At 38.2% G+C, this 57,671-nt stretch carries 50 protein-coding genes (1 of these 50 running past the window's edge); 42 read left to right on the forward strand and 8 right to left on the reverse strand.

Translation table 11 applies throughout. The annotated features are described in order from the left end of the window. Window positions 1-156: 156 nt before the first annotated feature. The 26 genes from MTCD1_RS06610 (at window position 157) to MTCD1_RS06740 (ending at window position 32,834) form a co-directional block, all read left to right on the forward strand. Window positions 157-1,452 (forward strand): hypothetical protein, encoded by a 1,296-nt coding sequence (locus tag MTCD1_RS06610; RefSeq protein WP_057179525.1) that lies wholly within the window; start codon window positions 157-159, stop codon window positions 1,450-1,452. 108 nt (window positions 1,453-1,560) lie between these two features. Beyond that, entirely contained in the window at window positions 1,561-4,227 is a 2,667-nt protein-coding gene (locus MTCD1_RS06615; protein WP_088568918.1) for a hypothetical protein, read from the forward strand. 13 nt (window positions 4,228-4,240) lie between these two features. Further along, complete coding sequence (locus tag MTCD1_RS06620) at window positions 4,241-5,149, forward strand: exostosin domain-containing protein (RefSeq protein WP_057179527.1); 909 nt, start codon at window positions 4,241-4,243, stop codon at window positions 5,147-5,149. A gap of 43 nt (window positions 5,150-5,192) precedes the next feature. Then, entirely contained in the window at window positions 5,193-8,273 is a 3,081-nt protein-coding gene (locus tag MTCD1_RS06625; protein WP_057179528.1) for a glycosyltransferase, read from the forward strand. A 2-nt stretch (window positions 8,274-8,275) separates the two neighbouring features. Beyond that, entirely contained in the window at window positions 8,276-9,238 is a 963-nt protein-coding gene (locus MTCD1_RS06630; protein WP_057179529.1) for a glycosyltransferase family 10 domain-containing protein, read from the forward strand. Window positions 9,239-9,253: 15 nt separating this feature from the next. Then, a complete protein-coding gene (locus tag MTCD1_RS06635) occupies window positions 9,254-10,000 on the forward strand; it encodes a sulfotransferase family protein (RefSeq protein WP_057179530.1) in 747 nt (248 codons plus the stop codon). Between the two features lie 778 nt (window positions 10,001-10,778). Next, window positions 10,779-11,774 (forward strand): transposase, encoded by a 996-nt coding sequence (locus tag MTCD1_RS06645; protein ID WP_057179532.1) that lies wholly within the window; start codon window positions 10,779-10,781, stop codon window positions 11,772-11,774. A gap of 99 nt (window positions 11,775-11,873) precedes the next feature. Further along, on the forward strand, window positions 11,874-12,203 hold the full coding sequence (locus tag MTCD1_RS06650; protein ID WP_057179533.1) for a type II toxin-antitoxin system PrlF family antitoxin: 330 nt from the start codon (window positions 11,874-11,876) through the stop codon (window positions 12,201-12,203). A 2-nt stretch (window positions 12,204-12,205) separates the two neighbouring features. Then, a complete protein-coding gene (locus tag MTCD1_RS06655) occupies window positions 12,206-12,682 on the forward strand; it encodes a type II toxin-antitoxin system YhaV family toxin (protein WP_057179534.1) in 477 nt (158 codons plus the stop codon). 361 nt (window positions 12,683-13,043) lie between these two features. Then, complete coding sequence (gene gmd / locus MTCD1_RS06660; protein ID WP_057179535.1) at window positions 13,044-14,159, forward strand: GDP-mannose 4,6-dehydratase; 1,116 nt, start codon at window positions 13,044-13,046, stop codon at window positions 14,157-14,159. A 151-nt stretch (window positions 14,160-14,310) separates the two neighbouring features. Beyond that, window positions 14,311-15,270 carry a GDP-L-fucose synthase gene (gene fcl, locus MTCD1_RS06665; protein WP_057179536.1) on the forward strand — a complete coding sequence of 320 codons (960 nt, stop codon included), beginning with the start codon at window positions 14,311-14,313 and terminating at the stop codon, window positions 15,268-15,270. Window positions 15,271-15,532: 262 nt separating this feature from the next. Continuing rightward, window positions 15,533-15,811 (forward strand): hypothetical protein, encoded by a 279-nt coding sequence (locus tag MTCD1_RS06670; RefSeq protein WP_197410239.1) that lies wholly within the window; start codon window positions 15,533-15,535, stop codon window positions 15,809-15,811. Further along, window positions 15,801-16,076, forward strand: coding sequence for a type II toxin-antitoxin system RelE/ParE family toxin (locus MTCD1_RS06675; RefSeq protein ID WP_057179537.1), 276 nt, complete (start codon window positions 15,801-15,803; stop codon window positions 16,074-16,076). The genes MTCD1_RS06670 and MTCD1_RS06675 overlap by 11 nt, the downstream gene beginning before the upstream one ends. A 272-nt stretch (window positions 16,077-16,348) precedes the next feature. Continuing rightward, window positions 16,349-16,798, forward strand: a complete 450-nt coding sequence (locus tag MTCD1_RS06680; RefSeq protein ID WP_057179538.1) for a GDP-mannose mannosyl hydrolase — start codon at window positions 16,349-16,351, stop codon at window positions 16,796-16,798. Between the two features lie 149 nt (window positions 16,799-16,947). Continuing rightward, entirely contained in the window at window positions 16,948-17,505 is a 558-nt protein-coding gene (locus MTCD1_RS06685; RefSeq protein ID WP_057179539.1) for a hypothetical protein, read from the forward strand. A gap of 427 nt (window positions 17,506-17,932) precedes the next feature. Beyond that, window positions 17,933-19,780, forward strand: coding sequence for a glycosyltransferase (locus tag MTCD1_RS06690; protein ID WP_057179540.1), 1,848 nt, complete (start codon window positions 17,933-17,935; stop codon window positions 19,778-19,780). 271 nt (window positions 19,781-20,051) lie between these two features. Further along, on the forward strand, window positions 20,052-21,161 hold the full coding sequence (locus tag MTCD1_RS06695) for a hypothetical protein (RefSeq protein WP_057179541.1): 1,110 nt from the start codon (window positions 20,052-20,054) through the stop codon (window positions 21,159-21,161). Window positions 21,162-21,171: 10 nt separating this feature from the next. Continuing rightward, window positions 21,172-22,953: a glycosyltransferase family 2 protein gene (locus tag MTCD1_RS06700; RefSeq protein ID WP_143760091.1), complete on the forward strand. Its 1,782-nt coding sequence runs from the start codon at window positions 21,172-21,174 to the stop codon at window positions 22,951-22,953. Between the two features lie 1,066 nt (window positions 22,954-24,019). Further along, the gene (locus MTCD1_RS06705; protein ID WP_057179543.1) at window positions 24,020-24,670 is read left to right on the forward strand and encodes an ABC transporter ATP-binding protein; all 651 of its coding nucleotides are present in this window, start codon (window positions 24,020-24,022) and stop codon (window positions 24,668-24,670) included. 429 nt (window positions 24,671-25,099) lie between these two features. Further along, entirely contained in the window at window positions 25,100-26,008 is a 909-nt protein-coding gene (gene cysD, locus MTCD1_RS06715; RefSeq protein ID WP_057179545.1) for a sulfate adenylyltransferase subunit CysD, read from the forward strand. A 104-nt stretch (window positions 26,009-26,112) separates the two neighbouring features. Continuing rightward, the gene (gene cysN, locus MTCD1_RS06720) at window positions 26,113-27,525 is read left to right on the forward strand and encodes a sulfate adenylyltransferase subunit CysN (protein WP_057179546.1); all 1,413 of its coding nucleotides are present in this window, start codon (window positions 26,113-26,115) and stop codon (window positions 27,523-27,525) included. Between the two features lie 73 nt (window positions 27,526-27,598). Then, window positions 27,599-29,326, forward strand: a complete 1,728-nt coding sequence (locus MTCD1_RS06725; RefSeq protein ID WP_057179547.1) for an SLC13 family permease — start codon at window positions 27,599-27,601, stop codon at window positions 29,324-29,326. A 74-nt stretch (window positions 29,327-29,400) separates the two neighbouring features. Continuing rightward, window positions 29,401-30,048: an adenylyl-sulfate kinase gene (gene cysC, locus MTCD1_RS06730; protein ID WP_057179548.1), complete on the forward strand. Its 648-nt coding sequence runs from the start codon at window positions 29,401-29,403 to the stop codon at window positions 30,046-30,048. Window positions 30,049-30,130: 82 nt separating this feature from the next. Continuing rightward, window positions 30,131-31,090: an acetyltransferase gene (locus MTCD1_RS06735; protein ID WP_057179549.1), complete on the forward strand. Its 960-nt coding sequence runs from the start codon at window positions 30,131-30,133 to the stop codon at window positions 31,088-31,090. Between the two features lie 67 nt (window positions 31,091-31,157). Continuing rightward, window positions 31,158-31,361: a hypothetical protein gene (locus tag MTCD1_RS21705; protein WP_235013362.1), complete on the forward strand. Its 204-nt coding sequence runs from the start codon at window positions 31,158-31,160 to the stop codon at window positions 31,359-31,361. Between the two features lie 75 nt (window positions 31,362-31,436). Continuing rightward, window positions 31,437-32,834: an undecaprenyl-phosphate glucose phosphotransferase gene (locus MTCD1_RS06740; RefSeq protein WP_235013363.1), complete on the forward strand. Its 1,398-nt coding sequence runs from the start codon at window positions 31,437-31,439 to the stop codon at window positions 32,832-32,834. A gap of 117 nt (window positions 32,835-32,951) precedes the next feature. Here MTCD1_RS06740 and MTCD1_RS06745 read toward each other — a convergent pair whose 3' ends face one another. Both MTCD1_RS06745 and MTCD1_RS06750 read right to left on the reverse strand, forming a co-directional pair. Beyond that, window positions 32,952-35,015, reverse strand: a complete 2,064-nt coding sequence (locus MTCD1_RS06745; protein WP_057179551.1) for a YjbH domain-containing protein — start codon at window positions 35,013-35,015, stop codon at window positions 32,952-32,954. 72 nt (window positions 35,016-35,087) lie between these two features. Further along, window positions 35,088-36,212, reverse strand: a complete 1,125-nt coding sequence (locus tag MTCD1_RS06750; RefSeq protein ID WP_057179552.1) for a hypothetical protein — start codon at window positions 36,210-36,212, stop codon at window positions 35,088-35,090. A 713-nt stretch (window positions 36,213-36,925) separates the two neighbouring features. On the opposite strand from MTCD1_RS06750, the gene MTCD1_RS06755 reads away from it, so the two are divergent. The 4 genes from MTCD1_RS06755 to pgi all read left to right on the forward strand — a co-directional run bounded on the left by MTCD1_RS06755 (window position 36,926) and on the right by pgi (window position 42,465). Further along, window positions 36,926-38,092 (forward strand): nucleotide sugar dehydrogenase, encoded by a 1,167-nt coding sequence (locus MTCD1_RS06755; RefSeq protein WP_057179553.1) that lies wholly within the window; start codon window positions 36,926-36,928, stop codon window positions 38,090-38,092. Between the two features lie 604 nt (window positions 38,093-38,696). Beyond that, complete coding sequence (locus MTCD1_RS06760) at window positions 38,697-39,713, forward strand: NAD-dependent epimerase (protein ID WP_057179554.1); 1,017 nt, start codon at window positions 38,697-38,699, stop codon at window positions 39,711-39,713. A 22-nt stretch (window positions 39,714-39,735) separates the two neighbouring features. After that, window positions 39,736-40,617, forward strand: a complete 882-nt coding sequence (galU, locus tag MTCD1_RS06765; RefSeq protein WP_057179555.1) for a UTP--glucose-1-phosphate uridylyltransferase GalU — start codon at window positions 39,736-39,738, stop codon at window positions 40,615-40,617. A 225-nt stretch (window positions 40,618-40,842) separates the two neighbouring features. Then, window positions 40,843-42,465: a glucose-6-phosphate isomerase gene (gene pgi, locus MTCD1_RS06770; RefSeq protein WP_057179556.1), complete on the forward strand. Its 1,623-nt coding sequence runs from the start codon at window positions 40,843-40,845 to the stop codon at window positions 42,463-42,465. 351 nt (window positions 42,466-42,816) lie between these two features. Here pgi and MTCD1_RS06775 read toward each other — a convergent pair whose 3' ends face one another. The 5 genes from MTCD1_RS06775 to MTCD1_RS06795 all read right to left on the reverse strand — a co-directional run bounded on the left by MTCD1_RS06775 (window position 42,817) and on the right by MTCD1_RS06795 (window position 46,876). Beyond that, the gene (locus MTCD1_RS06775) at window positions 42,817-43,272 is read right to left on the reverse strand and encodes an REP-associated tyrosine transposase (protein WP_057179557.1); all 456 of its coding nucleotides are present in this window, start codon (window positions 43,270-43,272) and stop codon (window positions 42,817-42,819) included. A 363-nt stretch (window positions 43,273-43,635) separates the two neighbouring features. Further along, a complete protein-coding gene (locus MTCD1_RS06780; protein ID WP_057179558.1) occupies window positions 43,636-44,118 on the reverse strand; it encodes an outer membrane lipoprotein in 483 nt (160 codons plus the stop codon). Between the two features lie 31 nt (window positions 44,119-44,149). Next, entirely contained in the window at window positions 44,150-44,752 is a 603-nt protein-coding gene (gene lpoB, locus MTCD1_RS06785; protein ID WP_057179559.1) for a penicillin-binding protein activator LpoB, read from the reverse strand. 107 nt (window positions 44,753-44,859) lie between these two features. After that, window positions 44,860-45,363: a YcfL family putative periplasmic lipoprotein gene (locus MTCD1_RS06790; RefSeq protein WP_231732948.1), complete on the reverse strand. Its 504-nt coding sequence runs from the start codon at window positions 45,361-45,363 to the stop codon at window positions 44,860-44,862. Between the two features lie 34 nt (window positions 45,364-45,397). Then, on the reverse strand, window positions 45,398-46,876 hold the full coding sequence (locus MTCD1_RS06795) for a COG3014 family protein (protein ID WP_057179560.1): 1,479 nt from the start codon (window positions 46,874-46,876) through the stop codon (window positions 45,398-45,400). Window positions 46,877-47,065: 189 nt separating this feature from the next. Between MTCD1_RS06795 and MTCD1_RS06800 the strand changes: the two genes are divergently transcribed. The 4 genes from MTCD1_RS06800 (at window position 47,066) to MTCD1_RS06815 (ending at window position 53,603) form a co-directional block, all read left to right on the forward strand. Further along, on the forward strand, window positions 47,066-49,090 hold the full coding sequence (locus MTCD1_RS06800; RefSeq protein ID WP_057179561.1) for a methyl-accepting chemotaxis protein: 2,025 nt from the start codon (window positions 47,066-47,068) through the stop codon (window positions 49,088-49,090). A gap of 241 nt (window positions 49,091-49,331) precedes the next feature. Further along, complete coding sequence (locus tag MTCD1_RS06805) at window positions 49,332-50,858, forward strand: S10 family peptidase (protein WP_057179562.1); 1,527 nt, start codon at window positions 49,332-49,334, stop codon at window positions 50,856-50,858. Between the two features lie 290 nt (window positions 50,859-51,148). Beyond that, on the forward strand, window positions 51,149-52,966 hold the full coding sequence (typA, locus tag MTCD1_RS06810) for a translational GTPase TypA (protein ID WP_057179563.1): 1,818 nt from the start codon (window positions 51,149-51,151) through the stop codon (window positions 52,964-52,966). Between the two features lie 454 nt (window positions 52,967-53,420). Further along, on the forward strand, window positions 53,421-53,603 hold the full coding sequence (locus tag MTCD1_RS06815) for a hypothetical protein (RefSeq protein WP_057179564.1): 183 nt from the start codon (window positions 53,421-53,423) through the stop codon (window positions 53,601-53,603). 33 nt (window positions 53,604-53,636) lie between these two features. Here the strand turns inward: MTCD1_RS06815 and MTCD1_RS06820 are convergent, their stop codons facing one another. Continuing rightward, window positions 53,637-53,855: a hypothetical protein gene (locus tag MTCD1_RS06820; protein ID WP_057179565.1), complete on the reverse strand. Its 219-nt coding sequence runs from the start codon at window positions 53,853-53,855 to the stop codon at window positions 53,637-53,639. Between the two features lie 109 nt (window positions 53,856-53,964). Here MTCD1_RS06820 and MTCD1_RS06825 point away from each other — a divergent pair, with 109 nt between their 5' ends. The 8 genes from MTCD1_RS06825 to rplF all read left to right on the forward strand — a co-directional run. Further along, window positions 53,965-54,879, forward strand: a complete 915-nt coding sequence (locus tag MTCD1_RS06825; protein WP_082606402.1) for a virulence factor BrkB family protein — start codon at window positions 53,965-53,967, stop codon at window positions 54,877-54,879. Then, on the forward strand, window positions 54,876-55,313 hold the full coding sequence (dtd, locus tag MTCD1_RS06830; RefSeq protein ID WP_057179566.1) for a D-aminoacyl-tRNA deacylase: 438 nt from the start codon (window positions 54,876-54,878) through the stop codon (window positions 55,311-55,313). Before MTCD1_RS06825 ends, dtd begins: the two co-directional genes overlap by 4 nt. Window positions 55,314-55,586: 273 nt before the next feature. Then, window positions 55,587-55,955, forward strand: a complete 369-nt coding sequence (gene rplN, locus MTCD1_RS06835) for a 50S ribosomal protein L14 (protein WP_057179567.1) — start codon at window positions 55,587-55,589, stop codon at window positions 55,953-55,955. Window positions 55,956-55,967: 12 nt separating this feature from the next. Further along, window positions 55,968-56,282 carry a 50S ribosomal protein L24 gene (rplX, locus tag MTCD1_RS06840; protein WP_057179568.1) on the forward strand — a complete coding sequence of 105 codons (315 nt, stop codon included), beginning with the start codon at window positions 55,968-55,970 and terminating at the stop codon, window positions 56,280-56,282. A 12-nt stretch (window positions 56,283-56,294) separates the two neighbouring features. Then, window positions 56,295-56,840: a 50S ribosomal protein L5 gene (rplE, locus tag MTCD1_RS06845; RefSeq protein WP_057179569.1), complete on the forward strand. Its 546-nt coding sequence runs from the start codon at window positions 56,295-56,297 to the stop codon at window positions 56,838-56,840. A 4-nt stretch (window positions 56,841-56,844) separates the two neighbouring features. Then, on the forward strand, window positions 56,845-57,150 hold the full coding sequence (rpsN, locus tag MTCD1_RS06850; RefSeq protein ID WP_057179570.1) for a 30S ribosomal protein S14: 306 nt from the start codon (window positions 56,845-56,847) through the stop codon (window positions 57,148-57,150). Between the two features lie 19 nt (window positions 57,151-57,169). After that, on the forward strand, window positions 57,170-57,559 hold the full coding sequence (gene rpsH / locus MTCD1_RS06855) for a 30S ribosomal protein S8 (RefSeq protein ID WP_088568923.1): 390 nt from the start codon (window positions 57,170-57,172) through the stop codon (window positions 57,557-57,559). A gap of 10 nt (window positions 57,560-57,569) precedes the next feature. Beyond that, window positions 57,570-57,671, forward strand: the start of a protein-coding gene (rplF, locus tag MTCD1_RS06860; RefSeq protein WP_057179572.1) for a 50S ribosomal protein L6. The gene runs 432 nt beyond the window's last position; the window shows 102 of its 534 coding nt (coding positions 1-102); the start codon lies at window positions 57,570-57,572; its stop codon lies beyond the right edge, outside the window.

The raw sequence follows: 57,671 nt of genomic DNA on the forward strand, positions 1-57,671 counted from the left end.
CAGAGTACACAGAGGCGCGTTGCGCTACACAGAAAGAACGAATAATAAGGATTAAGTCAGTTGTACTTAATCATTAAATCACTACCTCTGTGTTTCTCAGTGTCCTCTGTGGTGAAAATTCACTGATAACACAATAATAAATACTGAAACAAAGACATGCTAAATATTATCATTCCAGATCCAGGTTTAAGAGAGTACGGTGGCCATCATCCAGCCATGATCAACGCTATCGCCAATACTCAAGCGGTTATCAAAGGGGATATGCATCTAGAGGTCTATTGCAATAAAGCATGTGCTAATGATTTCATTACCGCAACTCAAACAAAGCAAGTCACCATAAAAAAACATTTTACTACCGACTTTTACCAATACTTTTATCAAAGCCCAAGCCTAGCAACGTTAAATGGTTATATTAACCAACTAAGCAAAGAATACTTAACTGTATTTGAACAACACGCTAGTAGTGAAGAACAAGGTAAGGTTAGTGAAAAAAACAACAAAACGTTATTTCTATACCACACCCTGAACTGGGAACACGCTATAGCGTTAGGCTCTGCTATTGCAATTTATAACAAGCGTCACAATACACCATTGCATCATTGTGTATTTTTAATGTTTAATCCGATTAAATACAACGAAAAGGGGGAATTGAATAACCAACATTTTTTAAACTTTAAATTGGGTTTTTCACTCCTAGCAAAGCAGAAGTTTGTGCAATATTATGCCGCGGAAGAAGAGCTACAACAAAGCTATCATTACTTATTTACCGGCAAAAACTTCACAGATAACCACTTTACAGGTGAAACAAACCACCAGCAAAACAATAAAGTTATCCCCATTCACCCTTGTGGCTTATTAAGTCAGTACAACAATAAGGTTAAAAAAGTAAAAAGAGTTATCCTTTTTACCGGCGATGCCAAAGTAAATAAAGGCTTCTTAACGCTGCCTGATTTAGTGGGAAAAATAATACAAGAAATTACTGACAGCGATGTGGAATTTGTTATCCAATACACTATTACCAACGATGGTGCAGCATTAAAACAAACAGATAACAGTTTACAGTTACTGGCAAAAGCGGATAGTCGAATTAAACTCACCACACGTTTTTGGAGCCATAGCGAGCTGCACGAAAACTTTGCCAAAGCGAACAGTATTCTATTTAATTACGACAGTTTAATTTATAAAAATCAAAGCTCAGGTATATTATGGCTAGCCGCCTCTTACCACCTCAACATGGTGTTTTTAACATCGAATTGGCTTATGCGAGAAGCTGATAAACTTGACTGCCATTATAGCTATTGCAGCAAGAACGTTTTTTCACAAAAAACATACAAATATCTTATGCAAAACAGTAATGTTTTTGATAAAGTATCGGGAAATAACTACCGTAAACAATTGTTTCAAGACATTGGTGGGTGGCTACTTAAGACCAGTATGAATATAAGGAGCTAAATAAACTTATATCCGTCATCTTTGTTATATTCGTCATCTTCGAAGTATTTGATCGAAGACCCAGTATACCTATAGCGCAAATAATCATAGCTAGGACATGAATTACGCATGAGTACTTTTTTCGATAATAAAAATAACAGTGATATAGGGAAACTTATTCACGTAGGTGCGGGCAATGGTATAGAACTAAATGACTATGTAACCCAAAGTTTTGCTGTAATACACTTATTAGAGCCTATCCCAAAAGTATTTAAGCAGTTACAAAGCAAAATTAATAAGCTGAATAAAATAAATGTTCAATGTAATATATCAGCATTCAATGTTGCCCTATCTAATACAGCTAGTACGTCAAATACAGAACAAAAAGAACAAGCCTTTTATATAACCTTACCTAATAGGTACAGCAGTTTACATAAAGCAGATAAACTAAAAAATCTTTTTCAAAACTTAAAAACGGAGCAAGAAATAACCGTTAAAATAATAAGTTTTTCTGACTTAGTAAAAAAAGCCAACTTAGATAAAAATAAACAAAATGCCTTGGTGCTTCAAATTAATGGCAGCGAGTTTGATGTGATAGCACAAGCTGAAACCGACGATCTCATGATGTTTTCTAGTATTGTCATTCAGCAGGCTAAAAATAATTACTTTGGCCAAGCTAAAGAAAACACCAATTTAACAGCGCTAATGGAAAGCAAAGGCTTTCAACTGGCTATAGAAGCCGACAATGATGTAGTGTTCAGTAACTTAGTCTTTCGTAAAGATGAAAGAGCGCTTGAATTAAAAGCACTGAATGAAAAAAATGAAGCACAAAAAGCATGTATTAGTGAACTCGAAGCAAAATTAAAAGCCAGTAACGAAACTAAAACAGCGAAAGCCACGGAATCGAATCAGTTAACAGACCAAAACAAAAACAAAGCTACTCGTATAGCCGAGCTTGAAAATCAGCTTAAAGCAAGTAACGAAGCTAAAACAGCGAAATCCACGGAATCGAATCAGTTAACTGAGCAAAACAAAGTTAAAGCTACTCGCATCACCGAACTTGAAAACCAATTAAAAGCCAGTACCGAAGCGAAAACCACTGAAACAACTAAAGCTAACCAGTTAACCGAGCAAAATCAAGCCAAGGCAAAGCGTGTTACCGAGCTTGAAAATCAATTAAAAGCCAGTAACGAAGCGAAAGCCGCTGAAGCAACTAAAGCTAACCAGTTAACCGAGCAAAACCAAGCCAAGGCAAAGCGTGTTACCGAGCTTGAAAATCAATTGGAAGCCAGTACCGAAGCGAAAGCCGCTGAAGTTACTAAAGTTAATCAGTTAACCGAGCAAAACCAAGCGAAGGCAAAGCGAGTTACCGAGCTTGAAAATCAATTAAAAGTCAGTAACGAAGCGAAATCCACTGAAGTAACTAAAGCTAACCAGTTAACCGAGCAAAACCAAGCGAAGGCAAAGCGAGTTACCGAGCTTGAAAATCAATTAAAAGTCAGTAACGAAGCGAAATCCACTGAAGTAACTAAAGCTAACCAGTTAACCGAGCAAAACCAAGCGAAGGCAAAGCGAGTTACCGAGCTTGAAAATCAATTAAAAGTCAGTAACGAAGCGAAAGCCACTGAAGTAACTAAAGCTAACCAGTTAACCGAGCAAAACCAAGCTAAGGCAAAGCGTGTTACCGAGCTTGAAAATCAATTAAAAGTCAGTAACGAAGCGAAATCCACTGAAGTAACTAAAGCTAATCAGTTAACCGAGCAAAACCAAGCTAAGGCAAAGCGTATAGCCGAAGTTGAAAATCAATTAAAAGATAGTAACGAAGCGAAAGCTGCCGAAGCAACTAAAGCTAACAAGTTAAATGAAATAATCAAAGCCAGAGATACTCGAATTGGGCAGCTTAAAGAGAACCTAGAGTTGAAAGGTGAACAAGAAACATCTAATAAATTAGACGCTTTAATGGAGCAAATACAGCAACAAAGTAGTGAAATAAAGAAGAATCAAGAGGGGTTGATTTCAAGACTGAATTATGGATTTAATAACACAGTAAAGCAGGTGGAATCATTTATAGGGGTGCAAAGTTACCTTGAAACAGGACAGCTAGCCATGGAATATCATGGTTGGCCTATTAGTAGTGACGTCGCTCTATTTCTATTAGGTAAGATAGAAAAAAACAACTACGATCTCATCATTGAATTTGGTAGTGGTACATCAACACAGTTATTTGCCAAAGCCATTAATAATCATGTTAAAGCACAGAATAGCCATATTGAGGATGACTTAGCATTTATTGGCCAAGATAAAAGAGATTCTGCTGAACTTGCAACGTTACCGCTTGAGCTGCCTAATAGAATAGTCACATTTGAGCATAATAAAAAATACTATAACAAAACCAAGTCTGAACTCGAAGCTAATAAATTATCACATTTAGTTGACTTAGTTCATGCTCCTTTAATTGAAATGAAAATTGAAAATGAAGATTATCTTTATTATTCATGTGAAAATAAATTGTCACAGTTAGCCGCAATCTATGCAGAGCGCACTGCTAGAATATTAGTATTGATAGATGGACCTCCCGGTGCAACAGGTCCTTTAGCGAGATTACCAGCAGTACCGTTACTTTTGAATTACCTAGGTAAACATCAGCTAGATATCGTTCTTGATGATTATAACCGACAAGAAGAGAAAGAAACTGTTGGCCGTTGGAAGAAGCAATTTGAAAAGCGCGATCTTGATTATGAAGAAGAAACGGTACCGTGTGAGAAAGGTGCTTTTTTCTGTCGAATTAATCCTTAGTTGATATAAGCTCATGAAGGAAAAAAAATACCCTGGCGGCTGGATTAAACATGGGAATGTGTTTGCATTTCCGCATCGTTGGCAAATTCCCGCCAAAACAGAGTTATGGGCTTATGAAAAGTGTTTAGAACTAGAAAATGTTAATATATATGAGCAGTTTTTTTGCTTCCCCTGGGCGGGATTAGTTGATTGTTTAAATCATAACCAACCAACTAAAGCGAAGTTTTTTATAGATGCCCTTAATGTAGCACCTCCTAAAATAGCGGTAAAACGCATAACATTTTGTCAGCATATATATGCATTAGATCTAATACCTTTCTTCAAAAAGTTAGGCGTTACTGACATATATTGGTCTCATAAAATAAAAGGGCAAGACGAAATAGAAGGTATAAAACTTCACCCATACCCTTTATACCCGGTAATGCATTTCAAGCGGAATAAGCCATATAGTAATAAGCCATTGTCTGAGCGTAAATACTTATATAGCTTTATAGGAGCGTATCAACCTGACTTATATTTAACAGAAGTAAGAAAATGGATTTTTGATTTACCAAAGTTGGACAATACCATTGTTATTGAACGCAGCGAATGGCACTTTGAACAAGATGTGTATAGAAACCAACTTCTTGGAGCTACTGAAAATGAAGTTAGGGGAAATGTGCGCAAGCAGCATGAAAAAGAATATATTGATGTAATGCAAGAAACTATTTTTTGTTTGTGTCCTTCAGGTAGTGGTCCAAACTCAATAAGGTTTTGGGAGGCAATCAAGTTTGGTTGCATACCTGTTTTATTAAGTGACACCTTGGAACTGCCTGAAGATGAGATTGGAGACATTATATTGCTAGATGAGACCTCTCAATTGGTCATGGAATTACCCCGTACATTAGCTTTGGAAAAAGAACGCTATTTAGAGAATAGATAATAGATAGATAATTAATGTTTTTAGATATATGGATTTAAAAAGAATGAAAAGTAATGATTTAAAGTTAGCAAATGAACTTTTCCGTAATAAAAAATTTGAAGAAGCACTAGATAAGTATAATGCGTTTTCTAGTGAAAATGATACTTTAGAAGTTAGTGTTAACTATTTTAAAAATATAGTACAAAAAAAAATAGAATTAAAATTAAGTGGCAATTCAACCCCGCTGCCTCAAGAAGACCATTTAGCCATTAAAATACATGATGAAAAATACCTAACGACAACTTTTCTTGCTACGCCATTAAACTTTTCCAAAATAACAGCAAATATAAATAACTATATAAAAAGTGAAAAATATCACTGGGCTAACTTTATTTTATCAAAAATCATTGAAAGTGAACCTGATAATATAAAATTTTTATTCTTGAAAGCTCAGTTAATGTTTGCCGTTCAAGCATATCAAAAAGCTATTAAAATTTGTGATCAAATTATAAGTTTGGATTCTGAGTATCGTGGTGCTTATCAAATTGCAGAACAGGCAAGCATTGAGGTAGAAGAGTTTGATAATGCAAATAATTATTTTTTGTCCCAACCTCAAGTAGATTATAGTGATGATTGCCGAGGTAGAGGAGATAATCCAGTATTACCATCTGGATTTATCGTACAGCCAGTAAATGGTAATGGAAATGATTATTCACATATATCAGAACAGATTGAAGTCTTTAAGTCTAATAACTCTAACTATACCAAAAAAGCTTCTGTGATTGTCACTGTCTATAATCGAAGTGAAATTTTAGCAAATACTTTAGCAGCGCTTACACACCAAACTTATCCAATGGAGTTGATTGAAGTTATTGTTATTGATGATGGTAGTTGTGACGATGTTGCAGGTGTAGTGAAAAAGTATGAAAATAAAATTGACATAAATCTTATAAGGCAACCTGACAAAGGGTATAGGTTAGCTCGAGCACGTAATCTAGGGTTAAAAATTTCGAGGGGCGAAGGCATCATTTTTATGGATGCTGATATTCTTCCTTTACCGACAGATATTGAAAACTACATGCGAGCAATACATGTTACAACTAACGCGGTTTTAATAGGCCATAGACGTTATGTTGATGTATCTCAAGTTAATGATGATCAAATTCTTAAGGATATTGAAATCGTAGCAAATTTGCCAACCATCAACCCAAATAATGATGTTGCCGGCAGAAAATGTGATGAAGGGTTCTCTGTTGATTGGAGATATGAAGCATACAAAAACACCAATTATTTAAAAACTGATCTATGGCCATTCAATAAAGCTTCAGGTGGAAATATCGCTTTCTCTAAAGAGTTATATGAAAAAGCAGGTGGCATAGATGAGGATTTTGAAGCTTGGGGCTGTGAAGATGGAGAACACGGCTTTAGAATGTTCAACGCCGGCGCATATTTTATCCCAATGTTAGAAATTGAATCTATCCACCAAGAACCTATTAATGATTTAGGCGAAGAAAGCTTTGCAGATGGGGAAAGCTTTCGCTCCAAAGGACATAAAATAACCCAAAAATTATTGGAACAAAAATGTCCCGCTATATATAGCCGAAAATATACAAAAGGTAAAAGCTACGAAGTCCCTAAGGTATCGATTTATATCCCAGCTTATAATGCTGAAAAATATATTGTAGAAGCCGTTCAAAGTTGCCTGAATCAAACGTTTAAAGACCTTGAAGTTGTCATTTGTAATGATGGCTCTACTGACTCTACAGAAGCATTACTACAACACCATTTTGGTAATAAAACTAATGTGAGGTGGGTAAATAACAAAAATGGCGGTATAGGTACTGCTACCAATACAGCAATAACACTTTGTAAAGGAATATATGTAGCGCAGCTTGATGCAGATGACACGTTAAAAAAAGATGCCGTGATGGAATGTATCAAGATTTTAGATCATAAAAATATTGATGCTGTTTATACCGACTGTGAATACATAAATTCTAACAGCGAATATGTCAGAGATGGTTGGTGTGGCGGTGAATTTAAACGTTCTTGGATGGCCACATCAATGATTGCGACACACTTTCGCATGTTTAAGCGGAGAGTTTGGGAGCGAACTATAGGTGCCAATGAAAACATTAAGAATGCTGTAGATTTAGATTTATGGCTTAAATTTAATGAAGTGGCTGTAATTGAGCATATTCATAAGAAACTATACCAATATAGATGGCACGGTAAAAATACATCTATCGCAAACAGGAAACAGCAAGAATTTAATCATTTAAAAGTTGTTAATGACAGCTTTAAGCGCTTAGGGTTAGATGAATTTTGGGAAGTAAAAAAAATTGATAACAAGCTAAACCCTAGAGATTTTAAAGTAGTAGCGCATGATTATTCAGTAAACTTCAGCGATATTTTCTTTTTAATTCCCACATGTGAAAAGTATAGCCATAAAACAGATGCTGTTAGAAATACTTGGAAAGCAGATTTACCAAGCTTTGGAGTAAACTCTTTATTTTTAATGGGTGACGAATCGTTAAATGAAAGCAAAATTGTTGGCGATGTATTATATGTTCCGTGCCCAGATAATTATGAATCATTATTATTAAAGTTAGCGTTAGGTTATCAGTTTATATATAGAAATTTTAACTTTAAATATGTAATGAAAATTGATGATGATTGTTTTCCCGATCTAGATAAATTTGATAAAAAAATCATTCCGCAATTATCAGGCAAACAATATCTTGCTGGTGCCACACATCCCAAAGGTGCGCCAATGAATGATAAATGGCATTTTGGTAAATGTTCTGATAGCAAGTTTGATAAACAATTTAAGTTTAACGTGTCTCCAATCGAGTTTGGCAAAGGAGGCTATGGCTACTTTTTAAGAAAAGATATTTTACCTGCTATTTTCGGAGAAATAAGCGCCTTCAAGCAAGAGTTGCAAGATGGAGTCTATTCCTATGAAGACTTTAGAGTAGCTGAAATCTTAAATAGTAAAAATATACACGTAGTGCATGCAACAGATTATAATGTTGAAGCCAGTACAAGTGAAAACCTAAAGGATTATACATTGGTTTTTGATATCACTAATACGACAAAGTTTTCAGAACTTCAAAATAAAACAACAGCTGATTTAAAGGATTGATTTTGATAAAAATATTTATGTTACCCGAATGTTCAGGGGTGGTAAATGTGGTAAAGACACACTTCGATGGTAAAGAGTTACAGTTTGTTGTAGCACCTGAACATGCCGATATAGCTGTTTCATCTAATATTCATAGCCTTGTAAAATTTGCTAAAGAAAAATGCTTTTCAGGGCATTTGTTATTATGGACAAATGAGCCGAGATGGAATTCGAATACCGAAAAGTTTGTTATCAATGGAGGGTACAAAATTTTCATTATGAATGGCTTTTCAGGTGATATTTTTGTTGACCCTTTTCATTATCTTTGGGTTGGTAAATATAAACAAATAGATTTATTAACAGAGCAAGAATATGATGAGCGATATAGCGATATTTATAAAGAGCTTGTTTGTTTGGCATCAGAGCATGGAGATGGTAAGCCTTTTATAATTAATGGTGTTGATTGCGATCTATATACTTTAAGACGTGAAATAGCCCTGTATGCTAACAGAATAAATCAATGTCATATATATGGTGCGGGTTGGCCTGACGGGGTGATTTCAGATGAATCTGAATGTGGCAGGCTTAAGCATAATTCATGGGGAAGTTGGGAAGACAAAAAATTGCTGCTACTTCAAAGTGGACGATTCAACCTAGCTTTTGAAAATACGGTATATAAAAATTATATTACCGAAAAATTTTGGCATCCTATAATGGCAAAGGTTTTACCTGTTATATATGAAGGGGATTCAGGTATTTCTACCGTATTTCCTAAAGGGACTTTTGTCAACTATTGTGACTTCGAGAGCCCTGAGGCATTGATGGTCTTCTTATCGGAGATGACAAAGTCAGAATATGTAGAACGAGTAAATAAAACAATTGAGATATACAATAGCTTGATGACAGATAGTACGATTTTAAAAAATAGCCGTTTAAAAATGGCTAGTAATTTTGTTGAAAAAGCAAAAGTTATCCAAAATGACTAATTAAGAGAAGTATAAATGACTGTAAAACCAACTGATGTAAGTGACTTTTTTAGTATAAGTTATGGGACAGTGAATTATTCTATTTATATCTCTAAAAAATATAAATATATATATATTGAAACTCCAAAAGTGTGTTGTTCTACAATTAAAAGAACACTTGTGAGTTATGAGATAGCGCCTAGAGTAATTAATGATGGAGAAAGCGTACATATTGCCGCCACTAAAGAGCTAGCTTCAATTAAGGATTATGATACATTGAGTGAATTGCTTAGCAATGATGAGTATTTTAAATTTTGCTTTGTGAGAAACCCATATTCTAGACTTTTATCATGTTATTTAAATAAATTTACTCATGAGAATTCACATTACGATGATTGGGCTAAAAGCATTGGACTCGATGCTAATGTACCTATTAGTTTTGATGACTTTGTTGCAGCTTTAAATAAGGGGGATAACCTAAAAGTTAATGGACATTGGACTCCTCAAACAGAATTATTGGGCTTTGATGTAAATGGTTTTAAATTTGATTTTATTGGTCGGATGGATGATTTCAAAACAGATTTTGAATTGGTCAAAAATAAGATATTTAATTTACAGAGAAACACTACATTTGAGAAAGATAACCGTTCATCAGTAACCTCTGCAGGTAAAAAGGTAGAAAGTTATTTGACGGATAAAACAACAGAAATAATTCAGGACATGTATAAAGATGATTTTGATAATTTATTATACAGCCCAGATCCATTTTTTGTTAAAAGCTAATGAGTTACTTTTTTGTTATGAGATTTTGAATGGTAGTTCGTAAAACTTGGTTAAAGGAGCTTAAAAAGCTATCTGATCCTGTATTAAAGGCAGCTGCAAATAGCTCGCTTAAATCTTCTATGAATATTACGTCTGGCGGTTATTTAGATCGTGCTAAGTTTGCTCCGTTAGAGGTTGTCTCTAGGTTATTATGCAGCATATCTATTTGGCTTGAACTCTAAGGCCGAACATAAGGTTAACTGTTTTATGAAAACATTGTATTTACATATAGGAACTGGAAAAACGGGGTCAACTTCGATCCAAGAAACTTTCAGATCGCTAAAGAATAAAAATTATTTATTCCATTGTAGCCAGAGCGGGGTTAAGGAAGAAAGATGGGACACCCCTATCTTTGACTGCTTAAAATAGTGCACTAAACTTGAGTTAATTAATCCTTTTATTGTAGGGGACGTGATAATGACTCAGCCGAGAAAACAACAGGTTTGTTTAGAAGCAACACCTTATTAAAAAAGATGGGACACCCCCATTTTTGACAGCTTAAAATAATGTACTAGACCACTTCAACTTGAGTTAATTAATCATTTTATTGTAATCAAAAGATGGGACACCCCCAACTTTGACAGCTTGAAATAATGTACTAGACTTGAGTTAATTAAAAGATGGGACACCCCAATCTTTGACAGCTTAATATAAAAGATGGGACACCCCCATCTTTGACAGCTTAAAATAATGTACTAAACTTGAGTTAATTAATCATTTTATTGTAGGGGAAGTGATAATGACCCAGCCGAGAAAACAACAGGTTTGTTTACAAGCAACACCTTATTATCACTGTATTTGTCGTTGTGTCCGTCGTGCTTTTTTGTGCGGTGAAGATCAAGTAACCGGACAAAATTTCGATCATCGTAAGCAATGGCTTGTTGATAAAATTACGAATTTATCAACCATTTTTGCTATTGAAATTTGTGCCTATTCGATTATGAGTAATCATTATCACTTGGTGCTAAAAGTTAATAAAGGTTTGGTGTCGCAATGGAATGATAAAGAGGTTGCTTTACGGTGGATGCAGTTATTTAAAGGCCACGTATTGGTTGACCGTTGGTTAAGTGATATTAAAACGTCACAAGCTGAAACGGATAAAGCGCTTGAGTTTATTTCAATATGGCGAGAGCGTTTATATGATTTAGGTTGGTATATGCGCAGCTTAAATGAAAGTATTGCGGTGCAGGCGAATAAGGAAGATAACTGTAAAGGAAGGTTCTGGGAAGGTCGCTTTAAATCACAAGCGTTATTAGACGAAACGGCTTTGTTGGCTTGTATGGCTTATGTTGATTTGAATCCTGTAAGGGCCGCAATATGTGATACTCCCGAACATTCTGATTTTACCAGTGTTCAACAACGACTTTATTCACTTAAAAAGGCAACTAAGTCGCAAACCGTTCAGCCTGCAACATTATTGCCGTTTACGGGGTATGATCCCCATAGTAAAACACAGCAAGGATTACCTTTTAAATTATTTGATTATTTATCACTCGTTGAGTGGACTGGAAGATGTGTTCGTGATGATAAACGAGGATTTATTCCAGCAGATATAAAACCTTTGTTTGAGCGTTTATCGATAAATGAAGAGGATTGGTTAACGGTAATTAAAGAATTTAATCGTCACTTTATCAGTGCGGCTGGTAATAAAGCTAAATTAGCGTTGTGGGCACAGCAAACAAATAGAAAATGGTGTGCCACTCATGGCGATATGCAGTTGTATCGGGGTTTGTAGGTTGCGTTGAGTGAAGGTAACATATTTTATTAACTAACTTGCAATGGTAATGCGGTTGCATTACCATTGTAATGCGAGTCTAATATTATGGAGGTTACTATGATTCAAGCAGCCTTAGAAGCTGAATCGACATTAACAGAGCGATTTCAAACAACCGTACCTCGTGTTGTTCGTCAAGCACTACACTTGAATAAAAAAGATAAAATAAAGTTTATCATTCAACCAAATGGTAGTGTTTTACTGTCTCGTGTTGAACCGATAGAAAATGATCCTGTTGTTGAATCGTTTTTAGCTTTTGTTGCAAGCGATATGCAAAAACATCCTGAAAAGCTGCAGCCGCTTACTGCAAATATGCGTGATAGCGTTGAATTATTAACCACGGATATTCAAGTAGATTTAGGGGCGCCATTATCTGATGATGATGAATAGCTTTGTCTGATAATACCGCTATTGTTATTAATGGCTGGACGTTATACACACACCCATTATTTGTTGAACAATATGAACTTTTAGAGAAAAAAGTCGTCGGGCTCAAGGCAAAAGATCCTATTGGTTACCTCAAAAAAAATGACACCAAGAGGCTAGCGGCTATCCATAAGTTAGCATATGAAGTTATCCCGCAAGATCCAACAAAAACGGATTATCGCCAAGGTAAAACATTAGGAGATAAAAACAAGCACTGGTTCAGAGCTAAGTTCTTTCAGCAGTACCGATTGTTTTTTCGGTACGATATCCAATCAAAGGTAATTATCTATGCTTGGGTTAATGATGATAGCAGCAAACGAGCTTACGAAAGTAAAACAGATGCTTATAAAGTATTTGCGAGAATGTTAAAATCTGGTAAGCCACCTGATAGTTGGGAAGATCTTTTAAAAGCTTCAAAAAGATCCCTCAGGGTCAGGTCTTGAATTTTGTTCTTTTATTACTTCGGCTGGCACTATTCACAAATAAGTCGACTTATTGCAAAAAAAAAGATAGGACAGCCCGAGCTTTAACAAACGCGAATCAAAATTTTAAGAAACGTCCTGATATAATTTAACTATAGGTCAAAACTTTAAAATTATTGACCTTAGATCCTTTGCACCCCTCATTGAGCTTTCATTGATAAAAAATAAATACTGTCATTCAATTTCTATCAATATACACTATAGAGTATATTGATATTGAAATTAATGGGTGATGGTAATTTAGTGCTTATTGATGTTGGCGATCACGATATATAGACTCATTAGAAAATAATTACACTACTAATAACGAGTAAACATAATAATGAAAAAAGCATTAATCACCGGTGTGACCGGCCAGGACGGCTCATACCTAGCCGAATTTTTATTAGAAAAAGGTTATGAGGTACATGGTATAAAACGCCGTGCTTCATCGTTAAACACCGAGCGTGTTGATCACATTTATCAAGATCGTCATGAAACAAATCCACGTTTCTTTTTGCATTATGGTGATTTAACGGATAGCTCAAATTTAACTCGTATTATAAAAGAAGTTCAACCTGATGAAGTGTATAACTTAGGTGCCCAATCGCACGTTGCGGTATCGTTTGAATGTCCTGAATATACCGCTGATGTAGATGCCTTGGGCACATTGCGCTTACTTGAAGCTATTCGGTTTTTAGGGCTTGAAAAGAAAACTAAGTTTTACCAAGCATCTACTTCTGAGCTTTATGGTGAAGTACAAGAAATACCACAAACAGAAACAACGCCGTTTCATCCTCGTTCGCCTTATGCCGTGGCAAAAATGTACGCTTACTGGATAGTGGTTAACTACCGTGAATCTTACGGTATGTATGCTTGTAATGGTATTTTGTTTAACCATGAATCACCACGTCGTGGTGAAACCTTTGTCACTCGAAAGATAACCATAGCAATTGCCAATATTTCACAAGGATTACAGTCATGTTTATACCTAGGTAATATGGATGCTTTACGCGATTGGGGTCATGCTAAAGATTACGTACGTATGCAATGGATGATGTTGCAACAAGACGTAGCAGACGATTTTGTAATTGCTACCGGTAAACAAATATCAGTACGTGAATTTGTCCGTATGTCGGCCGCTGAAGCAGGAATAATACTTGAGTTTAGTGGTAAAGGGCTTGATGAAGTTGCAACAGTGGTTGCTGTTGAAGGCGATAACGCTCATGGTGTTAATGTTGGTGATGTTATTGTAAAAGTTGACCCACGTTACTTCCGCCCTGCAGAAGTTGAAACCTTATTGGGTGACCCTTCAAAAGCTAAAGAAAAACTAGGTTGGACACCCGAAATTACCGTTGAAGAAATGTGTGCTGAAATGGTACAACATGATTTAGGTAAAGCTAAACAGCATGCTATTTTGAAGTCTCATGGTTATGATGTTTCGGTGGTAAAAGAGTAATTAAAGATTTTTTACCACAGAGGGTGTAGAGGCGCTTCGCGCTGCACTGAGATGAGATTGAACGTGTTGGTTGTTAAACCTTAATTATGGTTATTTTTCTCTGTGTAACTCTTAGAGCTCTGTGGTTCATACTTATTTAAGTGATTTTAAAATGAAAAAAATATTTATAGCAGGCCATCGTGGCATGGTTGGTTCGGCGATTGTTCGCCAATTAGAACAACAAAATGATATTGAAGTTATTGTTCGTACTCGTAGTGAGCTTGATTTAACTAATCAGCAAGCGGTACGTGATTTTTTTGAAACTGAAAAAATTGACCAAGTATATTTAGCTGCCGCTAAAGTGGGTGGTATTGTGGCTAATAATACTTACCCAGCTGACTTTATTTACGAAAATTTAATGATTGAATGTAACATTATTCATTCAGCTCATTTATCGGGTATTCAGCAGTTATTATTTTTAGGCTCTTCTTGTATTTATCCTAAACTTGCACAGCAACCAATGCAAGAAACCGCTTTGTTAACTGGCACCTTAGAAGAAACCAACGAGCCTTATGCGGTCGCTAAAATAGCCGGTATTAAACTATGTGAAAGTTATAACCGTCAGTATGGTCGTGATTACCGCTCGGTAATGCCTACCAACCTTTACGGCCCACATGATAATTTTCATCTTGAAAACTCCCATGTTATTCCTGCTTTATTACGCCGCTTTCATGAAGCCAAACTTAATGGCGATGTTGAAGTAGTAGCCTGGGGTAGTGGTAAGCCGATGCGTGAATTTTTGCATGTGAGTGATATGGCAGCCGCTTCAATTCACGTGATGAATTTAGATAAAGCCGTATATGATAAAAACACTGAACCAATGTTAAGTCATATTAATGTCGGCACCGGTGTTGATTGTACTATTCGAGAATTAGTTGAAACGGTTGCTAAGGTAACCGGCTTTGAAGGTAATATCGCCTTTGATGCCACTAAACCCGATGGTGCTCCACGTAAGTTAATGAATGTTGATAGGTTAGCTTCGTTAGGCTGGAAATACAGTTATAGTTTGGAAGAAGGTTTACAAGATGCTTATCAATGGTTTTTAGCTAACCAAGATAACTTTCGTGGTTAGTTAGAGCATTTTACCACAGAGAACGCAGAGGCGCTGCGCGCTACACTGAGAAGAGATTAAAATAAAATAGCTTTGTAATAAGATCTTTATTAGGTCTTCTCTGTGAAACTCGGTGCCCTCTGTGGTGATTGAACTAAAGATTTAACCACAGAGAACACATGAAATAACAGCGGCAGGTCTTACGCTTTTAAGAGTGCTATTTAAAGTGCTCTTTATTGTGCTATTATATTTAGAGCTATAAAAATTTAAAAGGATAGGTTGTATGAATTCAATAACAGCCAATGAGTTAAAACGTAATGGTGTTGCTGGTATCGAAAGAGTTATGTTAGCTAGTCATGATAGCAGTGTTATGGTTGATGTAAGAGGTAAAACAAAATATGTTATTTTGTCTGCTGACGAATTCAATCAATATCGAGAGTATCAACTTGATCAAGCCATTAAGGAGGCTGAGCAAAGTTTAGCGAATAATGAGTTTGAGATAATAAAAAATTTCGATGGTTATGCCCAGGTATTAGAAAAAGAAATTAAAGATGGCATTTGAAATCATTCGACCAGATTCGTATGCAAAACGTGAGCGAAAATTTTTTAAAAAACATCCTGAATTAATTAAGCAGTACGTTAAGACCTTAACCTTACTATCACTTAATCCACAACACCCTTCTTTAAGATTACATGCGATCACCAATAAACAGTGTCATTCTGTTTCAATTAATATGCAGTATCGAGTGCTATTGACGCTGAAGTTACTGGATGATGGGAAATTAGTGCTTATCGATGTTGGTGATCACGGTATATATTCACATTAGTGATTTAAATCAACACGAATTTATCGGATTAGTTTTTACAAATGACTCTTATCTTTTTAATTTACCCTAATTCGATATGGGTAGCAGCTTCACTTTATGTAATGAATTTAAATAAAACATTTATGATGAAGACACCGAATCCATGCTTAGGCACATAAATGTGGGTACATTTGAAGATGTATTGAAAGATACGTATGAGTGATTTTTAGCTAACCAAGATAACTTTCGTGGTTAAGCTGGAGAAAGGTTTGCACCATAGAGAACACAGAGTCATGTATTTAGCAAAAGAAACTTTTAAAACGGTTATCGCATCAACCCCCTTGATTTCAATTGATCTTGTTATTAAAAATACTAAAGGTGAATATTTACTCGGTTATCGCACCAACCAACCCGCTAAATATTTTTGGTTTGTTCCTGGGGGACGAATTTTAAAAGATGAAGCAATGGACGATGCTTTTATTCGCTTATGTAAGAATGAACTGGGTTTAAGCGCTGTTCGTCATGAGGCCAAATTTTTAGGACCTTATGAGCATTTTTATCAAGATTATGTTTTTGGAGATGATGTTACTACCCATTATGTCGTACTGGCTTATGAAATTATTGTAGAATTAGAACTTTCTGAATTGCCTAATGAGCAACATAACGAATATAAGTGGTTCACTAAAGCAGAACTACTCACACGTGATGATGTTCATTTACACAGTAAATGGTATGTTGGTTAATGAAAGTTATACTTTAAGATCATGGATTCCCGACAATATACCTCGGGAATGACGGGTTTTAGTGAATAAGTTCAATATTTTAATGGTTTGGCGTTATTGTTTACATTAGAATGCTAGAGCTTTCCATTTAAGGATTATACGGTTTAGGTATGTTCAAAAAATTAGTGAAAAAAGTTATTCAACATAAAAGTCCGCTAGATGCTTACCGTTATCATATTGATAATGTCAACGAAAATGTAATTTCTGGTTGGGCACATAAAATAGGTGATGGTAATTATACGGCTAACATTGAAGTACGTAATAATAACGTTATTTTGTTTACCACCAAAGCAAATATAGCCCGTGAAGATTTAAAAGCGGCTGCAATTGGCTCTGGGCAATATGGTTTTTCAATAGATCCTACAAAGATTAAACCTGAACAAGATGTTAATACTATTGATATTTTTATCGATGGTCTTAAAGCTAATGCGAAACCTCTTCCTTTAACTTTATCTGCTACAAAGCAAAAGGAACCTAAACAAGAGAGTGTTTCTGATGAACTTTCTGCGTTTGGTGTTTCTGTTTCGCAAGAGTTACAACGTTTGACTGACGAGATAAGCTCGCAGAATGGCAATGCGGTGAATGTGGCTATTGAGAATATAGCCTCGTTGTCAGTACGTGTTGAGGTTATTGAGCAAATATTGACTAAGCATTTTGCTAGTAAGTAATTATAACTGAAAACTGGATCCCCGATTAAGACACCACGGGGATGACGAACAAAGGTTTGGGGATGCCAGCTTTTTGGAGTGATTTGGTAACACTGGGTACAGGAGAATATGCGTCAAGATAATTGCTCCTGCATTATCTTCATAAGTGGCATCCATGCCACGTCTGCATTCTATAATAAGTTGCATTGATGCAACGTCCGACCAGAGCGCTCGGGTATGACGACGTTAGGTTTTGGTATGACTGTGGGGAAGTAGGGCACTTGTCTTTATTATTGAAAGGTAGGCTTTTTGTCATTCCCGAAGTGTCTAGTCGGGAATCCACTGTTTAAATACACAAGCACTTCTTTTAATTCGTTCAAGCAAAAAGTATGAAGACAGGCATTCTACAATCAGTAAGTTTATTGCCAAAACATTAAAGGATAGTTAGGTGTTAAAGCGATTAAAGCGATTAAAGCAAAAATTACAAAGTATCAAATTCAAAAAACAAATCAGTAAAAGCGCCTTTGTTTCAGAATCATTGTATAGCCCAACTTCTACGGAGCAATTATATCAAGGTTACATCGATTGGGTTGATTCGGAATTCATTTGTGGTTGGGTTTATTCGGCAGATAAACCAAATGAGCCAATAGAGTTTAAATTGCTGCTAGAAGGCAAAGAATTATTACAAAATTCAGCAGATTTATACCGTGAAGATTTGGAAAAAGTTGGCTTTGGTAATGGCGTACATGGCTATTGCTGTCACCATGATTTATCAGCTGAGAGCCTTGTAGGTAAAGTACTGCAACTAGTTACCCTTGATAATACACTTATTGGTAAACCCTTTAAGGTCCCCTCAGAGACCCCGGTAACTATATCCGTAAAAAAAGTGATCTCAGAGCATTATTTATTTGTATTTAACATCGAAGCAAGTGAAGCTGAAAATGTAACCTTTCAGCTCTTTCATAACAACAATCGTTTTTGGCAGGGAGCCAGCACTTTAAAGAAAGGTAGTAATCGATTAGAGCTACCCGTATGTGCCGATATTGTGAATGGTACTAATAGTACCATTACGCTAGGGTTGCTAGGTGTGTTAGGGCAAACGAAGATCATTTGGCAGCAAGAACTTAATGTTTCAGCATTAGCGGTAAAACGCTATTTTTCATTGAGGAATAAGGCTAATAAACCTGTTATTGTGATGATAGATCGCAGTATACCAAAGCCTGATCAAGACGCTGGCTCATATGCTGCGGTTCAAGAAATTCGTTTATTACAAGCACTCGGATTTCATATTATATTTATACCCGATGATTTTACTTATTCGCCAAAATATACCCCGCAGCTGCAGGCTATGGGCGTAGAAGTACTTTTCTCTCCCTATTTTTTACATAGTGGTGATGCACTCACCTCGGTATTACCTTCTGTAAGTGCCGTTTACATCACTCGCTATCATTATGTTGAAAAACATATTAAAACGATAAAAGCATTCTCAACTACGTTGCCCATCATTTTTAATAATGCTGATCTGCACTTTTTAAGAGAAATAAGACAAGCCAACGCACTTGATGATGAAGATTTGTTGCAAAATGCAATGAAAACACGTGATCGTGAAGTAAAAGTAATGAAGCAAGTTGATGCTATTTTGTCTTACAGTGAATTTGAGCATGCTGTTATTACTTCACACATTTTGCAAAGTAAGAATATACATAAGTGCCCTTGGGTGGTTGAAGTTCCTAGCCAGAGTGCATGTTTTAATGCAAGAGAGGGGGTAGCTTTTTTAGGTGGCTATGAACATACTGCCAATGTTCAGGCAGTTGAATTTTTTATTGAACAGGTTATGCCACTTTTAAGAGAGAAAGGCGAAGCCATTAAGGTGTATATTTATGGTAGCCATATGCCTGAATCTTTTTATCAATATGCGTGTGATGATGTGCATATAAAAGGTTATGTAGAATCACTTGATGATGTGTATTTAAAACATCGAGTATTTATTGCGCCTTTATTTTTTGGTGCTGGCGTAAAAGGTAAAGTATTAGCGGCCGCAGCTTATGGCATGCCCTGTGTGTTATCGCCTATTGCTATAGAAGCCACTGGCTTAGTACATAATGTTAGTGCTTTAGTGGCTGAACATGCAGATGAGTGGGCTGAATATGTAAGTCGACTGTATTTTAATGAACAAGAGTGGAATTTTATCGCAGAAAAACAGCAAATAATGGTGAAAGAGTCTTATTCATTTGAGAAAGCAAAAAGTATGATGAAAGGAATTTTACAATCAGTAAGTTTATTGCCAAAAACATAAAAATATGATTAGTGACGGGGTCAGGTCATGTATTTTGAAGTAATACTAATTGCACTAAGTTATTGCCACTGTGCTGATTAAAATACCCCAGACTATGTTGCCCTCAATTCCAATAGCCGGCTATTGGTTATTAATAGAGCGCCTTGATGCAAGTAGGATAGCGTTATGATGTGGCTAATGATATTTATGGTAGAATGCATGGCTACAATTAGACGTTAACTAGGTGTTAGTTAGGCGTTATTGGGCCCTAGTATTTTAGATAGAATTTTTAATGAGTAGAAAAGTGATAAATAGAATTAAACAAACGTTAACGAAGCAAAAAAAACAGCTGAATACCATTGATAAAAGTCATTATATTGGACGAGTCGATGAAATGTTCCTGCCGCTAGTGCGTGGCTGGGCCGGTTGTACAGATAGCACCGAGGCGCATTGGGTTAAAATCACTAAAGGCGAAGAGTGCCAAGTGGTGTTGGCGAACAAACCTCGTGCCGATGTCTTTAAGGCTGGTTTGTTAACCTATGAAAATTGCGGATTTAGTGCCAAATTTGCAGATAATAATATCGCCCAAGCGCATATCGAAATATTAGTGTCTGTTAAGCCGGTATCCCATAGTCAACCGAATTATAAAAACCGTAAACTGTTTTTTTTGCATATTCCCAAAACCGCAGGCAGCTCGGTAAATCACAGTTTGCAAAACCAGTTAAAGGCAGTGCCAACCTATACTCATATTGAGGGGATACCTGAGCGTTGGCAGCAGTTATTAGATGCTCGTTTCTTGTCGGGACATATCACTTATCCTGTTTATAAAAAATCATTTGCACCGGCTAATTTTATTCTAGCGGCCTTTTTTCGGCAGCCTTATCGGCATTTGGTTTCACATCTAAATTGGGTACGGCACCTAATGGAGCCAGAAAAGAAAGAGTTTTTATTAACTCATCCTCTGGTCGTACAGCAGATAGCGGATAAATTATCTACCTTGAATTTTTCTTCCATTGCCTCTTGGCAGCAGTTTGTTAAACAGCTGAAACCTATACAGTATGGCTTATTTGATAACTTACAGGTTCGATATTTAGCCGATATAAAACCGTCAGAAAGGGTGAATGAACAGCATTTAAAACAAGCGCTAACTCGCTTGAAAAATATTCAGTTAGTGGGCATCGCAGAAAAGTTTAATGAATCAATGGTGGTTATTCACCAAGCGATGGGCTTTGATGCGCCAGTTGAGAAAAATGTTCGCAGTAATGTGAATAGTTTTAGTTATGGTGCAGATTCTTCTGATGTTAATTTTCAGCAAGCGGTTGAGCCTTTAGTTAAATTTGATCGACTTTTATATCAACAGGCATTGTTGCAATTTTCGCAACAACAGATCAAGTTTGCATAAGGGTGATCGCGTGAAATTAAAGCAAATATTGTCATATAAAACTAAGCAAAGACTTAAAAAACTTAAACCGCTATATGCGCTGTATCATCGTTTTGTTACCTGGAAAATGACTAAAGCGCGTTATAACCCTTATACACATTGGGTCAACCATATTGAACCTAATTTGTGGCAAGCGGTTGTCGATGATCAGAAAATGCTTATTTCAGTGGTAGTGCCTATTTATAACCCGCCGAAAAACTTTTTGAAAAAGTGTGTCGATTCGGTGCTGGCGCAAACCTATGGCAATTGGCAATTGGTACTGGTTGATGATGCATCGACCGATAGTCGTGTCAAAAAATACTTAAAAACCTTGTCTGATCCGCGAATCAAGGTTATTTATGCACAACACAATGGTCATATTAGCAAAGCGACTAATATGGGCATAGAAGTGTGTGAAGGTGATTTTATTGCTTTGTTAGATCACGATGATTTATTGGCGCCGCAAGCGTTAAATGAAGTAGTGGCGGCTATTGCGGCTAATCCAAACTGGCAGTGGTTATACAGTGATGAAGATTTTATTAATGAAAACGGGGCACGTGTTGTTCCACATTTTAAATCGGATTGGAATCCATTCTTACTGCATGCACATAACTATATAACGCACTTCTGTGTTTACAAATCTGATTTATTAAAAACCCTTAAAGGCTGTCGGGTTGGTTTTGAGGGTGCTCAAGATTATGATCTTGCTTTACGCGCTTCAGAGGTTTTATCATCACAACAGATAGGTCATATTAGTAAAATACTTTATCACTGGCGTATGCATGAAGGATCTACTGCTTTAAATAGTGATGCAAAATCTTATACTGTTGCCTTAGGTAAAAAAGCCTTAACTGAACATCTGCAACGTAAGTCAATTAACGCGGTTGTTGACTATGGCAATTTAGATAATTATTTTCATGTGAAATATAAGCCTTTAGCTTGGCCTAAAGTATCTATTGTTATTCCTACTCGCGATCATAAAAGGGTACTGGAAACCTGTATTCGTAGTATTTTGCAAAAAACGGACTACCCCGATTATGAAATTGTTGTTATGGATAATCAAACATCGGATCTTGATGCATTAAGCTATTTGTCTACGATAAATAAGTTAAAAAATATAAATGTTTTTAAGCACGATAAAGTTTTTAATTATTCGGAAATCAATAATGTAGCCGTAGCTAAGGCGAATGGTGAAGTTGTTGTTTTATTAAATAATGATACGGAAGTTATTAGCCATGATTGGTTGTTACAACTGGTGGGGCTAGCAATGCAACCGGATGTAGGGTGTGTGGGAGCTAAGCTTCTTTACCCTGATCAGAGTATTCAACATGCGGGCATTGTGATGGGCTTAGGTGGTTACGCTGCGCATTCTCATCGCCGCACTCCTGAAGGCTCTAATGGCTATTTTAATCGCCCTCATGTGAATCAAGTTATGTCGGGTGTTACCGGTGCCTGTCTGGCTATTCGAAAGCAAACCTATCTTGCTGTTGGCGGTTTGGATACTGATTTTCAAGTTGCTTATAATGACGTTGATTTTTGTTTAAAGGTAAAAAGTTCAGGTTTTTATAACGTATATTGTGCCGGCGCACAGTTATATCATTTTGAGTCAAAAACACGCGGTGATGATGGCGAAAGCGCAGATAAAGTGCAACGTTTTGATAAAGAAAAAGCCTTGTTGCTAGACCGCTGGCAAGCAGAAATTGAACATGATCCCTATTACAGCCCGCATTTAACCAGAGATGCTGAAGACTTTACTATACGGTTACGTTATTGATTTATAAGCAAAGAACAAAAATATAAAAATCGTCATCTTCGAAGACACAAGCGCGAATAAATTCCCGCCTACGGAGATGACGAACAAAGGTTTGCTGTACTTACGGATAAAATGTTTCTGGTAGATGGTAGCGGCGCAGCCGCTGTTTTGCTAATAAGTAGCATCGATGTCATAAGGAACAAGCGCGAATAAATTCCCGCCTACGGAGATGACGAACAAAGGTTTGCTGTACTTGCGGATAAAATGTTTCTGGTAGATGGTAGCGGTGCAGCCGCTGTTTTGCTAATAAGTAGCATCCATGCCATAAGGTACAAGCGCGAATAAATTCCCGCCTACGGGAATGACGAACAAAGGTTTGCTGTACTTGCAGATAAAATGTTTCTGGTAGATAGTAGCGGTGCAGCCGCTGTTTTGCTAATAAGTAGCATCGATGTCATAAGGAACAAGCGCGAATAAATTCCCGCCTACGGAGATGACGAACAAAGGTTTGCTGTACTTGCGGATAAAATGTTTCTGGTAGATGGTAGCGGTGCAGCCGCTGTTTTGCTAATAAGTAGCATCCATGCCATAAGGTACAAGCGCGAATAAATTCCCGCCTACGGGAATGACGAACAAAGGTTTGCTGTACTTGCAGATAAAATGTTTCTGGTAGATAGTAGCGGTGCAGCCGCTGTTTTGCTAATAAGTAGCATCGATGTCATAAGGAACAAGCGCGAATAAATTCCCGCCTACGGAGATGACGAACAAAGGTTTGCTGTACTTGCGGATAAAATGTTTCTGGTAGATGGTAGCGGCGCAGCCGCTGTTTTGCTAATAAGTAGCATCCATGCCATAAGGCACAAGCGCGAATAAATTCCCGCCTACGGTAGAGTGCCCGTAGAGAGAGTGCTTGTAGGCGTGATTTCAATCGCGCAGGGTTACGAATTAAATTTAAGAACAAGCGCGAATAAATTCCCGCCTACGGGAGAGAACGCCGAAAGTCCATTAGTAAACTATATTTCCCTTGTTTTATGTACAGCTACGGGACTAGAATAGTTGCGATAGCCGATAGCCGATAGCGAAAAGAATGATTAAATTACAAAACATTACTAAATATTACCCCTCTGATCTGGGTAAACAATATATTTTTCGTGATATTAATTTCGAGATTCCCGCCGGTCATAATATTGGTATTTTAGGCTCTAACGGTGCCGGTAAGTCGACACTTTTTAGACTGCTAGCAGGCAGTGAATATCCCAATAAAGGTAAAGTGATTACCGACAAAGCGATATCTTGGCCTGTGGCGTTAGCAACCGGCATTCATCCGCAGATGACGGGCCGTGAAAACACCCGCTTTATTGGCCGAGTTAATGGTGTGGCTGATTTAGATGAATATGAAGAGAAGGTTAAAAGCTTTGCTGAGTTAGGTATTAAGTATGACTTGCCCGTACGAACCTATTCTAGTGGTATGCGCTCCCGCCTTGCCTTTGGTTGTTGTATTGCTATAGATTTTGATATTTATCTCATTGATGAAGCAACGTCTGTTGGCGATCAAAAATTTCGACAAAAAGCCCGCCAAGCACTATTAGAAAAACGTAATACGGCTAACGTGATTATGGTTAGCCATGAAATTAAAGAGATTGAAGAGTTTTGTGATAGTGCCATTGTTTTACATGACGGTAAGTTAACTTTTTATGCTGACCTCCAAGAAGCGATAGAAATTTATAAAAGCCTTTAAGCTACATACCTCTGTAGTTTACTCAGGAACTCTTTGTAAACGTCAGGAGAATATGCTCCTGCATTCTCTAATAAAGTACTTCCTGTACCGTCTGCATTATCTAATAAGTCACATCCATGGCATAAGGCATAAGGTACAAGCGCGAATAAATTCCCGCCTACGGGGATGACGAACAAAGGTTTGCTGTACTTGCGGATAAAAATGTTACTGGTAGATGGTTGGGGCGCAGCCGCTGATTTGCTAATAAGTGCCATCCATGGCACGTCCGATTAAAACACCACGGGGATGACGATCCTAAGCCAAGTGCATCGGCATGTTAAACTAACATCCTAAACCGCCAGTTCTTATTAACTATGCCAGTACTTTAAGGCATAATAATATATAACTGTATATATAACTGTATATGTAATTGTATATTGAAGGGAAATCATGAAAAAAAACAGATTAACTCACCTTAAAGCGCTAGAGGCTGAGTCTATGCATATTATGCGTGAGGTTGCCGCTGAATTTGATAATCCTGTGATGCTTTACTCGGTTGGTAAAGATTCATCGGTGTTATTGCATTTAGCACGTAAAGCTTTTTATCCAGGCAAACTGCCGTTTCCTTTATTGCATGTTGATACTAACTGGAAGTTTAAAGAGATGATCGCATTCCGTGATAAAATAGCGGAAAAACACGATCTTGAACTTATTGTTCATAAAAATCCTCGCGGCATGGAAATGGGCATTAGTCCTTTTGAGCATGGTAGTGCTACACACACAGATATCATGAAAACAGAAGGTTTAAAGCAGGCATTAGATGCACATGGTTTTGATGCCGCATTTGGTGGCGCACGTCGTGATGAAGAAAAGTCTCGAGCTAAAGAGCGTGTTTACTCTTTCCGTGATAAGAAGCATCGTTGGGACCCTAAAAACCAACGTCCTGAGCTTTGGAATACCTATAACTCAAAAGTTGAACGTGGTGAAAGCATTCGTGTATTCCCTCTTTCTAACTGGACTGAACTTGATATTTGGCAGTATATCTACCAAGAAGACATTGAAATGGTGCCACTTTATTTTGCAGCGAAGCGTCCTGTTGTTGAACGTGATGGTGCGTTAATCATGGTAGATGATGACCGTATGCCGATTAAAGAGGGTGAAAAGGTGGAGATGAAAATGGTGCGTTTTCGTACCTTAGGTTGTTACCCATTAACAGGGGCTGTTGAGTCTCAAGCAACCACATTACCTGAAATTATCCAAGAGATGTTATTAACTAAAACATCTGAGCGCCAAGGTCGTGTTATTGACAGTGATTCTTCGGGCTCAATGGAAAAGAAAAAGATGGAAGGTTATTTCTAAGCAAAGCCGATAGCACCAAATACTAATTATATAGCTGTTGTATGAGCCTGCACCTTCAAGCCCAGCCTGAAATCGCACATCTTCTACCGCTATCAAGGATAATTATGACCACCGAAAATAATTTATTAAAAAACGATATCGAAGAATATCTGCGTGTACACGAAAATAAAGATTTAATGCGTTTTATCACTTGTGGTAGCGTCGATGATGGTAAATCAACGCTGATTGGCCGTTTGTTATACGACAGTAAAATGATTTTTGAAGATCAGATGGCTGCGATTGAAAAAGATTCAAAAAAATATAATACCACCGACAATGCTTTTGATCTGGCCTTATTGGTCGATGGTCTGCAATCAGAGCGTGAGCAAGGCATCACCATTGATGTTGCTTACCGTTATTTTGCTACAGAAAAACGTAAATTTATTATTGCCGATACTCCAGGCCATGAGCAATACACACGTAACATGGCTACGGGTGCATCAACATGTGATTTAGCTATTATCTTGATTGATGCACGTCATGGCGTGCAAGTACAAACACGTAGACACTCTTATATTTGCTCTTTATTGGGTATTAAGCATGTCATTGTTGCGGTGAATAAAATGGATGCGGTTGATTATGATCAAGCGGTTTACCAAAAGATTAAAGCCGACTACCGTGAGTTCGCCAAACAGTTGAAGATTGCTGATATACGTTTTGTGCCAATTTCGGCATTGAAAGGTGATAACGTGGTTAACGAGAGCGAACATATGCCTTGGTATCCGGGCTCACCCTTGATGCGTTTATTAGATACTGTGCAAATTAACAATGATACCAATGAAGAGTTCCGTTTTCCTGTGCAGTCTGTTAATCGTCCTAACCTTGATTTTAGAGGCTTTGTTGGCACTATCGCTTCGGGTGAGATTCGTGTTGGTGATACCATTGAATCACTACCTTCTGGAAAACAGAGTAAAATTAAAGAGATTGTGACTTTTGACGGTAATCTCGATTTTGCTTTTGAGGGTATGGCCATTACGTTAACACTCGAAGATGAAATTGATATCAGCCGTGGTGATATGATTGTTCGTCCCCATGAAAAACCACAATCAAGTAAAAGTTTCTGCGCTGATGTGGTTTGGATGGATGAAGATGCCTTGCATGTTGATCGCGAATACCTCATTAAAATGGGTACTAACGTTACCATCGGCTCAGTTGTTGCTATCAATCATAAAATTGATGTCAATACCATGGGAAAAACTGAAACTACGCAATTAGCGCTAAATGAAATTGGTAGCTGTAATTTTGAAGTAGTAAAAGAAGTCCATTTTGATGCTTACAGTGAGAACCGTGCAACAGGGGCCTTTATTATTATTGACCGTTTGAGCAATGCAACGGTTGGTGCGGGTATGATCAGTGGTTCGAACGCAGTTGTTAAAAAAGTACAAGAGCATGCTTACAGTCCATTTGAAGTGGAATTTAATGCCTTAGTACGTAAACATTACCCGCAATGGGGCACAAAAAACATCCTCAAAGGATAAAGCTTGATGGAATGATGGCTGGAAGCAAGCATGCTTCTAGCCCTTTTTCTTTATAGCTTTGTAGCTAATTTCTATGTCTATTCAATCTTATTTTGTGCTTGGGGTTTTCCTTTCTACTATTGTCGGTTTAATTAAATACCAACAGCGGCCTAGCTTAGTGTTTGGTATTACCTTATTAGTATTATTTGCTACGCAGATGGTATCGACTGAGCAAGTTATTAAAAGCATATCAAACCAAGGTTTGTTAACCTTGATTTTGTTAATGTTATGCTCTATTGCCTTGGAAAAAACACGCCTTTTACGACTCGTTGCCGTAATGGTTATTAAACCTAGCTATAAGGCAACCTGGCTGCGTTTATTTAGTTTTACTGTATTGTCTTCGGCGTTATTAAATAATACTGCCGTTGTTTCAACCATGTTGGCGCCCATTCGTAATAACCCACACCATCCAGCGAGTAAGTTATTAATTCCACTCTCTTATGCTGCTATTTTAGGCGGTACTTTAACGTTAGTTGGCACCTCAACTAACCTGATTATAAATAGCTTAGTGTTAGATGCTGGTCTCCCTTCACTTGGTTTTTTTGATTTTACCTTGGTTGGTCTTTGTTTAGTGCTTGTTTGTGGCATCACCTTATATTTATTTAGTCCTCTATTGCCCGATAAACAAATTAAAAAAGTTACCAAGGAATCTTATTTTATTGAAGCTAAAATCAGTTCCGCATCGAACTTAGTTGGCAAGACAGTAGAACAAAATGGCTTACGTCACCTGCAATCGCTGTTTTTGGTAGAGATCATGCGTGGCGATTGTTTGTTGAGTGCTATTGCACCTACTGAAATATTGCAAGCGCATGATAAACTAATATTCAGTGGTGATATTTCAAAAGTAAGTCAACTATATCTATTTGATGGTTTGTCGATTTTTGCGGAAAAAAATGGCCTTTCTGTTAATAATTTATGTGAAGTAGTTGTACGACCAGAAAGTATTTTGACCGGAAAAACATTAAAATCAGTTGGCTTTCGTTCTCTGTTTGATGCTGCTGTTGTGGCGATTAAGCGTGATGGTGAAAAGGTGTCGGGTAAAATTGGTCAATTAAAAATAAAACCGGGTGATTTTTTAGTGTTGGCTGTGGGCGAAGATTTTAAATCTCGTCGTAATATTCGTAAAAATTTCATTTTACTTTCTGATATTGAATTAGATTCACGTTTGTCCGGTAAAAAAGAGTGGTTAGCGGTTGTTGGCTTTCTTACGGCAATTGTTTTATCCGCCATTGGTATTATTTCTTTGTTTAAAGCCGTTTTGTTATTACTTGGTGTTCTTTTATTGACGGGTTGTTTTAGTACCAATGAATTATTGCGTCGTTTCCCAATAGAGTTATGGGTTATTATCTCCTCCGCTATTGTGCTCTCTTATGCGTTGCAAAATACGGGAGTGATTGATGCGTTTAATCTGTTAATAAGCGAGCATCGTGATGCTTTCAGTCCACTTGTTGCATTAATCGCTATCTATGTAACTACCTGGCTACTGACCGAGTTAGTAACCAATAATGCGGCCGCTGCTTTGGTTTTTCCCATCGCTTATGGATTAGCAACTAGCATTGATGCCAATCCAACCGCATTTATAATGGCAGTGGCTTTTGGTGCAAGTGCGAGTTTTATTAGCCCTTACGGCTACCAAACCAATTTAATGGTTTTTACTGCCGGTCAATATAAGTTGAATGATTTTATTAAAGTGGGTGTTCCTGTAAGTATCGCTTATAGCATCACCGCAGTGACCATGATTGTGGTTGTTTTTGGACTATAAACGAAAGTTTATTAGTAGTAAGTTATCAGCCAACCGCCAACTTACTAAGCACTAGTCATGTTAACGGAGTTTTTATGAATAACCCTTATGTGGAAAAAGAAGTAGATGGTGACAAGTCATCTGATGTTGTTTGGCATCAAGCGAGTGTTTCGCATGGTGATCATGTAAAACTAAATGGCCATAAAGCGGCAGTGCTTTGGTTTACTGGTTTAAGTGGTTCGGGCAAATCAACGGTAGCCAATGCAGTTGATCTTATGTTGCACCAGCGTCAAGCTAAAACCTATGTGTTAGATGGTGACAATGTACGTCATGGTTTAAACGGTGATTTAGGTTTTTCAGATATTGATAGAGTTGAAAATATTCGCCGTATTGGTGAAGTAGCTAAACTGTTTGTTGATGCTGGATTATTAGTTTCAAGCGCATTTATTTCCCCTTTTATTGCCGACCGTAATATGGTGCGCGAACAACTTGCAGCCGGGCAATTTATTGAAGTGTTTATCGATACACCTATTGAGATTTGTGAATCACGCGATCCTAAAGGTTTATACAAGAAAGCCCGTGCTGGCGAAATTAAAAACTTTACCGGTATTGACTCAGTTTACCAGTTACCGGTAAAACCAGAAGTTCACATTAAAACAGCGGGTAAATCGATTGAAGCGTGTGCTCAACAAGTTGTTAACTATTTACAAGAGCAAGGATACCTACTGCCTTGCTCAGGGTAGTATTTTAATGTTGCTGCTCATTTTTTGGTAGTTACTTGCGCTTAACTTATCAGACCCCCTCTCACTCGTTGTATGGATTATTATGATTTACGATATTTTTAACGGTGATGCTGATGGCATCATCGCATTATTACAGTTACGGTTCGAAACCCCTTTAGATAGCCAATTGATTACGGGGGTTAAGCGTAATATTAAGCTGGTAAAAAATGTAAAGGTGAATAAAGGCGATAGCCTTACTATTTTAGATATTTCAATGGAGAAAAATAGTGAGGAGGTGAATCAGGCGTTACAGGCAGGTGCTAAAGTCTTTTATGCTGATCATCATCGAACAGGTGATATTCCTGAGCATAAAAACTTTGCTGCACACATAGATTTAGATGCAAACACTTGTACGAGTTTAATTATTGATAAATTGTTAGCCGGTAAATATCACGCCTGGGCTATTACTGCTGCCTATGGGGATAATTTGATTGCTAAAGCCGATGAACTTGCTAAGCAAGCGGGTTACTCTTTAACGCAAGCTGAGCAACTAAAAGAGCTTGGGGTGTTAATTAATTATAATGGTTATGGCGCGAGTGTTGCTGATTTACATTTCCATCCTGCTGAGTTATTTAAAATATTATTAGCATATCGCTCACCATTTGATGTTATTTCAGATCAGCACTCTGCTTTTTATAAGTTACGAAAAGTGTACCAACAGGATATGGATAATGCCTTGTCGATCTCGGCAAATCATCAAAGTGAGTTCCTATCGGTATATGAGTTACCTGATGAAGCATGGTCACGACGTATCAGTGGTGTTTATGGCAACTTATTAGCCAATAAAACACCAAACTCTTCACATGTGGTTTTGACTAAAAACAAAGAGGGCAGCTACCTTGTTTCATTGCGAGCGCCACTAAATAATAAGCAGGGGGCTGGAGATCTTTGTAGTAAATTTAACACCGGTGGCGGCAGAGCTGCCGCTGCGGGAATTAATGTCCTCGCTCATGCTTCATTAAAGGAATTTATTGAACTTGTTGACTGTTATTACCGTCGTTAATTTATAGAAACCTGCTATTTAATTGTTATCGACTCAGTAAAGTATGTATTCGAGGCTTTAACAGATAATGGATTCCGGCCAATACACCGCCGGAATGACGAAATATCTCCTAGTAAAGTACATTTTTATTGGTTCATGTACTGTGATCATGGTTAGTCATGAAATTAAAGAGATTGAAGAGTTTTGTGATAGTGCCATTGTTTTACCTGACGGTAAGTTAACTTTTTATGCTGACCTCCAAGAAGCGATAGAAATTTATAAAGCACTATAGTTTGTACTCCTGTACTATGGCTTCATGGCATGTGATGGTCCAAATAACTTGAATATAAATACTTATAAGTAGTTAATGATGATTGAAAATGAAGGGATCTTACGTACTAACCAAGCTTTAATATCTATTTTACATAGAATATTAGATATTGTGGTTATTATTGGTAGTTTATTTATAGTTAATACGTTTCATACTCAGCCATGGAATATAAACCATACTGTGGCCGCCATATTTGTAGCCTTCTTGTTTCACTTTTTGAGTGAGTTAGGCAGTCTTTATATATCATGGCGTGGTTTATCGCTATTTAAAGAAATTAAAACAACCACTGTTTATTGGTGCATCTCGGCTAGTATTTGTTCTCTTGCGCTAAGCTATGCTCCACAAGAAGTGTTGCTCGATAGGCTAATGATAAAATGGTTTGCCATCGGACTTTTATCTTTAATAAGTTATCGAGTTTGTTTACGATTTATTCTTTCTTTTGTACGTAGAAAAGGCTTCAACACGCGTTCTTTCATTATTGCTGGTGGCGGGGCACTTGGTCGGAAATTGGTCAATAAAATAGCAGACAATCAATCTTTAGGTCTCATATTTAATGGTTACTATGATGACTATAAAGTAGGCCAAGATTTTGAAAATATAGAGTGTAAAGGTGATTTAGAGAAACTTGTAGTTGCCTGTAAAAAAGGTAACATAGATCGCGTTTATATTACGCTGCCAATGCGCGCAGAAGAGCGAATAAAGTGGCTTATGACTGAACTTGCTGATAGCACTACTTCTGTGTATATAGTACCGGATATATTTATGTTTGAGCTCTTGCATGCAAGGAGCGATGTTATTGCTGGTATTCCAACCATTAGTATTTACGACTCACCGCTTGACGGTAGCAATGCGATAGTTAAGCGCATTGAAGACCTAGTCTTATCAGCTCTTATTTTATTGTTAATTTCTCCCATTATTTTAGCAATGAGTATTGCTATTAAAATAACTTCTCGAGGTCCTATTTTATTTAAGCAAACCCGTTACGGAATTGATGGTAAAGCTATTGAAGTATGGAAATTTCGTTCTATGACGGTAATGGAAAATGCTGATAAAGTTACTCAGGCCAAAAAGAATGACGTTCGTTTAACGCCAATCGGAGGTTTTATTCGTTCATCATCATTAGATGAGTTACCGCAGTTTTTTAATGTATTACAAGGTCGAATGTCTATCGTTGGGCCTCGCCCTCATGCCGTTGTTCATAATGAAGAATATAGGACGATTATCAACGGTTATATGTTACGACATAAAGTTAAGCCTGGAATTACTGGCTGGGCGCAAGTTAATGGCTTGCGCGGTGAGACAGATACTCTAGAAAAAATGGAAAAGCGTATAGAATATGATCTTGATTATATCCGGAACTGGTCGCTTGGTTTTGATCTTAAAATAGTTATTTCGACAGTATTTAAAAGCTTTACCGATAAGAATGCTTATTAGCTAACAAGTTGCTATATATGCTGTTGTTGTAACAACCTTCAGTGCCCTAGTCTTCTAAGCCATAGCCGAACAACCAGAACGATAATATTGTCGCTCTGGTGTGTTGGAAAGTATCAACTATTTGATTAGAGCAAAGGCCTGCTTTAGGCGACTGGCATTGTTATAAAGGTATGTTTTGCCTAAACGGTCGTAGTTGTAGTAAAAGTTGTTAAGGTTATAGAATATTCGTGCAGAGTCACCAGTTCCTGGTGTTAAGTCATTGAGGTTTTTACCATTTAAGCCTACTAGGGTGTTAATAGTATAGTTCCATTTTGGCGTGCCTCTTACTTGAATGTATTTATTGCTATGGTCTTTGCGTGGTGTCAGTGGGATTGAAAAACCGAGGCCAACAAATTGATTCGCTTCTTGATTGTCAATTTTGGTGTTTTTATAGTTAAGGTTAATTGTTACATCACCAAACATTCGTTCTAGCTTGAAAGAGAATCCTTTATCTTGCTGCCAGTATTGACCAATCTGTATTTCAGCTGAAGCATCAAGTTCCGTAGAGTAATAACGGTACATTGCAAGCATCACTTCTCTTTCAGCCGCTTCTCTTGGTGGCCAACAGGCCAAAAATAAGATGTTACATCCTTGATATGGCTTTATTTCGGCAATTTCCTGATTTTCATATTTGGCCGTTAGTAAATTAACTCTATGCCCGCCATCGCCACTTTGCCAGCGGATTTCATTGGCCAAAAAATTATAGCTGTAACGATACCTTCCCGCAAAAGTCATGTTCTTAATGTTAAAAGGCAGGGAAAAAGTTTGATGTAAACTATAGTCTTTTATGCCAGTTTTTTGCTTCCAATCATCGAAGTAGCGGCCGTCTTTAAAGTCTTCAGTTTCTGCCAATTGTGTCATGTGAGTAGCAGATAATACACCACCTGGCCATAATGGCAGTTCAAGATGACTGACTAAGGCAAGCGAAGCATCATACATGCCATATTCAGTGCCAACGGCAGAAACTATCGACGGTGAAAAAGTAAAGCGCGGTTTTAACCAGGAACTATTGGCATTGTTATTATCGGCTAATCGCACTTCTTGCTGCGAAGAAAAAGTGTCAGTTGAAATTTCAATCTTCAATGGTTGTTGGTCATTTAAGAACGCACGGTAATCGGCTAACGAACCAGTGACTACCAGAATCGGCACTTCGCGTTCTTTAAGCACCAACTTAAAATTAGTGTATTCTTTGTTGAGGCCTGTACTGATCAATCCCAGTGCTACGCCTAACCCGTCGAGTTGATTACGGTTATAGATATGATTTTCTAACTCGATATACGCGGTAGAATGGCCGCTTCTACCAACTTTTATTGACTCGAAACCCTCTTTAACCAGTCTGTTTTTAACTTTTTCTAGGGTGCCGGTGCTATCTATGTGGCTTTGGCCCCAGTGGTATTGTGAGCTAGTAGATTTTTGTTGTTGTTTGCTGTATTTAGCTGGCGATTCTAGTGGCATAGTTAGGCCAACACCATAGTAAAACTCATCGCGCAGTTGCTCACTTGAGCTATAGGCCAACACATTGGCTGTTAATCTTAGGCCATTATTAAACCAGTGTTGTGGCGTTGACAGGTGCAAGCCAAGGTTGGTATCGGCGGCGTCATATTCTAATGATATTTTGGCCCAGTCATATGCTTGCCATGCAATGCTGCCAAAGATGCCATTAAGTCGACCTTGGCTAGATTCACTCTGACCTAGGCCTGCTGACAAGCTTATATTTTCATAAAAGCCTTTTGATGCGACTATATATTTTGCATCGTGTAAGCTGGCGTTAGTGGCTCCGCCAATATCTTGTATGCCTATGGCTAAGCTAAACCACTCCTTTGGGACATAAGGGATGCCAAGCTTAATATTGGCTGAAAGGTCGGATGAACCGTTAAAACTTTCACCATGAGCAGCATTACGGCCTGAAATTTCGACCAAGTCCCATAAACCAATGCCGAAATGAAAGTTTGGGGTATTATTATATGCGCCTTCAAATTCAGTTTGATTACTGTATTGAAAATAAAACTCACCACTATTGAACAGTTCAGCCGTTGGCGTATTGATTAGGCCACTATAGCCCTGAAAAGACGTTGATACTTCTTGATCGGCTGTGGCGATGGCGGGTAGCATGATAAATAAGGCAAGAAAACTGCGCTTCATCTGAGTTGTATCCTGTTAAAAATTGCAATAAAAAACCCGCCATGAGGCGGGTTTAATCAAGTGGATGACTAATTAGCCACCAGTACCACCAGTTGCACCTGTAGGAACAATGATGTCACCTAGGTCAATTTCAATTGGAGGAACAATAGCAGGGATAATTACTTTCTCAATAACAATGTCTATGTCATCATTATTATCAATATCTGTCTGAACTGCATCTTGGATAAGCGTAGCTTCGTCAGATATTGCTGTTTGAGCAGGAGCTAGTACTGCTAGAGCAGCTACTGCATCTGGTTCGGCTAAGGCAATAGCGATATCAGTACCTTCAGCAAGAGCATCCACTAAAGTTGTTGAAACAACAGCAACTGTTTGTACGTAGTTGTTAATAGTTGCGCTAATAGTACTACCTGTTGTGTCTAAAACAGCAAGTGCCGCATTAAACGAGGTTAACTGAGTGGTAACATCTACATTGTCGCCAGCTGCAGCTGCCGCATCTGCGAAAGCTTGAGTGTCGGTAGAGTCAACAATTTTAATATCATAAATATTAGTTGATGATAAATCTATGCCCAATATTTCACCCACTATTAAAGAGGCATTTTTTTGCAAGGCCACAACACCTTCAAAAGAAAGGTTATCAATGTCTAAGTTTGTATTTATCGCTAATTGAGAGAATACCGCATCGGTAGCCATTGTGGTAAAGGTGTTTGCATCAGCGTCAATGGCAATACTTTCTCCATCTGCATCAACTGCAGCGAAAGTAAGGGTACTCACTGATATACCGGCAATTTCTTCATTTGGAATGTTTTCACCACGAAGCGTACCATCAGCACACATTACGGCAGCGTCACAGCGCATTACCGTGTCATCATCAGCGGTAATATTAACCACTAGTGCACCTACAATAGCTTCACCACTGGCGTCTACTACAGTCGCCGTGTAATCACCATTTTCATCTGTTTGTACATCTGCAGGTTCTGTAGTAAGTGGTGTTGCCAAAGCGATATCGCTTGCTCTGTATATTTGAACTTTAGCGCCAATTAATGCACCTTTAACTGCAGCACCAGAAATATCCAATGTTGCTGGAACAACTGGGACAGGTGGTGGTTCAATCACAGGGGCATCTTTTTTATCATTGTGACAAGCGGTTAAAGCCAAAGCTATACTTGCAGCAAGTGTTAAGTGAACTATTTTTTTCATTCTTAATTACCTTATATATTAACAGAGGGTATAGAAATTATTAAGAATTCCTACTGACTCATGGATAAATGAATTTTTGTATCAAGATGATACCGAGTTGTAATCACTAACACAATGGTTAAGCTTTAAACTTTAGTCATTAATAATCATAATTTTATCTTTTTTTACATTAAATGCGGAGTTAGATACGTGGATGGTCGTGGCTGGTTATCATGTGTGGATTTTAAAGGTTAGTTGGCTGTAGAACTTTTGTCAATATTGTATCTTTGTTCAATGTTATTATTTATAAGGGACATCTTCAGTATGAAAAACTGTAATTTCTATCGTTGCGCTGGAAAGCCGAATGTTTCTTGCTATTAACGCTATGCCAAAAAAGATGCCGCTAATTGTAGATAGCTGTTGTACATGAGCTTACGCTAAGGATGTTATTAAAGATGCATCAATTACTCGTCTGGGTATATTGTGATTTTTATAAAATACCTTTATTTTAGATGAAATATATTTATAAACATTTTAAACTAGCAATCATTGTAAATCCCTTATTTAAAATAAAGGATTAATATGTCACCGCTATTACAGGTCTTGCGCAAGTAAATGATTTTACTTAGACATTAAGACATTATTTTAAATATATACTTCAAACTGTTACCGGCGCAGGTAGCGGTGATAGAGTTACCAAAGACTAATTAGAAACGGAAACAGAGACGGAATTTATGAAAATTGCTATTGCAGGTACAGGTTACGTAGGTTTATCAAATGCTATGTTGTTAGCGCAACACAATGAAGTTGTAGCCGTTGATATTATTGCTGAAAAAATTGAAATGTTAAATCGTAGAGAGTCACCCATTGTTGATGTTGAAATATCAGAATTTCTTTTAAATCGGGAACTGAATTTTACTGCAACGCTAGATAAAGAGTTGGCGTATGCCGGTGCTGACTATGTCATTATCGCCACGCCAACTGATTATGACCCTGAAACCAATTACTTTAATACCTCATCGGTTGAATCCGTTATTAAAGATGTGATGGCGATTAACCCATCTGCGGTTATGGTGATTAAATCAACCGTACCTGTTGGTTATACTCATCGTATTAGGGAAGAGTTAGGTTGTGATGGCTTGATGTTCTCGCCAGAGTTCTTACGAGAAGGTAGTGCACTTTATGATAATTTACATCCCTCGCGCATAATAATTGGTGAGCAGTCAGAGCGTGCCCGCATATTTGCCGGCTTACTGGTACAAGGGGCAGTAAAAGAAGATATTGAGGTTTTATTTGTTCGCTCAACTGAAGCCGAAGCGGTTAAATTGTTTTCTAATACCTATCTTGCCATGCGTGTCGCCTTCTTTAATGAATTAGACTCTTATGCGGAAGTGCATGGTTTAGATTCTCGACATATTATTGAAGGTGTAAGTTTAGACCCTCGTATAGGCTCTCATTACAATAACCCCTCTTTTGGTTATGGCGGTTATTGCTTACCGAAAGATACCAAGCAACTTAGAGCTAATTATAAAGACGTGCCTAATAATATTATTAGCGCTATTGTTGATGCTAATAGTACCCGTAAAGATTTTATTGCCGATTCTATTATCGCTAAAAATCCTAAAATAGTGGGTATTTATCGTTTAATTATGAAAACGGGCTCTGATAATTTCAGAGCATCAAGTATTCAAGGTATTATGAAACGTATTAAAGCCAAAGGCATTGAGGTTGTTGTTTTTGAACCTGTACTTAAAGACGATGAATTTTACCATTCTAAAGTGGTTAAAGATTTAGCTGAATTTAAAGCCATGTCGGATGTAATTGTCTCTAACCGTATGGTTGACGAATTATTAGATGTCGTTGATAAAGTTTATACTCGAGACTTGTTTGGTAGTGATTAAGCCGGGCATATGTAGGCGGGATTTTAATTACCGTGTACGGGGTTATCGGGCGTATGTAGGCGGGATTTTAATCGCCGCGTACGGGGTTAGCGGGTATATGTAGGCGGGATTTTAATCGCGCTTTTATGTAGGGCTTTCAATCGTACATTTTGTAGGTGCGAACAGGTATTAGCGCGAACAAGTTCCCATTATTCTTGAAATAGCGCGAACAAGTTCCCGCCTACAGGTTACGGGTGTATGTAGGCGGAATTTCAATCGCCGTGTACGGGTTATCGGGTGTATGTAGGCGGGTTATAAATTACCGCGTACGGGGTTATCGGGTATATGTAGGCGGGATTTTAATCACGCTTTTATGTATGGCTTTTAATCGTACATTTTGTAGGTGCGAACAGGTATTAGCGCGAACAAGTTCCCATTATTCTTGAAATAGCGCGAACAAGTTCCCGCCTACAGGTTACGGGTGTATGTAGGCGGAATTTCAATCGCCGTGTACGGGTTATCGGGTGTATGTAGGCGGGTTATAAATTACCGCGTACGGGGTTATCGGGTATATGTAGGCGGGATTTTAATCGCGCGTGAATGATTTTAGTAAAAGGTAAGAGAAATGAAATATTTAGTTACCGGCGCGGCCGGTTTTATTGGCCATTTTGTTGCACAACGTTTATGTGAACAAGGCCATAGTGTTGTTGGGCTTGACAATTTAAACGATTATTACGAAGTCAGTTTAAAGCATGCTCGTTTAGCCAATTTAGATAAATTTGTCGAGTCTGGTTTATTTACGTTTGTTAAAATGGATTTAGCCGATAGAGCAGGTATTGCAACACTGTTTAGTGATGAAAAATTTGACCGTGTTATTCATTTAGCCGCACAGGCGGGTGTACGTTACTCTATCGAAAATCCAATGGCGTATGCAGATAGTAACTTGATTGGGCACTTAACTATTTTAGAAGGCTGTCGGCATAATAATGTCCAGCATTTAATTTATGCATCATCTTCTTCTGTGTATGGTTTAAATTCAAAAGTTCCTTTTGCAACCTCGGATACGGTTGACCACCCGGTGTCACTTTATGCGGCGACTAAAAAGTCTAATGAATTAATGGCTCATAGCTATTCGCATTTATATAATATACCCACCACAGGTTTGCGATTTTTCACTGTTTATGGCTCATGGGGTCGCCCTGATATGGCTCCTTACATTTTCACTAAAAAAATATTGAATGGCGATACCATCGACATTAATAATAATGGTGATATGTGGCGTGACTTTACTCATGTAAATGATATTGTTGAAGGCGTTATTCGTATTGCCGATGTAATTCCACAGCGTAATGATAAATGGAAAGTTGAGAGTGGTAGCCCTGCTACTAGTTCAGCACCCTATTCAATATATAATATTGGTCACGGCTCACCGATTAGATTAATGGACTTTGTTAAAGCTATTGAAGATGAATTAGGCATTGAAGCGAAGAAAAATTTCCGTGAAATGCAGGCTGGGGATGTCTATCAAACCTATGCTGATACTCAAGACTTGTTTAAGGTGACAAATTATACCCCTAAGATCACAGTAAAAGAGGGTGTTGCTGAGTTTGTCACTTGGTTTAAAGATTTTTATAAAATATAACAGACAGAGGAAGTTGAATAACATGAAAGCTGTAATACCTGTCGCAGGTTTAGGTACACGTATGCTACCTGCTACTAAAGCGATACCAAAAGAAATGTTGCCAATTGTTGATAAACCAATGATTCAATACATAGTGAATGAATGTGTTGCTGCTGGCATTAAAGAAATCGTTTTAGTGACGCACTCTTCTAAAAATGCCATTGAGAATCACTTTGATAAATCTTTCGAACTTGAAACTACCCTAGAAAATCGGGTGAAACGTCAGTTACTCGAAGAAATTCAGGCTATATGCCCTAAGGGCGTTACTATTATGCATGTACGTCAAGGTGAAGCAAAAGGCCTAGGTCATGCGGTGTTAAAAGCGCGTCCAATCATTGGTGACTCACCCTTTGTTGTGGTGTTACCTGATGTTATTTTAGATGATGCTACCAGTGATTTAAAAACTGAAAATTTAGCAGCAATGTTAGCTCGCTTTAATGAAGTTGGCCATAGCCAAATTATGGTTGAACCCGTTCCTATGGCAATGGTGAGTAATTATGGGGTAGCGGATTGTGAAGGTCACCAACTTGCTCCAGGTGAATCAAAATCGATGACTGCCATAGTGGAGAAGCCGCCTGTAGATGAAGCGCCTTCTAACTTAGCCGTTGTTGGGCGATATGTTCTATCAGAGAAAATTTGGGACTTGTTAGAATTTACTCCACCTGGTGCTGGCGATGAAATTCAACTGACCGATGCAATTGCTATGTTAATGAAACTTGAAACCGTAGAAGCGTTTCATATGACGGGTAAATCACACGATTGTGGTTCTAAGCTTGGTTATATGAAAGCGAATGTTGAATATGGTTTACGTCACCCTGAGTTAGGCGATGATTTTAGGGCTTATTTGTCTGAATTGATGGCATAAAAACGACTGATTTCTTACACCAGAGCCTGGGTTTTATTTCAGTATCTGGTGTTTGTGTTTGCTGCTTTAAACTCGCTCAGAATGACGGCGTTTGGTTCAGGGAAGTAGTGGCTTGTTCAAGGTGACTGTTATTAGTGGTATCACAAGATAAGTAGCTCTTTACAGTTTGATTATATCTACAAGGTTTAACTCCTTAATAAATAATAAATAATAAATAATAAAAATATGGATATTTCTTCTTTATCGCAATTATCAAAAGTTGCACAATCTCGCTCAATTATTTCTTTATTCTCTGGTGATGCGGACCGCGTTGAAAATTATTCTATCAGTACTTCAGGTCTTTACCTCGATTTCTCTAAACAAAATATTACTAACGAAGAGCTAAATCAACTTTTTGAGTTAGCTACAACGTCGAAATTAGCAGATAAAATTAAAGCACAGTTCTCTGGTGAAATGATTAACAACACCGAAAATCGCGCAGTACTTCATACCGTTCTTCGCTCTCCTAATGAAATAAAACGGAAAATACTCGGTGCTAACGCTGACGAAGTTATTGCCACTGAGCAGCACATGCATGAGATTGTTGATGACATTAGCTCTGGGGCATTATTATCCGCCTCAGGTGAAAAGTTCACCGATATTATTGCCATTGGTATTGGTGGCTCTTATTACGGCATTAAAGTGGCGCTTTCTGCGTTAACACCTTTCCATATTACGGGTTTGAATGCCCATGTTATCGCCAATGTTGATGGTGCAGCCGTTGAAGAAAAGTTAACTAAGCTCAACGCGGCTACTACGCTTGTTGTTGTTATTTCTAAAACATTTACTACTCAAGAAACCCTGCTCAATGCACTCGCCGTTAAAAACTGGATGCTTAAGAATTCTGCGGACGCTAGTATTATTGAAAAGCAATGGTTTGCCGTTAGTACTAATATTGTTAAAGCTACTGAGTTTGGTCTTTTAAAGAGAAATATTTTACCTATGTGGGATTGGGTAGGTGGACGCTTTTCTCTTTGGTCTGCTGTAGCGTTACCGCTGGCATTAGTTATAGGGAATGAAAATTTCAAAAAACTCAAGCAAGGTGCTTATGAGATGGATCAGCATTTTCAAAACGCACCCTTTGAGCAGAATATGCCCGTGTTGATGGCATTGCTAGGTATTTGGAATCGTAATGCCTTGCAGTACTCAAACTTAGCTATTTTACCCTATGACCATTCTTTACGGGCTTTACCCGGTTACTTACAACAAACAGATATGGAGAGTAATGGTAAATCTGTGTCAAATTCAGGCGAAAAGCTCGCTTGGAAAACTGCGCCGATAGTTTTTGGTCAGGAAGGTACAAACGCACAACATGCATTTATGCAATTGATGCATCAAAGTGATGAAATTATTCCTACTGATTTTATTGTTTGTTTGAAAGGGACTAGTGACTTACCAGCACATCATCAAATACTTGTTGCTAATTGTTTTGCACAAAGTGAAGCGTTGATGCGCGGTAAAACAATAACCGAAGTTGAAGATGAACTTGCCGCAGCTGGTGTTACGAGTGAAGAAATTTCTCGCCTTGCTGCTCATAAAACAATGAAAGGTAACACGCCAAGTAATACCTTATTACTTGGCGAAATGTCCCCTGAAAACTTAGGCGGGTTACTTGCGCTTTATGAACATAAAATTTTTGTGCAAGGTGTTATTTGGCAGTTGAATTCTTTTGATCAATGGGGCGTTGAATTAGGAAAGCAACTAGGGAACATTATTTTGTCAGCGATGAATGGTGGAGACACATCGATGCTGTCTGCCTCAAGCCAAAACTTAATAAAACGTTTTAATCTTTCCCTTAATAAATCATAAGCATTGAACTAAGTACAAGGTTGGCGATAGTTGATCGCATCATGCTGTTATTGAAATAGCGGAGTAGGTAACTCCCCAGCGCGAACAAGTTCCCGCCTACGGGTTTAAATTACCGCGTACGGGTTACGGGTATATGTAGCCTACGGTTTCAAATTACCGCTTACGGGGCATTTGTAGGCGGGATTTCAATCGCGCATTTTTGAAGGCGTGTACAGGTTTCTATTATTCTTTAAATCGCGAACAAGTACCCAGCGCGAATAAATTCTCGCGTACGGGTTACGGGTATATGTAGACGGGATTTCAATCGCGCATTTTTGAAATCGCGCATGATTGTACGGGGATATCTCCATTTTATTTTAAATAAATACAATCCCAGAAGGCATAATCACTAATATTGTCAACCAAGCCTGCTCTTAAGGGGTTGGCAACAATATACCTTGCTTGACTAATTAGATCATCTTCACTCTTTATATGATGTTCGTAATAATCAGCTTGCCATACTTTACCTTGTTTGTTTTTTTGTATGTTGATCGCTTGCGCACTTCGTCCTTTCATACGTTTAATTACTTCTGCTAGAGAATGTTTTTCTAATAATTGAAACTGCCAATGTAGGTGATCTGGCATTAGTGTATAGCAGATAGTTTTGATAGCCTGCTCATCTTCGAGTTTTAATAGTTGAAGAATAACTAGTTGTGCGCTTGCTAGCTCAGTGAAAAGGCATTCTCTATTGTTGGTTATACACGTTATAACGTAATAATGAAAAGGCTGAGATATTCTGCCTTTTCGTAAAAGATGAGAGCGACGCATAATAATTCCATTTATTTAATCGTTGTATAAGTTTAGTTCATTGGGATTTTTATGTAGGCGGGATTTCAATCGCGCTTTTTGTAGGATTTAAATCGCGCTTTTTGTAGGGATTTAAATCGTGTATTTTTGAAATCGCGAACAGGTATTGGCGCGAACAAGTTCCCGCTTACAGGTTACGGGTGTATGTAGGCGGGATTTCAATCGCGCTTTTTAGAAAGTGTGAATGAGTTCAACGTGAACTGATACAGCGTGAATAAGTTCAAGTGCTGCGCGAATAAATTCCTAAGAGATGCGCGAATAAATTCCCGCCTACAGGTTTAAATTACCGCGTACGGGTTATGGGTTCAAATTACCGCCTACAGATTAAAACTGTTTATCTATTCTGACATTGCCGTTGGCAAGGTAAATCATTCTTACCGCATCTTGCTGATGAAAGACCATCTGTTGATCATAGTCTTGAATCACCATAAATTGCTGGCAGTGTTGCTCGGCACAATCAAGCTCTATCATTAATTCTACTAGGTGGATAACTACCGTTTTATCTTGGCTACGATTGTTGGCAATAGAGCCACCAATAACCGCGCCTAGTACCGTGGCTATATCACGGCCACTACCACTACCAAATTGATTACCAATGGCGCCGCCAAGCAATGCGCCACCAAAGGTTTTCCAACCGCTATTTTTATCTTGTAACAACTCTTGCTGACTAATATTTCTAGTCGAGATTACCGTACCAAAAAGTACTTTTTCAACCGGTACGGCTTTGTTTCTGTCATAGTCAGCGTAACTTGACGGACTAAAGCAGAACATCAATAGGGTTAAACTTGTTAATAATAGCGATTTCATCGTTTTTCCTTAGCTAGTGCTTTGTCGCTGCTTACCAGCTAACAAATTCTTTTTCTTTGGTTTTACGAATTTCTGTTTCATCAGCCCATTCTACTAGGCCACTTTCTAGATCCATTAACCGTAAGGTAAATTTGTAATAAACGTCTGATTGATCTTTATTAGACTTAACAATGCTGGCTAAGTTGCCATAAAGCATATATTGCGCGCCCACTTGTTTACCTAATTGCATGGCTTTATTGGTATCAACCATGCCACTGTTTTGTTGGAATTCTAGTTGTTTACGGGCTGCGGCGACACGGTCCATATCAACAAAGCGAAATTTGCCTGAGCGTAGTAATTTAGTCGCAATAGAATCAGTGATTGATTCGGTATCGATGTGTTCACTGGTTTTATTTTTGATACTTTCAACAAAAATAATAGGGCGAGAGTTTGCGGTTAAGGTGCCAACCACAGGGGATAGTAATAAGGAGTCTGTCATTTGACTGGCAACTTTTTGTAAGTCGGTTGAGCCAAAACTTATATCCGTTGTTTCTACTGCGGTGGCATCGCCATAACGTACGACGGATTTATTGCTACAGCCGGCAACAAGAGTAAGTGTTAAGGCAACACTGGTGATCATAATAAGTTTTTTCATTTGAATTTCCTTTTACATTGGTAATGTTAATTAGGTATTGCTAAAGCGTTTATATTGCCGTCATACCCTAGGTGTCTTGTCGGGTAGCCAGCTTTAAATGTTACGAACTAAAATTTAAAAAATTTCTCCGGCACTGCCCGCACATAGAGGCTAAATGAAGCGACCTTAGTTGTTGGAGCTAAGCCAGGTACGGTTGCGGTTTGCATACCGTGTAAATCAAGGAATTGCCAAGGGCTTTTACCCGCTTCAATGACAAAACCGTCGTTATCAAACCATTGAAATTGATATTGTAGCTGCAATGATTTTTTATAGGTGCTGGTGAGTGATAGGTTTATCTCGAGTAAATCGTTATGGCTTCGTGATCTGATATCACTTATATGGAGCTTTTTGCCTAACTCAGCATTGTCTAGCTGTAAGTGTTTACTGAATTTTTGTCCTGGGGCGATTTGATCACTGCCCATGCCTGAAGTCACGGGAGGTACATTTTTACAAGCACTAAGCAATAATGTGGTCGACAACGCTGCGACTAACAACAAGCTGCGTTTGTTTATCATTGTGGACCTAGCTGTGTTAATTGTCGCGGCAATAGCTGTCATCATGTTACTTTTCATTTTTGATACTCCATGTTGTTAACTGGGCGTTGCTTTACAGGTTTATACTTTGATAATGAGTGTAATTACCAATGGCGGTTAATGTTATTAAGGTTTGCCTGCCTTCGTTGATTTCAAAGGTGACCGTGCGTTTGTTACCATTGATGTTCATTTCTACTTCATGTGTACCTGGGGCAAAATCCATGCGCAGTATATGTATGCTATCGGGTAGTGTACTCCAACTGCGCGTATCGGCTTTTTCTGAGGCAATATTATAAATGGCGGCGAGGATATTGCCGATGTCACCACCTTTGCGGCTCATTTGTTGCCTTATTTCTTCTTTGGCGATAAGGCGGATAACTTGTCTGGTGACAATGGCGGGCATTTCATCTTGCAGCTGTTTGGCGGCTAGGGATTGCAGGCGCACGATCTCTTGAGATTGATAGCGTTTGCCTTGATAACTTAATGATAGCCCTGAGTAGTGGCGCAAGCGATTTTGATATCGGGGTAGGGCGAGACTATAAAAGCGCACATCGTTATGGCTAGTAAATATAGGCAGGTGGATAGAAACTTCTTGTTTGCTATTGATAATGCCTTGCTCTACTAGCACAACTAACTGACCGCTTGGGCTTTTTTGCTGTGCTGTTTGGCTGATGCCTTGACTATAACCTTGACTATGACCTTGAGAAAGGCCTTTAGTGATGTCATCGGCAAAGCGTTTTTTAAAAAGCTGAATATCATTGTCCATAGCAAGACTGTTAGCTAAACGCCAAACATCTTGTTGTACCGTGACATTGCCTGGGTATATTTCTAATGCCTTTTTATAATCTATATAGGCATCATTGGCTTGCCCTGCGGCTTCATAGAGCACACCGGATAAATAAAAGGTGTAGGCATTTTGAAAGCCATTTTTTACCTCGCCAATAGCGGTGCTCATTGAGGGATATTTACTGGCTAAACTGGCCGCACTTACGCCTTTGTTTGCCATTTTTTGCTGACTATCATACAGTGCTTTTTGGTTCGCACGTAACGCTTTATTCTGCACCAAGTTAGCCCGTCTGATTTCTACTAAGGCACCGGATAAATCGTGCTGACTTAAGTAATTTAATGCTTGGTAGCTGTGCAACATACTCTGTTCATAGTAGGGAATGTCATAGCGGGTGGCATTGTCGTTACTGATGACAGCGGCGATATTTTCTAAGCCTCGACTCAGTTGGATTTTAGCCGCTTGCTCTGCTTGTTGAACGTGTCGATACACTTGAGCAAAGTCTTCCTGGCTTTGTTGATGCTGGCTGGCTAAAAACTCTAAACGGGCTTTTTCTAATAAACTTAAGTTGTAAGTGCCGTTACTTTCACTGCGCTCAGGTACTAACGCCAGTGCCTGTGAAAAATCACCACGTTGCTGAGCACTTTTAACCTTTTGCATTTGCTGGTTATAGTTACTAAATAGGTCACTAAATGAAGTGCTGGCACAACCGCTTAGTCCAAGGGATAATAGTATATAAAGGGATGTTTTTAAAAAAGTATTGAGCATTTTGTTAGCTTATCTTGTTCATACTAGATAGCAAGTCGTTCGCTGTATAAAAAGTGTAAGTTATTGCAATCTAATGTTTAGTACTAGGGCTTTCAGCTGAAAAAGGCTGGCTATTATTGTCTATACTGATATAACATTATTGATTTAATTGCCAGTTTGGCTGTTACGCTAATGAAGTAAGGTATAAATATGGCATTAAAAATTAGTCACAAGGTTATCATAGGTTTTGCCATTATTTTACTATTACTATTATTTTCTAGTATTAGTTCAGTAGCCATTTTAAGTGATATTAAAATGGCCACGGCGAAAGTTGATAATTTTGCTTTACCCTTGCAAAGTTATGCGAATAATGTGCAAAAGCAATTGCTTAAACAAGCCAAGCTGGAAGCGTTAATTGTCAGTCAGCCGACTGTGAGTGCCATTGAACGTATTGAACAGAACTTTGCTCAACAAAACTTACTACTCATTAACAACAGTCAGTTAATCACTAGCATGCTGGTTAACTTTCCCGCTATTGATGATTTAAGTCATTTTACTACTACTTATCATGCTTATACTCAATCCGTTGCCTTAATGTTTACTCATAAAAAAGCACAACTAAATGCCAGCATACAATTAACTGAGCAGCAAAAGTCGCTCTATAATATTTTAGATGAAGCCAGTGCTATTTTGGGGGATCTATCCTTTTTAGAAGATGCCGACAATCAGCGCCAGATAGATACGATTATCGGCTCGGCTAGTCAAATAGAAGGTTACTTATATAATGTAACCAATGCGACTAAAGTAATACTGAGCATTAAGAGTATTGAGGAAGTCAGCCTGGCTCAGCAAGATATTGATTTTGGTCTAGATAATATTACTCAGTTATTAACCTTTTTAAGCCGCCTAGGTGAAGATTATGATACCGGTGGCTTGATTGAGCAATTTATTGAGCAGTTTAACCAGTCAAAGGTGATGCTGCGTAGTGATAATAATTTATTCACCTTGAAAATTTCACAGCTGCAACAGCGTGATTTATTTAATCATGCTTTTAAAAAATCAGCGCAACATATCAAGCGTGCTAGTGATGATATTGATATATTTCTGCAAATATTAACGAAAAATTTAGCACAATTGCAAGGCGATATATTTGACCATGTGGAGCAAGGCAATAGAGAAACGATAATTATTTTCCTGGTCTTGTTTGTGGTCGGTGCCGGTATTGCCGCCATTACTATTCGCACCATGATAGGGCCACTAAAAAGCATTAACAAAGTGTTAGCGCAAATAGCCAAGGGTGATCTATCGCGCCAGTTAAGGGTGCAATCAGATGATGAATATGGTGAGCTGTCAAAAAATGTTAATTTAGTTGTTGCCGATTTAACCACCTTAATTACCGATATCTCTAACTATACCCATTTACTCAACAATGCCGCCGAACAATCAAGCGAGAAAACCGCTCAGGTGACTTCTTCGTTATCATTGCAACAAGAAACCATCATGCAAGCTACTGCACAAACCAATGATTTAGAGCTGAGTGCGCAAAATATTTTGCAAAAAGCGACCAATGCCGAACAAAAAATGACTGATGCCATGGCGCAAAGTAATAAACTTGAAAATATTGCCAAACTTACCAATGAACGCATGAAAAATTTAACCAATAGGTTAGATAATACTTCAGCGGTTATGGCTATTTTACAGCAAAAATCTCTCGATATTAGCGGTATATTAGACGTTATTAAAAGTATTTCAGCACAGACAAATTTGTTGGCATTAAATGCGGCGATAGAGGCCGCAAGGGCAGGAGAGTCTGGTCGAGGTTTTGCCGTGGTTGCTGATGAAGTACGTTTATTGGCTAGTAGAACCCAGGCATCGGCCGATGAAATTCAAGTCATGATTGAGTCGTTACAAGAGCAAACAAAAACAGCAGTAGCAGATATTATTCAAGGAAAGAATGAAGCAAGTAACTGTCAAGAACATACGGTAGAGCTATTGGCAATATTGTCCTTAATCAATCAAGCGATAGAGGAAATGCATGTCATGAGCCAAGATATATCGCAGTCAGCTACCCAGCAAAATGGCTTAAGTCATGATATAAAACAGAGCATTGATGCTGTGGTTGATTTAGGCCAGCAAAGCAGTGACTTGTCGTCTTCGACCTTGGGCTATAGTAGGCAAGTTGCTGAACTAGCGACTAAGTTAGATGATGCTATTGGTACCTTCAAAGTTTCTTAGTTAAGTGCTTTTACAACAAACGATAGCAGTCATTAACTGGTAAGGTTTTTCAAGTTGACCCTTGTTTTTATTCAAAAAATGTCAGGCAACGCATTTGAACCTATTTCCCCTTCGTTTTAACGTAGTTTGATATGATTTATGCTAACTTCACGGTAAGTTACCCGTTAATAAGCCTCTTAGCTGCCTAAGTGCGACAGAGCTGCTTTTAGCTTAACGTGATTAAAATAACAAGTGGAATTTAATGAATAAAATATTAGTTGTCCTATTAAGTATTTCCTTAAGTTTACCTGGTGTGCAATCGGTATTGGCGAGTACTGAAAACCAATATCAGCGTAAATTAGCTATTGATGAGAAAAATGTCACTAAACACAGCACTAAGGTCAATGGCAAAAAATTTAAATATACTGCCACCACGGGTACACAGCCGGTGTGGGATAAAGACGGCCAGCCAATTGCCAGTTTGTTTTATACCTATTATCAACGCAGTGATATAAAAGATAGCGCAACACGGCCACTGTTGATTTCATTTAATGGCGGTCCAGGCTCTGCTTCGGTTTGGATGCATGTTGCCTATACTGGCCCGAAAGTACTCAATGTCGATAATGAAGGTTACCCGCTACAACCTTATGGCGTAAAAACCAATCCTTATTCCATTTTAGATGTTGCTGATATTGTTTTTGTTAACCCAGTTAATACCGGTTATTCACGGGTATTACCCGATAAAGACGGTAAAATGCCCAGTAAAGAACAACAAAAGAAAATGTTCTTTGGCGTCAATGCCGATGTTAAATACTTAGCTGAATGGCTTAATACCTTTGTCAGTCGCAATAACCGCTGGCGTTCACCTAAATATTTAATTGGTGAAAGTTATGGCACTACCCGTGTTGCTGGTTTGGCGAAAGAATTACAGTCGCGTCAGTGGATGTACGTTAATGGCGTGATTTTGGTTTCGCCAACGGATATTGGTATTAAACGCGATGGTCCGGTCAAAGCGGCGAATCGATTGCCTTACTTTGCCGCTGCTGCTTGGTATCACCAAGCGCTTACACCAGCGCTGCAGCAAAAACGGTTAACTGAACTACTGGTAGAAGTAGAGCAGTTTACCCTCAGTGAGTATTTACCCGCTTTAGTAAAAGGCGGTTTTATCTCAGCAAAAGAGAAACAGCACATCGCTGAGCAAGTAGCCCAGTACTCTGGTTTATCGGTGAGCGCCGTTATTAATAATAACTTAGATGTAGATAACCGTTTTTTTTGGAAAGAATTATTACGTGACAGAAAACAAACTATTGGTCGTTTAGATTCGCGTTATTTAGGCATAGATAAAAAAGTCGCTGGCGCTAGCCCTGATTATAATGCGGAATTAAGCTCTTGGTTGCACAGTTTTACTCCGGCGATTAACTATTATTTACGAGAAGAGTTACAGTATAAAACTGACATTAAATATAACATGTTTGGTGATGTTCACCCATGGGATCGTACCGGTAATAACACCGGCGAAGGGCTACGCTTTGCTATGGCGCAAAACCCTTACTTACACGTGATGATTCAATCAGGTTACTTTGACGGTGCCACTAATTACTTCGATGCAAAATATACTTTATGGCAATTAGATCCCAGTGGTTTGATGAAAGACAGGTTGTCATTTAAAGGTTATGAAAGTGGCCATATGATGTATTTACGCCATGAAGATTTACGACAAGCTAATGAAGATATTCGTCAGTTTATTAAACAAAGCTTACCGGCTAAAGGGCAAGCCGCTAAGTATTAATTTACCCGTTAAAGTTCATTTTAAAAAAAGCTTACTGAGTTAATTCAGTAGGCTCTTTTTATGCCTCTTGAGGGGTGGATTAGCTTGAGGGGTTTATCAGCACTAGGCTACATTATTTCCAAAAAAACAATAGCCCACTTTATGATATAAAAGAGCCACTATTATAATTAATAAAAGCGGATATTGATTCCTTTTTAGCCTAAATATCTGTATAATGCGCGCAAAATTATAGCCCTATTTCGTTAATCCGCTGAAGTAGCGATAAACGATAGTAACAGCGAGTAAAGCCAGTGTTAGATAAATTAAGAAATGTGGCAATTATTGCCCACGTTGACCACGGAAAAACCACTTTAGTTGATAAATTACTTGAGCAATCAGGTACTTTAGATTCACGTGGAGGCCATGGCGAACGTGTTATGGATTCAAATGATATTGAAAAAGAACGTGGTATCACTATTTTAGCTAAAAATACCGCTGTTAACTGGGGCGACTACCGTATAAATATTGTTGATACTCCTGGTCATGCCGATTTTGGTGGTGAAGTAGAGCGTGTAATGTCAATGGTCGATTCTGTACTATTGATTGTTGATGCACAAGAAGGCCCTATGCCGCAAACGCGTTTTGTGACGAAGAAAGCCTTTGCTCAAGGTTTAAAACCAATTCTTGTTATCAATAAAGTTGATAAGCCAGGTTCTCGCCCTGATTGGGTTATGGATCAAGTGTTCGACTTATTTGATAAACTTGGTGCTACGGATGAACAACTAGACTTTAAAGTTGTTTACACTTCAGCAATCAATGGTTGGGCTTCTCTTGAAGAAGGTGTCATTGGTACGGATATGAGTCCTTTATTTGATACTATTATCGCAGAAGTACCTGTGCCTAATGTAGAACCTGACGGCTCTTTCCAAATGCAAATTTCACAACTTGATTATAGCTCATACCTGGGTGTAATCGGTGTTGGTCGCATTCAACGTGGTAGTGTTAAACCAAATCAACAAGTAACGGTTAAACTTGCAAACGGCGGTATACATAACGCCAGAGTTGGTAAAGTATTTGGTTACTTAGGTCTAGAACGTTATGACATGCCTGAAGGTTTTGCGGGTGATATTGTTGCTGTTACTGGTTTAGGTGAGTTGAAAATTTCGGATACGGTTTGTTGTCCGACCGATGTTGAAGGTTTACCTGCGCTATCTATTGATGAACCGACTATCAACATGACTTTCCAAGTAAATACTTCACCATTTTGTGGTAAAGAAGGTAAGTATGTTACTTCACGTAATATTAAAGAGCGTCTAGATAAAGAATTAGTCCATAACGTAGCATTACGTGTTGAGGAACTACCAGATCCTGATAAATTTAAAGTATCAGGTCGTGGTGAGCTTCATTTAGGTATTTTAATTGAAAACATGCGTCGTGAAGGTTTTGAGCTAGCGGTATCTCGTCCTGAAGTCATTGTTCGTGAAATTGATGGCGAATTACAAGAACCCTATGAAACGGTAACTATTGATGTTGAAGAGCAACATCAGGGTGCTGTCATGGAAACAATGGGTATCCGTAAAGCTGAATTAACGGATATGGCACCTGATGGTACGGGTCGTATTCGCATGGACTTCATCATGCCAAGTCGTGGTTTAATCGGTTTCCAAACTGAATTTATGACCATGACTTCAGGCTCTGGTTTGATTTACCATACATTCTTCGAATATGGTCCTCATAAGGGTGGTGAAATTGGCCAACGTAAAAATGGTGTAATGGTTGCTAACGCTACTGGTAAAGCACTGACTAACGCTATCTTTAACTTACAATCTCGTGGCCGTATGATGATTGGTCATGGTGTTGAAGTGTATGAAGGTCAAATTGTTGGTATTCATAGCCGTGATAACGATTTAACGGTTAACGTACTTAGAGGCAAGCAGTTAACTAATGTACGTTCTTCAGGTACTGATGAAGCACAAACCTTAACTCCAGCAATCAATATGACTTTAGAGCAAGCATTAGAGTTTATTGATAACGATGAGTTGGTTGAAGTAACACCTAAGAATATTCGTATACGTAAGAAGTTCTTAAAAGAGAATGAACGTAAACGTGATGGCAGATCAATTAAGTAATTATTGACCACCTGTAAGAAAATTAAAAAACGCCTATTACGAAAGTACTAGGCGTTTTTTTATGTACAGGATGTACGGTATGTCGCGGTGTCAGGACGACAAAAAGCGTATATCTAAAGGTAATACAGGATGTACGGGTGTCACGAAAACAGCATGTCTAGGCAATGACTTTAAACGTCACTAATCCGTATTTAACGAGCAAACCTTCTTTTAAACCTTTGTCATTCCTGTAAGACATCTCGCAATTGTTGTAGTCTAATCAATCATGGGCGAGTTGTACTTTTGCTAAGTGACTGTTTAGTAGGTTTAAATACAATCAAGTTAAGACTATATTAATATTTTGTTACTTATGCTTTAAAAATAAAGCGGCAGAGTTGTTTTTTTGTAACTACGCTTAGTGTTAATCAGCAGCAAATAAGGTACTGCTTTATTTCCCAACAAAAGGAATTGGATTATGTCCCCAGCACAATTAAAACAATTGCAAGAGCTAAGCCAAATTTTCAGTCAAGGTAAAGCTAACCCACAACAAATACAGCAACTTTCAGCTTTATTGGCGGAAATTAACCGTTATGATGACGCAGAGCCAATAACTAAAAATGAGCAGGTTAGTTTTATTGCCGCTACTCACTTTGGTTGATAGGATTTCCTATCAAGCAAAGCGTTATTAATGTTAGTTTTTGTAAGTAGCTGCATCTATGATTGACCATAAGTGAAATATTCCAGCAATAATTGCTGGAATCACCATCCACCAGAGGGCATAACCAACCACACAAACAATGGCAAAAATTATTGCTGCTATAAACCTGCCTTGTACTAGTTGCCCCAAGCCTGGAAAAAAGACATTACAAATAGCGGCAATGACATTGCCCGCTGAACCTTGAATTGCCATCTAATACTCCCCTGTTAATTCACTGTCTACTAGCATCATGCTAGCAAATTGATTACCTCTATCTTAATATATGGTTAACCTTGAGCAAATCAGTAAATTGTTAACAAATATGAGTTTATTTAAAGAAACAGTAATTAGTAAGTTGTGGCATAAACATAAGGGCGTTATTTTTTATTTTATTCGCCGAATTAAACGCGAACAAATACAGGTGGTCGCCGGGTATTTATCCTATGTTTGTTTAATGTCATTAGTGCCCTTGGTCGTGGTAATGTTATCGGTAATGACAGCATTTCCACTCTTTGCTGAACTGCAGCAGACTGTGGAGCAGTTTGTTTATCAAAACTTTGTCCCTGCCGCGGGAGATGTGGTGCAGCAGTATTTAACGGGTTTTGTCGCTAATGCCTCAAAAATGTCGGCTGTCGCTATCTCATTTTTGTTTGTCGCCGCACTATTACTCATTTCTACCATTGATAATACCTTTAATAAAATTTGGCGAGTCACGGATAAACGCCGGACAATAACTTCATTTGCCATGTATTGGATGGTACTCACTTTAGGGCCAATACTGGTTGGTGCTAGTATTGCGTTATCATCGTATCTAGTGTCGATAGTTGCGGTTGATGAGTATGATGTTTTAGGTTTGTTTGATGTGCTGTTACGTATATTGCCATTACTCTCTTCCATAATAGCCTTTGTTATCCTTTATATGGCGGTGCCTAATAAAGCGGTGCCATTTAAGTTTGCTTTATCGGGCGCCTTTGTTGCCGGTGTTTTATTTGAAATAGCTAAAAAAGCCTTTGCCTTATATATAACGGAATTTCCTTCTTACCAAGTGATTTATGGTGCCTTGGCCACTATCCCTATTCTGTTTTTATGGGTTTATGTTTCTTGGCTAGTGGTACTGGTGGGCGCCTTGATCACGGTATCATTACAAGAGTACCCTTTATTAAAAGAGCAAGGGTTAAAAGAGCAAAAACCTAACGAAGAAAATTTACCACCTATAAATGAAGAGCAAATGAAATGATAGCTTTGTTACAGCGTGTCAGTCAGGCCAGCGTTACCGTTGATAACCACATTATTGGCCAGATTAACCAAGGTTTATTGATTTTCCTGGCAATAGAGCCTGAGGATAATGAAGTTAAGGCCAAGCGTTTAGCCGAGCGTGTTGCCGGTTATCGTATTTTTAATGATGAAAATGACAAAATGAATATAAATGTCAAACAAGTTGGCGGGGATATCTTAGTGGTCTCGCAATTTACTCTGGCGGCAGATACCAATTCAGGATTGCGACCTAGTTTTTCCACGGTAGCAAAACCTGAGTTAAGTAAAACCTTGTACCAGTATTTTGTCCATCAATTACGTCAACAAGGCTTTAAGGCACCAACGGGGGAGTTTGCTGCTGATATGAAAGTTGCCTTGGTAAATGATGGCCCGGTGACATTCACTTTAAGGCTTTAAGGCTTTAAAGCCTTAAAGCTATCTAGCATTACCGCTTTTTCTCTACTGCTCGTTTTTTAGCTAATTAAACTATCACTTTTGTATTAGTGGTGTTATAATCTCGCGCCCGTTAAGTTTGAGTGGTGGCATTTATGTCTACATTCTAAGCGCAACGGGGGGTCTTTCATAAGGCAGTGACGGGTCAATTTCTGGCCTTGAATTTTAATTTATCTTATTGTTTCTTTTGTGTTTTCACAAAATTTACAAGGAAGATAACAGTGGAGCAAAAAATCAATGATCCAAATGCAATCACAGCTGAATGTTGCTGATAACAGTGGCGCTAAGCGTGTTCAATGTATAAAGGTTCTTGGTGGCTCGCACCGTCGCTATGCACGCATTGGAGACATCATCAAAATTGCCGTCAAGGAAGCAAGTCCTCGTGGTAAAGTTAAAAAAGGTGATGTGTTAACTGCGGTAGTGGTGCGCACTAAGAAAGGTGTTCGTCGTTCAGATGGTTCTTCCATCCGTTTTGATGAAAACGCGGCTGTAATGCTAGACGCAAAATTACAGCCAATTGGTACTCGTATCTTCGGGCCTGTGACACGTGAACTTCGTAATGAAAAATTTATGAAGATCGTATCATTAGCACCTGAAGTACTATAAGGAGTCACGATAATGGCATCTAAGATTCGTCGTGATGATGAAGTAATTATACTTGCTGGCAAAGACAAGGGTAAGACTGGTAAAGTCACTAAAGTTCTTGTTGAAAACGGTAAAGTATTCGTAGAAGGTATTAACTTAATCAAGAAACACACTAAGCCTGCACCTCAGTTACAGCAGCCTGGTGGCATCATTGAAAAAGAAGCACCTTTACAAGTTTCCAACGTAGCGATTGTTAACCCAGCAACGGGTAAAGCAGATCGTGTTGGTTTTAGAATTGAAGACGGCAAAAAAGTTCGTTTTTTCAAATCTAACAACGAATTAATTTAATTGGAGTAAACGATGGCGAAACTGCATGATTTTTATAAAGATACAGTTGTAGCCGAATTGCAAAAGCAATTTGGTTATAAAAGTGTCATGCAAGTCCCTCGGATTGAAAAGATCACCCTTAACATGGGTGTTGGTGAAGCTATTTCTGACAAGAAAGTGTTAGAGCACGCCACAAATGATCTTACTGCAATCTCAGGGCAAAAGCCGCTAACGACAGTTGCACGCAAATCAGTTGCGGGCTTCAAAATTCGTGAAGGCTACCCTATTGGTACAAAAGTAACTCTACGCGGCGAGCGTATGTGGGAATTTTTAGAGCGTTTTATCTCTATTTCAATTCCACGTATCCGTGACTTTCGTGGCTTAAATCCTAAGTCATTTGATGGTCGTGGTAACTACAGCATGGGCGTTCGTGAGCAAATTATCTTCCCTGAAATCGATTACGATAAAATCGATAAAATTCGCGGTTTAGATATCACTATTACTACTAGCGCGAAAGATGATGAAGAAGGACTAGCTTTACTGTCTGCCTTTAATTTCCCGTTCCAGAAGAAGGTGTAGAGTTATGGCTAAAACGTCAATGAAAGCTCGTGAAGCTAAAAGAACCAAGCTAGTAGCAAAATATGCTGAAAAGCGTGCTGCGTTAAAAGCAATCATCTCAGGTACCGATTCTTCTGATGAAGAACGCTGGGATGCTGTATTGAAACTTCAAAGTTTACCTCGTGATTCGAGCAGTAGTCGTCAACGTAACCGTTGTAGTATTACTGGACGTCCACATGGTTTCTTACGTAAATTTGGTTTAAGCCGTATTAAATTACGCGAAACCATGATGCGTGGTGAAGTTCCAGGTCTTAAGAAAGCTAGTTGGTAATTCACGGGAGTAAATGGTTATGATGACTGATCCTATCGCGGACATGTTTACACGCATCCGCAACGGTCAATCTGCAGCAAAAGTTGCAGTAGCAATGCCATCTTCTAAGTTAAAAGTTGCAATTGCCAACTTACTTAAAGATGAAGGTTATATTTCAAGTTTTTCAGTATCAACTGATGCTAAACCTCAGTTAGATGTGGTATTGAAATATTTTGAAGGTAAAGAAGTAATTGAAGTGATCAAACGTGTTTCACGTCCTGGTCTTCGTATATACAAAAGCTGTGATGAACTTCCTAAAGTTCTTGCTGGCATGGGTATTGCGATTATTTCGACTTCTAAAGGTTTGATGACGGATCGTGCCGCTCGCTCTGCGGGTATTGGCGGTGAAGTTCTTGGTTTCGTAGAGTAAGGAGAATAATATGTCTCGTGTTGCAAAAACACCTGTCGTTGTTCCTGCTGGCGTTACCATTACGTTATCAGGTCAAGACATTACAGTTAAAGGTCCAGTAGGTGAATTATCA

Source organism: Colwellia marinimaniae (genome assembly GCF_002207865.1).
GTDB lineage: Bacteria > Pseudomonadota > Gammaproteobacteria > Enterobacterales > Alteromonadaceae > Colwellia > Colwellia marinimaniae.

What these genes read in the sequence shown, in the direction of transcription:
- MTCD1_RS06610 (WP_057179525.1), top strand. Translation starts at nt 157, where the DNA reads ATGCTAAATATTATCATTCCAGATCCAGGTTTAAGAGAGTACGGTGGC.
- MTCD1_RS06615 (WP_088568918.1), top strand. Translation starts at nt 1,561, where the DNA reads ATGAGTACTTTTTTCGATAATAAAAATAACAGTGATATAGGGAAACTT.
- MTCD1_RS06620 (WP_057179527.1), top strand. Translation starts at nt 4,241, where the DNA reads ATGAAGGAAAAAAAATACCCTGGCGGCTGGATTAAACATGGGAATGTG.
- MTCD1_RS06625 (WP_057179528.1), top strand. Translation starts at nt 5,193, where the DNA reads ATGAAAAGTAATGATTTAAAGTTAGCAAATGAACTTTTCCGTAATAAA.
- MTCD1_RS06635 (WP_057179530.1), top strand. Translation starts at nt 9,254, where the DNA reads ATGACTGTAAAACCAACTGATGTAAGTGACTTTTTTAGTATAAGTTAT.
- MTCD1_RS06645 (WP_057179532.1), top strand. Translation starts at nt 10,779, where the DNA reads ATGACCCAGCCGAGAAAACAACAGGTTTGTTTACAAGCAACACCTTAT.
- MTCD1_RS06650 (WP_057179533.1), top strand. Translation starts at nt 11,874, where the DNA reads ATGATTCAAGCAGCCTTAGAAGCTGAATCGACATTAACAGAGCGATTT.
- gmd (WP_057179535.1), top strand. Translation starts at nt 13,044, where the DNA reads ATGAAAAAAGCATTAATCACCGGTGTGACCGGCCAGGACGGCTCATAC.
- fcl (WP_057179536.1), top strand. Translation starts at nt 14,311, where the DNA reads ATGAAAAAAATATTTATAGCAGGCCATCGTGGCATGGTTGGTTCGGCG.
- MTCD1_RS06670 (WP_197410239.1), top strand. Translation starts at nt 15,533, where the DNA reads ATGAATTCAATAACAGCCAATGAGTTAAAACGTAATGGTGTTGCTGGT.
- MTCD1_RS06675 (WP_057179537.1), top strand. Translation starts at nt 15,801, where the DNA reads ATGGCATTTGAAATCATTCGACCAGATTCGTATGCAAAACGTGAGCGA.
- MTCD1_RS06680 (WP_057179538.1), top strand. Translation starts at nt 16,349, where the DNA reads ATGTATTTAGCAAAAGAAACTTTTAAAACGGTTATCGCATCAACCCCC.
- MTCD1_RS06685 (WP_057179539.1), top strand. Translation starts at nt 16,948, where the DNA reads ATGTTCAAAAAATTAGTGAAAAAAGTTATTCAACATAAAAGTCCGCTA.
- MTCD1_RS06695 (WP_057179541.1), top strand. Translation starts at nt 20,052, where the DNA reads ATGAGTAGAAAAGTGATAAATAGAATTAAACAAACGTTAACGAAGCAA.
- MTCD1_RS06705 (WP_057179543.1), top strand. Translation starts at nt 24,020, where the DNA reads ATGATTAAATTACAAAACATTACTAAATATTACCCCTCTGATCTGGGT.
- cysD (WP_057179545.1), top strand. Translation starts at nt 25,100, where the DNA reads ATGAAAAAAAACAGATTAACTCACCTTAAAGCGCTAGAGGCTGAGTCT.
- cysN (WP_057179546.1), top strand. Translation starts at nt 26,113, where the DNA reads ATGACCACCGAAAATAATTTATTAAAAAACGATATCGAAGAATATCTG.
- MTCD1_RS06725 (WP_057179547.1), top strand. Translation starts at nt 27,599, where the DNA reads ATGTCTATTCAATCTTATTTTGTGCTTGGGGTTTTCCTTTCTACTATT.
- cysC (WP_057179548.1), top strand. Translation starts at nt 29,401, where the DNA reads ATGAATAACCCTTATGTGGAAAAAGAAGTAGATGGTGACAAGTCATCT.
- MTCD1_RS06735 (WP_057179549.1), top strand. Translation starts at nt 30,131, where the DNA reads ATGATTTACGATATTTTTAACGGTGATGCTGATGGCATCATCGCATTA.
- MTCD1_RS21705 (WP_235013362.1), top strand. Translation starts at nt 31,158, where the DNA reads ATGGATTCCGGCCAATACACCGCCGGAATGACGAAATATCTCCTAGTA.
- MTCD1_RS06740 (WP_235013363.1), top strand. Translation starts at nt 31,437, where the DNA reads ATGATGATTGAAAATGAAGGGATCTTACGTACTAACCAAGCTTTAATA.
- MTCD1_RS06745 (WP_057179551.1), bottom strand. Translation starts at nt 35,015, where the DNA reads ATGAAGCGCAGTTTTCTTGCCTTATTTATCATGCTACCCGCCATCGCC.
- MTCD1_RS06750 (WP_057179552.1), bottom strand. Translation starts at nt 36,212, where the DNA reads ATGAAAAAAATAGTTCACTTAACACTTGCTGCAAGTATAGCTTTGGCT.
- MTCD1_RS06755 (WP_057179553.1), top strand. Translation starts at nt 36,926, where the DNA reads ATGAAAATTGCTATTGCAGGTACAGGTTACGTAGGTTTATCAAATGCT.
- MTCD1_RS06760 (WP_057179554.1), top strand. Translation starts at nt 38,697, where the DNA reads ATGAAATATTTAGTTACCGGCGCGGCCGGTTTTATTGGCCATTTTGTT.
- galU (WP_057179555.1), top strand. Translation starts at nt 39,736, where the DNA reads ATGAAAGCTGTAATACCTGTCGCAGGTTTAGGTACACGTATGCTACCT.
- pgi (WP_057179556.1), top strand. Translation starts at nt 40,843, where the DNA reads ATGGATATTTCTTCTTTATCGCAATTATCAAAAGTTGCACAATCTCGC.
- MTCD1_RS06775 (WP_057179557.1), bottom strand. Translation starts at nt 43,272, where the DNA reads ATGCGTCGCTCTCATCTTTTACGAAAAGGCAGAATATCTCAGCCTTTT.
- MTCD1_RS06780 (WP_057179558.1), bottom strand. Translation starts at nt 44,118, where the DNA reads ATGAAATCGCTATTATTAACAAGTTTAACCCTATTGATGTTCTGCTTT.
- lpoB (WP_057179559.1), bottom strand. Translation starts at nt 44,752, where the DNA reads ATGAAAAAACTTATTATGATCACCAGTGTTGCCTTAACACTTACTCTT.
- MTCD1_RS06790 (WP_231732948.1), bottom strand. Translation starts at nt 45,363, where the DNA reads ATGAAAAGTAACATGATGACAGCTATTGCCGCGACAATTAACACAGCT.
- MTCD1_RS06795 (WP_057179560.1), bottom strand. Translation starts at nt 46,876, where the DNA reads ATGCTCAATACTTTTTTAAAAACATCCCTTTATATACTATTATCCCTT.
- MTCD1_RS06800 (WP_057179561.1), top strand. Translation starts at nt 47,066, where the DNA reads ATGGCATTAAAAATTAGTCACAAGGTTATCATAGGTTTTGCCATTATT.
- MTCD1_RS06805 (WP_057179562.1), top strand. Translation starts at nt 49,332, where the DNA reads ATGAATAAAATATTAGTTGTCCTATTAAGTATTTCCTTAAGTTTACCT.
- MTCD1_RS06815 (WP_057179564.1), top strand. Translation starts at nt 53,421, where the DNA reads ATGTCCCCAGCACAATTAAAACAATTGCAAGAGCTAAGCCAAATTTTC.
- MTCD1_RS06820 (WP_057179565.1), bottom strand. Translation starts at nt 53,855, where the DNA reads ATGGCAATTCAAGGTTCAGCGGGCAATGTCATTGCCGCTATTTGTAAT.
- MTCD1_RS06825 (WP_082606402.1), top strand. Translation starts at nt 53,965, where the DNA reads ATGAGTTTATTTAAAGAAACAGTAATTAGTAAGTTGTGGCATAAACAT.
- dtd (WP_057179566.1), top strand. Translation starts at nt 54,876, where the DNA reads ATGATAGCTTTGTTACAGCGTGTCAGTCAGGCCAGCGTTACCGTTGAT.
- rplN (WP_057179567.1), top strand. Translation starts at nt 55,587, where the DNA reads ATGATCCAAATGCAATCACAGCTGAATGTTGCTGATAACAGTGGCGCT.
- rplX (WP_057179568.1), top strand. Translation starts at nt 55,968, where the DNA reads ATGGCATCTAAGATTCGTCGTGATGATGAAGTAATTATACTTGCTGGC.
- rplE (WP_057179569.1), top strand. Translation starts at nt 56,295, where the DNA reads ATGGCGAAACTGCATGATTTTTATAAAGATACAGTTGTAGCCGAATTG.
- rpsN (WP_057179570.1), top strand. Translation starts at nt 56,845, where the DNA reads ATGGCTAAAACGTCAATGAAAGCTCGTGAAGCTAAAAGAACCAAGCTA.
- rpsH (WP_088568923.1), top strand. Translation starts at nt 57,170, where the DNA reads ATGATGACTGATCCTATCGCGGACATGTTTACACGCATCCGCAACGGT.